The sequence below is a fragment of the Corynebacterium sp. MSK008 genome (assembly GCF_030232585.1).
Classification (GTDB): domain Bacteria; phylum Actinomycetota; class Actinomycetes; order Mycobacteriales; family Mycobacteriaceae; genus Corynebacterium.
The window spans coordinates 115344-157595 of the sequence record NZ_JASPJX010000007.1; the positions used below are offsets into that span (position 1 = coordinate 115344).

Genomic DNA, 42252 nt, shown 5'->3' on the forward strand with positions numbered 1-42252 from the left:
CTGCTGGCCCTGATCTGGATCCTCTGCATCATCGGCCTGAACCTAATTCAGACCTACGCGGTCTAAGCGCCCGCTGAACTAGAACGGTCCTGTTGCGTCCTTCGTGGCGAACAGGACCGTTTCTTTGCGCCCGATGGCGCCGGCGACGGGCCAGTCGTCGGCGGCCTCGGCACCGTCGGAGGCGTGGCTGGCCGCCTCCGCCTTCTCGGCGCCGGAAACCAGCAGCCACACCCGGTCGGCGGACTGCACCGCCGGCAGGGTCAGGGTGGCGCGCTCGGCTGGCGGCTTCGGCGAATCCGTCACCGTCACCACCATGGCGTCGCGCTCGCGCACCGCGTCGGTGTGGGGGAACAGCGAGTTGATGTGGCCCTCGGCGCCCATGCCCAATAGGTGGAGGTCGAAGCCGCCCTCGCCGACGAGGTGGCGGTAGCGCTTTACCGCGGCGTCCATCGGGCCGCCGTCGAGGCCGTAGCCGTAGATGTTTTCCTCTGGGATGTCCACCTTGGACAGCAGCGCCGTGCGCGCCTGGCCCTCGTTGGAGTCGGGGTGGTCCGCGGGCACGTTGCGCTCGTCTCCGAAGAAGACCTCGACGCACGACCAGTCGATGTCTTCGTCGGCCAGGCGCTCCAGCAACGCGATGCCGGCGGTGCCGCCGGTGAGCACCACGCGTGCGGTGCGTCCTTCGCCGCGGATGTCGGACATGAGGGTGGTAAACCGAGACGTTGCGGCGTCGAGAAGCGATGCAAGATCGTTAAAGCTCATTGTGTACTCCTTGAAGTCCGCGCAGCGCGCGCTCGTAGGTGGTGTCGGGGCCGAGGTGGCGCAGGTCCTCGGCGAGGCTCTCCGCTTCGGTGCGCTCGCCCATGGCCACAAAGGAATCGGCGTTGCCGGGCGCGGAGATGCGCACGGTGTGGCTGTCCTGGACCGCGACCTCCACGTCGCCGTCGTCGCAGTGCAGCACCAGGCGGGCGATGGGGAAGTCGCCGGCCGCCTCGCCTTCGCAGCGGGTCACATCAACGCCGAGGCTGGAGGCGAGCCAGCCCGCGGCGAGATCCACGCTCGGGTCCCCGGCGGCGCCCGCGATCTCCGCGCTGTGGATGCGCGTGCCGGGGTGGCGGTCCAGGGCGGAGGCGACGATGCCGCGCCACGGGGTGATCCGCGACCACATCATGTCCGAATCGCCGTGCTCGTAGCCCTCCGTGAGCTGCTGGAGGGTCACCCCGTTTGTGCCGCGGCGCAGGTTGGTGATGCGGCGCTGCGCGATCCGGCCCAGCTGCGTGCCCGCGGGGTGCTTCGGGGCCTTTTGCGGCCAGCATGCCACCACGGGGGTGTCCGGCAGCAGCAGCGGGGTGACCACGGCGCCCATGTGGCCAGTCAGCTCGCCGTAGAGGCGCATGACCACGACCTCGGAGGCGCCGGCGTCGGTGGCCACCAGCACCTGCGCGTCGAGGCGGGTTTCGGCCTCCGGGTCGCCCGAGATGAGCACCAGCACGCGGGCGGGGTGCTCGAAGGAGGCGTCGCGCAGGGTCGCAAGTGTGTCGTCGATGCTGTCGTCACGCGCGTCGTCGATGGCCACAAGCAGGGTGAGCACGCGCCCGGTGGCCAGGGAGTGGCGCTCGCGCGCGTGGGAGAGCTCGGCGGCGATGGCCTTGGTGGTGGTATCCGGCAGTTCGGTGATCATGCTCGAGCCTTTCTTGCTTATGGACGCCGCCAAGCGCGGCCATCCATGGACAGCATGCGCTCGGCGGAGGCCGGCCCCCAGGTGCCGGCAGCGTAGTCGTCGGGGCTGCCCTGCTCGGCCCAGTAATTCAGCACCGGGTCCAGGATCTCCCAACTGCGCTCCACCTCGGAGTTGGTGGGAAACAGGCTGGACTCGTCCAAAAGCGCGTCCAGGATGAGGCGTTCGTAGGCCTCCGGGGACTGCTCCGTGAACGCCTCGGAGTAGGAGAAGTCCATGTTCACGTCGCGCAGCTCCATGCCGGGGCCGGGGACCTTGGAGCCGAAGCGCATGAGCACGCCCTCGTCGGGCTGGACGCGGATGACCACCGCGTTGTTGGTCAGAAGGTCGGTCTGGCCCTGGGAGAACGGCTGGTACGGCGGGCGCTTGAACACCAGGGCGATCTCGGTGACGCGCCTGCCCAGCCGCTTGCCGGTGCGTAGGTAGAACGGCACCCCGGCCCAGCGGCGCGAATCGATCTGCAGGGTGCAGGCCGCGAACGTCTCGGTGGTGGAGTTCGGGTCGAAACCTTCCTCCCCGCGCAGGCCAACGACTTTCTTGGAGCCCTGCCAGCCGGCGGTGTACTGGCCGCGGGCGGTGGTTTTGCCGAAGGGACCCACCGCCGAGGTGGCGCGCAGGACCTTGAGCTTCTCGGCGCGTAGCTGGCCGGGGGAGAACGAGGTCGGCTCCTCCATGGCCACCAGGGCGAGCAGCTGGATCAGGTGGTTCTGGATCACGTCGCGGGCGGCGCCGATGCCGTCGTAGTAGCTGGCGCGCCCGCCCAGGCCGATGTCCTCGGCCATGGTGATCTGCACGTGGTCGATGTAGTGGGAGTTCCACACCGGCTCAAACATCTGGTTGGAAAAGCGCAGCGCCAAAATGTTCTGCACTGTTTCCTTGCCTAGGTAGTGGTCGATGCGGAACACGGACCGCTCGTCGAACACTGCGCCGACGACCTCGTTGAGCTCCTTCGCGGACTCGAGGTCGTGGCCGAACGGTTTTTCAATGATCACCCGGCGCCACTGGTTCTCACCGGCGTGCGCCATGCCGGAGCGGTCCAGCTGGTGGACCACCTCGGCGAAAAACTCCGGCGGCACGGACAGGTAGTAGGCCCAGTTGCCGGCGGTGCCGCGCTCGTCGTCGCTGCGTTTGCAGGTGGCGGCAAGCCGGTCGAAGGCGGCGTCGTCGTCGAAGTTGCCCTGCACAAATTCGAGGCCCTCGGCGAGGCGCTGCCACACGTTCTCGTGGAACTCGGTGCGCGCTCCGTCGTCGACAGCCTTGCGCACGTACGCCTCGAAGTCGGCCTTGGACCAGTCTCGCCGCCCGTAGCCGACCAGCGTGAACCCGCCTGGCAAAAGGCCGCGGTTGGCCAGGTCGTAGACCGCCGGGAGCAGCTTCTTGCGGGCGAGGTCGCCGGTGACCCCGAAGATCACCATGCCGGAGGGGCCGGCGATCTGGGGGAGGCGTTTGTCGGCGTCAGAGCGCAGCGGGTTGGTCCACTGCTGATGCGGTGAAGTCACGTTAGGCGAGCCTAGCAGTCATGGAATCGAGCAGCTCCTGCCACGCGTCCACGAACTTCTCCACGCCTTCGCGCTCCAGTACGGCGACCACGTCGTCGAGGTCGATGCCCACGCCGCGCAGCGCCGCGAAGGTCTCGCGGGAGGCGGCTTCGGTGCCGGTGAGGGTGTCGCCGTGCACGCCGCCGTTGCGAAGCACGGCGTCGAGCGTCTTCTCCGGCATCGTGTTCACGGTTTGCGGGCCGGCGAGCTCGGTGACGTACATCGTCGCCGGGTAGTCCGGGTTCTTCACACCGGTCGACGCCCACAGGGGGCGCTGGGCATTCGCGTTCGCAGGAAGCTTCTCGACGTCAGCTCCGCCAAACTCACGCTCAAACAGCGCATACGCCAGCCGCGCGTTGGCGATGCCAGCCTTGCCGCGCAGCGCCAGCGCCTCCTCGGTGCCGATGGCCTCGAGTCGCTTGTCCACCTCGGTGTCCATGCGGGAGACGAAGAAGGACGCCACGGAGTGGATGCGGCTGACATCGTGGCCTGCGGCGGCGGCCTTGCGGATACCTTCCTTGTAAGCGTCGATGACCTGCTTGTAGCGCTCCACGGAGAAGATCAGGGTGACGTTGACGGAGATGCCCTCGGCCAACGCCGCGGTGACGGCGGGCAGCGACTCGTCAGTCGCCGGGATCTTGATCATGAGGTTGTCGCGGTCCACCAGCTGCCACAGCTCGCGGGCCTGGGCGATGGTCTTTTGCTCGTCAGCGGCGAAGCGCGGGTCCACCTCGATGGAGACGCGCCCGTCCTTGCCGCCGGTGGCATCAAAGGTGTCGCGGAAGAGGTCGCAGGCGTCCTGGACGTCCTTGACGCTCATCGCGTAGACGGCCGCGTCGGCGGTGGTGCCAGCTTGCTTCAGTTCGGCGAGCTGCTCGTCGTAGTGGGTGCCGGAGCCCATCGCTGCCGCAAAGATCGCGGGGTTGGTGGTCACGCCGACGATGGATTTCGCCTGCTTCACTTCGTCCAGGTTGCCGGTGGCGATGCGCTCGCGCGACAGGTCGTCGAGCCAGGTGGAGGTTCCGGCCTGGTAGAGATCGTCGATTGCGGTCATGTTGTATTCCTTCCTGTGCGAACCTAGCGCCCGTCGCCTCGGGTCGGCTCGGACTCGGTGTCGCCGACGCGCACGCTCGTGGCCACGCTGCGCTCTTCGCGCACGCACTCGAGGGTCTCGCGGGCGGTGCGCACGACGTTATCGGTGGTGAAGCCGAAGCGTTCGAACAGTTCGGCGCCGGGGGCGGAGGCGCCGAAGTGCTCCAGGGAGACGGCGCGGCCGTACTCGCCGAGGAAGCGGAACCACGGCATCGAGGTCGCGGCCTCGACGGAGACGCGGGCTTTGACGTCGCGCGGCAGCACGGCATCGATGTAGGCGTCGTCTTGCTCCATGAACCAGTCCATGGACGGCACGGACACCACGCGCGTTGCGGTGCCTTCGGACTCGAGGACCTTGGCGGCCTCGACGGCGTACTGCACCTCGGAGCCGGAGGCCATGAGGATCAGCTCCGGTGTGTCCGCGGATTCCTCGACCAGCACGTAGGCGCCACGGGCCACGCCCTCGAAAGCCTTCTCCTTGGTGCCCTCCAGCACCGGCAGGTTCTGGCGGGACAGCGCCAGCGCCTTCGGCTGCTCCTTCGCCTCGAGCGCGGCGATCCAGGCTGCGGAGGTCTCGTTCGCGTCGGCCGGGCGGATCACGGCGACGTCCGGGATGGCGCGCAGCGCAGCGAGGGTCTCCACCGGCTGGTGGGTCGGGCCGTCCTCGCCGAGCCCGATGGAGTCGTGGGTGAACACGTAATAGCCGTCAATGCCGGACAGGGCGGCCACGCGGATGGCGGGGTAGAGGTACTCGGAGAAGATGAGGAAGGTGCCGCCGTAGACGCGTGTGCCGCCGTGCAGCGCGATGCCGTTCATCACCGCGCCCATGGCGTGCTCGCGGATGCCGAAGTGCAGGTTGCGACCGTAGGGGTCGGCGGAGAACATCTCGGTGGAAATGGAGCGCGGGCCGAAGGACTTCGCACCCTCGATCAGGGTGTTGTTGGACCCGGCCAGGTCGGCGGAGCCGCCCCACAGCTCGGGCAGCGCGGCTGCGGCGGCCTGGATCGCGGATGCGGAGGCCTTGCGGGTGGCCACACCCTTCGCGTCCGGCTCCCAGGTGGGGAAGTCCTTGGCCCAGTCGGCGGGCAGCTCGCGGGAGGTCAGGCGGTCCAGCAGCGCCTTGCGCTCCGGGTTCGCCTCGGCCCAGGCGTTGAACTTCTCGTCCCAGGCAGCGCGCTTCTCTGCCGCGCGATCGCGCAGCTTGCGCGTGTGGGCAATGACCTCGTCCTCTTCGGGGAAGTGCACGGCCGGGTCGAAGTCGAGCGCCTCCTTGACCGCGGCGACCTCGTCCGCGCCGAGTGCCGCGCCGTGGATGGCGCCGGTGTTCATCAGGTTCGGGGCCGGGTAGCCGATCACGGTCTTGACGCGGATGATCGTCGGCTTGGTCGGCTCCGCCTTCGCCTCGGCCACGGCGGCCTCGATGGCGGCGACGTCCTCGCCGGATTCGACGGTGAGGGTCTGCCAGCCGTAGGCGTCGTAACGCTTGAGCACGTCCTCAGTGAATGCGATCTGGGTGTCGTCCTCGATGGAGATGCGGTTGTCGTCCCAGAAGAGGATGAGGTTGCCCAGCTGCTGGGTGCCGGCGAGCGAGGACGCCTCGGAGGTCACGCCCTCCTGCAGGCAGCCGTCGCCGGCCACGACGTAGATAAAGTGGTCGAAGGGGGACTCGCCGGCGGGGGCGTCGGGGTCGAACAGGCCACGCTCACGTCGAGAAGCCATTGCCATGCCCACTGCTGAGGCGAGGCCTTGGCCGAGCGGGCCGGTGGTGATCTCGATGTGGTCGGTGTGGTTGTACTCCGGGTGGCCCGGGGTCTTCGAGCCCCAGGTGCGCAGGTCCTTCAAGTCCTGCAGCTCCAGCCCGAAGCCGCCGAGGTAGAGCTGCACGTACTGCGTGAGCGAGGAGTGGCCGTTGGACAGCACGAAGCGGTCGCGGCCCACCCAGTCCTTGTCGGACGGGTCCACGTCCATCACGCGCTGGAACAGGGTGTAGGCCAGCGGCGCGAGGCTCATGGCGGTGCCGGGGTGGCCGGAGCCGCAATTCTCCACCGCGTCCGCGGCGAGCACCCTGGCCGTGTCAACGGCGCGGGTGTCGGTCTCGGTCCAGTCCTGCGGGTAGTTGCGCTCGGTCATTGCCTGCAGTTTCGGGGGCAGCGTCATGGGTTCCTCGCTTTCTTTAAGGTCGCCCAAAAGCATATCGCTTATCGACGCCTCCGGTCCCACCCGTTCCTCGATTCGTCCCCTCGCTCTGGTTGGGGCTACCATCGTCCGAAGGTATGATTGCCCGCGCATATCGGCGGTACAAAAAGGAGAGAGTTGTTGGAGACCATCAAGGCATATTTCGCGTTGACGAAGCCGAGGGTCATTGAACTTCTCTTGGTTGCCGCGATTCCCGCGATGCTGCAGGCGCACCGCGGCGAGGTGCACCTCTGGCTCGTGCTGGGCACGCTGCTCGGCGGTTGGATGGGGGCGGCGGCCGCGAACACCTTCAACATGGTCGCGGACTATGACATCGACCAGAAGATGGGCCGCACCCGCGCCCGCCCGCTGGTGCGCCACTCGGTGACCAAGCAGAAGGCGGCGGTGTTCGCCTGGGTCATGCTGGTGCTGTCCGTGCTGTGGCTCGGGGTGCTGTGCAACTCCTGGCTGGCGGCGTTTTTCATCCTTTTGACCAACTTCTTCTACATCTTCGTCTACACGAAGTGGCTGAAGCGCCGCACCTGGCAAAACGTCATCTGGGGCGGCGCCGCCGGCTGCATGCCCGTGATGGTGGGCTGGGCCGTGATCCGCGACAACGTCCACGACGGCTCCGCCGACAACTGGTGGCAGGCCATTGTCCTGTTTTTGATCATCTTCTTCTGGACCCCGCCGCACACCTGGGCGCTGGCCATGAAGTACAAGGACGACTACGCCCGCGCCAACGTGCCTATGCTGCCGGTGGTGGCCTCCGCCGAGGAGACCTCGCGCCAGATCGTGATCTACTCCTGGCTCACCGTGGCCGTTTCCCTACTGCTGGTGCCGGCCGCGTCCTGGATCTACCTGGCAGCCGCGATCATCTCGGGCGTGGCGTTTCTGGTCATGGCGACCAAGCTGCACCAGGGCATTGTGCGCGGCGAGAACGTCAAGCCACTGAAGCTGTTCATCCTCTCCAACAACTACCTCGCCGCGCTGTTTCTGGGCCTGTCCTTCGACGCGGTGCTCGGCTGGGAGACCGTCGGCCAGCTGCTGTTCTAAACCTTCAGCACAACCGAGCCGGTGGTTTTGCGCGCCTGCAGGTCCTCGTGGGCCTGGCGGGCGTTTTTCAGCTCATAGGGCGGGTGGATGCGGATCTTTACCGTGCCCTCTTCAACCGCCCGGGCGACGGCCTGGGCGCGCATAAGGAACTCGTCGTCGGTGGCCACGTAGTGCTTCAGCGACGGGCGGGTGAGAAACAGCGCGCCGTGGGCGTTGAGCTCCTGGATTTTGAACGGCTCGACGTCGCCGGAGGCAGAGCCGAACGAGCACACCAGCCCGCGCGGGCGGGTGACGTTTAGGCACATCTCGAAGGTGTCCTGCCCGACGCCGTCGTAGACCACGTCCACGCCGCCGCCGTTTTCCGCCTTGATCTGCTCGGCCAGGTCCTCGCTGTAGCGGAACACCTTGGTCGCGCCCGCCTCGTAGGCGAGCTGTTCTTTCTCGTCGGTGGAGACCACCGAGTACACGGTCGCCTCCTCGGCGGCCGCCATCTGGGTCAGGATCAGCCCCACGCCGCCGGCGCCGGCGGTGACAACCATGGTGTCGCCCGGCTTCGTCTCGCGCACGCCGTGGAGCAGGTAGTGCGAGGTCATGCCCTGCAGCAGCATCGAGGCCGCCACCTCAGGTGCCACGCCCTCCGGCACGGCGACCAGGCGGTTGCGGTCTACCGCCACCTGTTCCGCATAGGAGCCGGGGGCGGCATGCCAGGCCACCAGGGTGCCGGGTGCGATCTCGCCCAGGGGATCTTCCACCACGCGGCCGCAGCCCTCGGTGCCGGGGATATACGGCGGGTTAGAGGGGTAGGTTCCGGAGCGGAAGTAGGTGTCGATGTAGTTGATGCCGGCGTACGTGACGTCGACAAGCAACTGCCCCTCAGACGGCTGTGGCGGCTCGACGTCCTTGTACTCGAGGACTTCCGGGCCGCCGTGGGATGTGACAACGATTGCTTTCATGTCACACGAGCGTAGGCAACCTGCGCTTCCCATGTGCAAAAAGGAACCCGCTAAATGCAACCACGACCGACGACATGGCGATATGCGCCGGGATTGTCCAGCGCGGAACCCCCATGCGGAACTGAATCACGCCGATGGCCCACTGCACCAGGATCATCGCGATGAGCACGTACACCGTGCGTTTGGCGTCCTCCGGCGCGCCCGAGTTGCGCAGCAGCACCGCGGTGATGACGGTGGCGATGAGGTAGAGGTACATGCACACCGAGTGCACGTAAGCGAGCACACGCGTATCCATCTCGAGGCGGCCCTCCATGCCCACGCCGGCGTCGCCGGAGTGGGGGCCCGAGCCGGTGACCATAGTGCCGGTGATGAGCACGAGGCACAGCGCCGCCGCGGCGATGAGCGTCCACGTCTGCGCGGAACCGGGGTAGCGGCGGGTAGGCACCGCTGTGTCGGTTTCGGCGATGCGCATATACAGCACCGCGGCGACGAACACCAGCACCATCGACGGCAGGAAGTGCACCGCCACGGACCACCAGCGCAGGTCCAGCCGCACGGAGATGCCGCCGATGACGGCCTGCACGACCACGCCCAGCAGGGAAATCCAGGCCAGCGTTTTGATGTCTTTGTGGCGACCGGCGCGGATCACAGCGAACAGCACGAGGCCGGCGGCCGCGGCAACCACGAAGGCGAGGAGGCGGTTGCCGAACTCGATGGCTTGGTGGATCCAGGGGGCCGCGCCGGCGACCGGCACGAGCGAGCCCTCGTGGCACAGCGGCCACGTGTCGCAGCCGAGGCCGGAGCCGGTCACGCGAACCAGGGAGCCGGTGACGGTGATGCCGCCCTGGCACAAAAGCAGCACCATCGCGAGGGTGCGCTGTAGCTTCAGCGACGGGTCGCGCCAGGCATCCCTCCAGGAACTCGGGCGGGTATCAGCTGTGGTTGCGGTCACTGTTTCTCCAACTTTCGGACGATGTTGATCGTGGTGAGTGTATCGCGCCTAGCCGTCAAAGCGGAACAGGCGCACGGCGGCGGTCATCGCGGCTACCCCCCAGGCGGCGAGCGAGGCCCACGCCACCCAGTTGACCTGCAACGACAGTGCTTGCACCAGGGCGCCGGCCAGTGCCACGGTGGGCACCGCGTTCCACCACCCGGCGTGCGCGATGTCGCCGGAGTAGCCCACCCAGCCGAGGATGCCCATGAGCACCAGCCAGATCAGGTTCGCAAGCGCCAGCACCAGCTCGGCGCGCAGGGTGCCGCCCATCAGCAGCCCCATCGCGGTGAACGCGGCGACGCCGACGAGGAGGGTGGCCAGCCCGAACGCGGCGCCGGCGGGGGTTACGCGCCACCCCAGCGCCAGCGCGATGGCTCCGAGCACCACGAGCTGCACCACCACGGTGGCCAGCACACCGAGGATCTTGCCCACGATGATGGTCCAGGGCGGCACGCCGGACGCGCCGGTGCGCTTTAAGGCCCCGTAGCGGCGGTCGAAGGCGACGGCGATGGCCTGGCCGGTAAAACCCGCACCGGTGGCGGCCACAGCGAAAACCATGGGCACCAGCACGTCGGGCTCAGTGTTCTCGCCCAGGATCGGCGCGAAGTGCGCGGCAAGCAGGATCGCCGCCGGGATCAGTACGTTGACCAGGAGCTGCTCACCGTGGCGCAGCATCAGCTTCGCCTCGATGCGACCCTGGGCCGCGGCCATCCGGCCGAAGGACGCCCGCTGCGGCGCCGGGGCGAAAATGCCGGGGGTAAGCTTTTCCATTAGCTCCTCAGCTCCCTTCCTGTGATGTCCAAAAACACGTCCTCTAGGTTGCGGTGGGACACGCTCAGCTCGCGTATCAGCACTCCTTGGCGTGCGGCCTCGCGCGCCAGCTTCTCGACGACCTCCGGCGAGCCCGTACCCTTGATCCGGTAACTGCGGGGCCGGACTTCCTCGACGGTGAGGCCGGCGGGCGTGAGCTCGTCGTTAAGCCTGTGCACGTCAAGCGCCTCCGCCGTCTCGACAGCGAGCAGCGGAAACTCCTCGTGGCTGGTCAGCTCCTCCGGGGAGCCCTGGGCGACGACCTTGCCGTGGTCGATGATGACGACGTCGTCTGCGAGGCTTTCGGCCTCGTCCATGAGGTGGGTGGTGAGCAGGACGCTCACCCCGTCGCGCTTGAGTGCGGAGATGATGTCCCACACCGCCATCCGTGACTGGGCGTCCAGGCCCGCGGTGGGCTCGTCCAAGAAGATCAGTTCCGGTCGGCCGATCAGCGCCAGCGCCAGCGATAGTCGCTGCTGCTGGCCGCCCGACAGTCGGCGGTAGGTGGTCTTGGCTGCGCCTTCCAGCCCCACCAGCTCCATGAGCCACTGCGGGTCGTGGGGGTTTTTGTTGTAGCTGGCGGCCAGGTTGAGCATCTCCACCACGGACACGCCGGCGTAGGAGCCGCCGCCCTGGAGCATGATGCCGATGCGGTCGCGCACCTTCTGCGGCTGAGCGACCGGGTCGATGCCGAGCACCCGGATCGACCCGGAGGTGGGCTTGGTAAAGCCTTCGCACATCTCGATGGTGGTGGTTTTGCCGGCGCCGTTGGGGCCCAGAAGCGCCAGCAGCTCGCCGCGCCGCGCTGTGAAAGAGAGCCCGTCAACCGCCGTTTTCTCGCCGAATCGCTTGACAACGCTTTCGACGACCAGCGCGTGATCACTCATGGGTGATGAGTGTAGACCGCCTGCGCCGCAGCACCCGAAGCACCAGTGCCACGCCCGCCGCCAGCAGGATGAAGCTGACGATGGCGGAGCCGTAGATCGTGGCGACGGCACCCGCCTGGAGACGGAGCCCGCGCGGGAGGACGAGGAAGCTCACCAACGCCGAGTACCCGGCCACCGATGCGCGGAAGGCGAAGCGGTTCGCCCACGCAGCGAGCGGAAGCACGGCCCACAGCGGGTACCAGGGGTGCACGACCGGAAACAGCACGACTAGGACGAAAGTGGAAACGCCGAGCCCGCCGACGGGGTGGATGGTGCCGCGGTAGGTGGCCCACAGCATGCGCACCGCGAACGCGGCGGCGACGGTCAGCCCCGCCCAGCGGGTCACGCTGAGCATCGCGTCCGTGTGGTCGCCGAGGCCCAAGTTCATGCCGAGGAACCCCCCAGCGACGCCGATATCGGTGGTCAGGGACAACCAGCTGCGGATCTGAGCGGCGCCGCCCTGGCCGGTGACCCAGCCCAGACCAATGCCGGAGACTAGTGAGACCGCGACAGCGGTGGCCACGAGCATGGTCGCGTGCAGGGCGGCAGAGGTGGCGATGGCGCGGGGCCCGCTGCGCTGGCGTTGCGGCCGGGTGCGCAGGTGCCGGGCGAGCGACATGCCGGTGAAACCGAGGGCCAAAAATCCGATCACCTTCACCATGCCGGCGCAGCTGATCAGGGCCGCCGAGGCGGCGAGCAGCGCCCAACCGGAGCGGCGGTTGAATTCGAGCCGGTCGATGCCGCGCAGTCCCACCTCGAGGCCTACGAGCAGCAGGCCCATCATGATGGACTCATTGTGGATGCCGCCCACCATGTGCAGCACCGTCAGTGGGTTGAGGATGCCCAGCCACAGGGCGGCGGGGCCGGTCACGCCGCAGCGCTTTGCCAGCGCGAGCACTGCCCAGGCCGCGGCGAGAATGCCAGCGACCGCCACGGCGCGGTGGGCGAGCACGCCCCAAAAGATCGAGTCGCCCGTGATGTGCGAGATCACCGCCGCTGTGCCGAGCGCAACCGGTCCGTACGGGCTAGGGGAGTGCGCCCAAATGAACGGCACCGAACGGGCCAGGTGGTGCTCCACGCCGAGAATCTCCACGGGGCCGGAGGAGTACGGGTCGAGCCCCTGGCGCACGATGCTGCCGTTAGCTAAGTAGGAGTAGATGTCTTGGGTGAACAGCGGCGCGGTGGCGATAAGCGGGAGCACCCACGCGATGAAGGTGCGCAGCATCTCCGGGTTGCTCACCCGCGCCCCACGCGCCGCGCCCGGCGACGCCCCGACGAACGGCGCCATGGCCAGCCACGCCGCCACCAGCACGCCGACGCCGATGAGCACGAGCGCGTTGGAGGCGAGCATCATGCGGCCCATCTCCGCGCCGAAGGGGAAGTTCTGCCACGGGTTGTCCACCACCGGCAGCGCGCCGCCGCCGATGCCCGCGAACGCGATCAGGCACGCCCCGGCGGCACCCACCCAGCGCAGCGCCGCGAACCGGGCGCGCTCGCGGGCTCGCACCGTCGCGCTCGTGGGTGCGCTCTCCGGAGGCGCGGCCGGGTCGTGCAGCAGCGTCGAGCGGGACCCGGGCCGGCCGATGCGGGGCAGCTCGCTGGCCACGCTCACGCGCGGGGCGCGGCGTGGGCGTTGGGAGCCCTCCGGGCGGTCGGGTGCAGTCACGGTTGAACAGTCTAAGGCGCGCCCCGACACGCGCCCACCCGGTGCGGCGGGAATATTTACAACACACTAGTGTTGTGAAAAGGCAGCGACCCAGACCACATCGAGCGAAAGGTGGTGCCATCGTGGAAACAGTGGAAACCCACAACCCCGCTCCTGCGGACGCGTCCCGCGTTGGCGGCGACACGCGCTCGCAGGTGATGTCGGTCCTGCTCAAGCGGGGCCCGGTAGCGGCCAACGACATTGCGGAAGAGCTCGACCTCTCGGCGGCCGGCGTGCGCAGGCATGTGGACAAGCTCGTCGAAGAGGAGTTGGCCGAACCCTGCGCGCCGCGCGCCGTCGCGGGCGAGGAGCAGGGGCGCGGCCGGCCGGCGAAGCACTTCCAGCTCACCGCCGCAGGTCGCGAGCGCTTCGGTTCGCATTACGACGGACTCGCGCTCGACGCCGTGGAACTGATCCAGCAGATCGGGGGCGAGGCCGCGGTGCGCGACTTCGCCCGCGCCCGCGTGGAAGAGATCCTCGGCGACGTGGAGCCGGCGGACGACCCAGAGGTGACGGCGCGGCGCGTCGCCGCCGCGCTGGAAAAGCACGGCTACGCCCCGAGCGTCCACCGCACCGACGCCGGCATCCAGATTTGCCAGCACCACTGTCCGGTGTCCGCGGTCGCCGCGGCGCACCCGGAGTTCTGCGAGGCAGAAAGGGAGGCGGTGGCCCGGATCGTCGATACGCATGTGCAGCCGCTCGCCCTCATCTCCGACGGCGACGGAATCTGCACAACTAACATCCCCCTTGCCGCGGCGCGGACCCGAACGCGCCCGGCGGGAACAGCAACGAAAGGAGCGGCTGACCATGACTGAAGTGAAGCCCACACCAGGCCTTGAGAAGCCGATGAACGACGACGAGATCATCGAGTCGATCGGCGCCTACAACTACGGCTGGCACGACTCTGACGCCGCCGGCGCCTCCGCGCGCCGCGGCCTGAACGAAGAGGTCGTGCGCGACATCTCCGGCATCAAGGGTGAGCCGGAATGGATGCTCAACCAGCGTGTGAAGGCGCTGGAGATCTTTGACAAGAAGCCGATGCCCACCTGGGGCGCGGACCTGTCCGACATCGATTTCGACAACATCAAGTACTACGTCCGCTCCACCGAGGAGCAGGCCGCCAGCTGGGACGACCTGCCGGAGGACATCAAGAACACCTACGACAAGCTGGGCATCCCGGAGGCGGAGAAGCAGCGCCTCGTCGCAGGTGTGGCCGCGCAGTACGAGTCCGAGGTGGTCTACCACCAGATCCGCGAGGACCTGGAGGAAAAGGGCGTCATCTTCGTCGACACCGACACCGCCCTGCGCGAGCATGAGGACCTGTTCAAGGAGTACTTCGGCTCCGTCATCCCGGCTGGCGACAACAAGTTCTCGGCGCTGAACACCGCCGTGTGGTCCGGCGGTTCCTTCATCTACGTCCCGCCGGGGGTCCACGTGGACATTCCGCTGCAGGCCTACTTCCGCATCAACACGGAGAACATGGGCCAGTTCGAGCGCACCCTCATCATCGTCGATGAGGACGCCTACGTGCACTACGTCGAGGGCTGCACCGCGCCGATTTACAAGTCGGACTCCCTGCACTCCGCCGTTGTGGAGATCATTGTGAAGAAGGGCGGCCGCTGCCGCTACACCACCATCCAGAACTGGTCCAACAACGTCTACAACCTGGTGACCAAGCGCGCGAAGGCTGAAGAGGGCGCGACCATGGAGTGGGTCGATGGCAACATCGGCTCCAAGGTGACCATGAAGTACCCGGCTGTGTGGATGACCGGTGAGCACGCCCGCGGCGAGGTGCTCTCCGTTGCGTTTGCGGGCGAGGGCCAGTTCCAGGACACCGGCGCGAAGATGACGCACATGGCGCCGCACACCTCCTCGTCCATCGTGTCCAAGTCCGTGGCTCGCGGCGGCGGCCGCGCCGCCTACCGCGGCCTGGTGCAGGTCAACGCCAACGCCCACGATTCCGCCTCGAACGTGGAGTGCGACGCGCTGCTGGTGGACGACATCTCGCGCTCGGACACCTACCCGTACAACGACATCCGCAACGACCGCGTGACCCTGGGCCACGAGGCGAAGGTGTCCAAGGTCTCCGAGGACCAGCTGTTCTACCTCATGTCCCGCGGCATCGCCGAGGAAGAGGCCATGGCCATGATCGTGCGCGGCTTCGTCGAGCCGATCGCCAAGGAGCTGCCCATGGAGTACGCCCTCGAGCTGAACCGCCTCATCGAGCTGCAAATGGAAGGATCGGTGGGCTAAATGGCTGAAACCGTCAAAAACGCGACCACGCACAACAACAAGGGCGACCTGTTTTCCTCCTTCAACGTGGAGGACTTCGAGGTCCCGGGCGGCCGCGACGAGGTCTGGCGTTTCATCTCCCTGCGCCGCCTGCGCGGCCTGCACAACGGCGAGTTCGCCCCGCAGGCCGAGGCGCAGATTGCGGTGGAGGGCCCCAGCGAGGTCGCAGTCGAGCAGGTTTCGCTTGACGACGAGCGCGTGACCGCCGCCGGCGCCCCCGTCGACCGCATCGCCGCCCAGGCGTGGACCTCATCCGAGAACGCCACCCTGATCTCGGTGCCGGCGAACGCGGAGCTGACCGAGCCGATCACCGTGACCATCACCGGTGCGGGCGCGGACAAGACCACCTTCGGCACGGTCGTGTTCGAGTCGGGCGCGAACTCTGCAGCCACCGTTGTGGTGCGCTACGCCGGATCCGGCACCCACGCCGACAACGTCAACTGGGTCATCGGCGAGGGTTCCCGCGTCAACGCAGTGGTGGACGCCGATTGGGACCTGGATGCGGTGCATGTGGGCCAGCAGTCGATCGTCGTGAAGCGCGATGCGACCCTGCGCCACCACGTGGCCACCTTCGGCGGCGAGATCGTCCGCGTCACCCCGCGCCTCGCCTTTGAGGCGCCGGGCGGCGACGCCGAGCTGACCGGCGTGTACTTCGCCGACGCTGGCCAGTACATCGAAAACCGCCTGCTGGTGGACCACGCGGTGCCGAACTGCCGCTCCAACGTGCTGTACAAGGGCGCGCTGCAGGGCGACAAGGCCTCCAAGCTGCCGGAGGCGCGCACCTGCTGGGTGGGCGACGTGCTCATCCGCGCCGAGGCGAAGGGCACCGACACCTACGAGACCAACCGCAACCTGGTGCTCACCGACGGCGCACGCGCCGACGCCATCCCGAACCTGGAGATCGAGACCGGCGAGATTGCCGGCGCGGGCCACGCCGCGACCGTCGGCCGCTTCGACGACGACCAGCTGTTCTACCTGCGCTCCCGCGGCATCCGCGAGGAAGACGCCACCCGCCTGATCATCCGCGGCTTCTTCAACGAGGTCCTCAACCAGATCCCCGTCGAGTCGATCCGCGAAGAACTCATCGCCCGCGTCGCCGGCGAGCTCGAGCGCAACGAAAACTAAAAGGAGCAATACATGTCCACCCTGGAAATTAAGAACCTGCACGCGAACGTCCTGCCGACCGAGGAGGGCCAGGAACCGAAACCGATCCTCAAGGGTGTCAACCTGACCATCAACGGCGGCGAGACCCACGCGATCATGGGCCCGAACGGCTCCGGCAAGTCCACCCTCGCCTACACCATCGCCGGCCACCCGAAGTACGAGGTCACTGGGGGCGAGGTGCTTCTCGACGGTGAGAACGTCCTCGACATGGAGATCGACGAGCGCGCCCGCGCCGGCCTTTTCCTGGCCATGCAGTACCCGGTGGAGGTGCCGGGTGTGTCCTCGTCGAACTTCATGCGCTCCGCCGTGACCGCCGTGCGCGGCGAGGCGCCGAAGCTGCGCGAGTGGGTCGGCGAGCTCAACGCTGCCCGCGAGGCGCTGCAGATGGACGCCTCCTTCTCCGAGCGCTCCGTCAACGAGGGCTTCTCCGGCGGCGAGAAGAAGCGCCACGAGGTCATGCAGCTCGCCCTGATGAAGCCGAAGTTCGCCGTCATGGACGAGACGGACTCCGGTCTGGACGTCGACGCGCTGCGCATCGTCTCCGAGGGCATCAACCGCTACCAGGACGAGACCGGCGGCGGCGTACTCATGATTACGCACTACAAGCGCATCCTGAACTACGTCAAGCCCGACTTCATCCACGTCTTCGCCGACGGCAAGATCGTGCAGACCGGCGACGCATCCCTCGCCGACCAGCTCGAGGCCGAGGGCTACGAGAAGTTCATCTAATGGCGCTCGACGTAACAGCCATCCGCAAGGAGTTCCCGATCCTGTCTCGCACCGTGCGCGGCGGCAAGCCGCTGGTGTACCTGGATTCGGGGGCGACGTCGCAGCGCCCGCAGCGGGTGTGGGACGCTGAGCGCGACTTCGTGCTCGGCTGCAACGCGCCCGTGCACCGCGGCTCCTACGAGCTGGCGGAGGAGGCCACCGACGCGTACGAGTCCGCCCGCGCCGCCATCGCGGCGTTCGTCGGCGCCGACAACGACGAGATCGCGTTCACCAAAAACGCCACCGAGGCGCTGAACCTGGTCGCGTACGTTCTCGGCGACTCTCGCTCCGGTTCGTTCGCGGTCGGGGAGGGCGACACGATCGTAATCACTGAGCTGGAGCACCACGCCAACCTCGTGCCGTGGCAGGAGCTGGCGCGCCGCACTGGTGCTGAGCTGAAATGGTATGCGATGACCGAGGACGGTCGCATCGACCTCGATTCGCTCGAGCTCGACGACACGGTCAAGGTGGTGGCGTTTACCCACCAGTCCAACGTCACCGGCGCGCACGCTGATGTGGCCGAGATGGTGCGCCGCGCCAAGGCCGTCGGCGCGCTCACGGTGCTCGACGCCTGCCAGTCGGTGCCGCACATGCCGGTGGATTTCCACGCGCTCGACGTGGACTTCGCGGCGTTCTCCGGCCACAAGATGTGTGGGCCAAACGGAGTGGGCGCGTTGTATTCGAAGCACCTGGACGAGCTGCCGCCGTTCCTCACGGGCGGCTCGATGATCGAGGTCGTGCGCATGGAGGGCTCCACCTACGCCCCGGCGCCGCAGCGCTTCGAGGCGGGCACCCAGATGACCTCTCAGGTCGTGGGCTTGGGCGAAGCAGTGCGCTTCCTTACCGAAATCGGTATGGAGGACATCCAGGCTCACGAGCGCGAGCTCACCGCCTACGCCCTGGAGCAGATGCAGCGTATCGACGGCCTCCGGATCGCCGGCCCGCTCACCGCCGACAACCGCGGCGGCGCGATCGCCTTCACGGTTGAGGGCGTGCACCCGCACGACCTGGGCCAGGTGCTCGATTCCGAGGGCGTAGCCATCCGCACCGGCCACCACTGCGCGTGGCCGCTACACCGTGGCCTGGACATGCAGTCCACGTCCAGGGCGAGCTTCTACCTTTACAACACGCTGGATGAGGTTGATACCTTGGTGTCGTCGATTAGCAAAGCGAAGGAGTTTTTCGCGCGATGAACCTCGAATCCATGTACCAGGAAGTCATCCTGGACCACTACAAGAATCCGCAGCACGCCGGGCTGCGTGAGCCGTACGAGGCGGAGGTGCACCACGTCAACCCGTCGTGCGGCGACGAGCTGACGCTGCGTGTGCACCTGTCCGAGGACGGCTCCACGGTCGAGGACGTCTCCTATGACGCCGAGGGCTGCTCGATCTCGCAGGCCTCCACGTCGGTGATGGCTGAAGAAATCATCGGCCTGCCGGTCGACGAGGCGATGAAGAAGCTCGCGTCGTTCGAGGAGATGGTGACCTCGCGCGGCACGGTCGAGGGGGACGCGGAAGTGATCGGCGACGGTATTGCGTTTGCAGGAGTAGCCAAGTTTCCGGCGCGTGTGAAGTGCGCACTTATGGGGTGGAAGGCGTTCCAGGCGGCGACGTCGGACGCGTTAGAAGAAAAGGAGTAGCTATGACTGAACCGGACAAGCAGGCGGAGCGCCCCCAGCAGACCGAGGAGCAGCTCAAGCTCATCGGCGAGGTGGAGGAGTACCTCCACGACGTGATCGACCCGGAGCTGGGCATCAACGTGGTCGACCTGGGCCTTGTCTACGATCTGTGGATTGAGGAGCGCGAGGGTAAGACCGTCGCGGTGCTCAACATGACGCTGACCTCGCCGGCGTGCCCGCTCACTGACGTGATCGAGGAGCAGGCCACCCAGGCCGTCGTGACCAATACGGCGGTCGACGAGCTGGACCTGAACTGGGTCTGGATGCCGCCGTGGGGCCCGCAGTTCATCACCGAGGAGGGCCGCGAGCAGCTCCGCGCCCTCGGTTTCGCGGTCTAAAACACCCCTTGACATCCCCCCCAGGTTGTTAACCTGTGGGGGATTTTCCGCGTTGTGAGGGAGGATTGTTGTGAACGTTGGGCTTGCTGAAATTCTGATCATGCTCGGTACCTTCGGCCTGGTTGCGCTGAAAGTCGCGCTGATTGTCGCGCTGATCGTTTGGATCGTGCGCTCCATCCCGAAGAAGTAGGTCTCGATTTGGGGGCTGTTGATACAGTTTCCCCGTGATTGTCACCAATGATCTCGAGGTCCGCGTCGGCGCGCGCACGCTTCTCGACGCCCCCGGCCAGCACCTCCGCGTCCAACCCGGCGACCGCATCGGTCTGGTGGGCCGCAACGGCGCGGGCAAGACCACCACGATGCGCATCCTGGCGGGGGAGACCGAACCCTACGGCGGCTCGGTGACCCGCTCGGGCGAGATCGGCTACCTCCCGCAGGACTCCAAGGAGGGCGACATTGAGCAGACCGCCCGCGACCGTGTGCTCTCGGCCCGCGGCCTGGACCAGATCCAGCGCTCGATGGCGAAGCAGCAGAAGCTGATGGAGGAAACGGACGGGGAGGAGCGTGACAAGGCCATCGCGAAGTTTTCCCGCCTTGAGGAGCGCTACCAGGCGCTCGGCGGCTACGAGGCCAACGCGGAGGCGGCCCAGATCTGCGACAACCTGGGGCTGCCGGAGCGCATCCTGGACCAGCAGCTGAAGACCCTGTCGGGCGGCCAGCGCCGCCGCGTGGAGCTCGCCCAGATCCTGTTCGCCTCGCGCCAGGGCTCGGGCAAGTCGCAGACGACGTTGCTTCTCGACGAGCCGACCAACCACCTCGACGCCGACTCCATCACGTGGCTGCGCAACTTCCTGTCCAAGCACGAGGGTGGGCTGATCATGATCTCCCACGACGTCGAGCTCTTGGACGCGGTGTGCAACAAGATCTGGTTCTTGGACGCGGTGCGCGCCGAGGCCGACGTGTACAACATGGGCTTTTCTAAGTACAAGGATGCCCGCGCCCTCGACGAGGCTCGGCGCCGCCGCGAACGCGCTAACGCCGAGAAGAAGGCCTCAGCCCTGCAAAAGCAGGCCGCGAAGTTGGGCGCGAAGGCCACGAAAGCCTCGGCCGCGAAGCAGATGATGGCGCGCGCCGAGCGCATGATGGGGGAGCTCGACGAGGTCCGGGTGGCCGACAAGGTCGCCTCCATCTCCTTCCCGGAGCCGGCGCCGTGCGGCAAGACCCCACTGTTCGGCAAGGGCTTGACCAAGATGTACGGCTCCCTTGAGGTCTTCGCGGGCGTGGACTTGGCGGTGGACAAGGGCTCGCGCGTGGTCGTGCTGGGCACCAACGGCGCCGGCAAGACCACCCTGCTCAAGCTGCTCGCCGGGGTAGAGCGCACCGACGGCGAGGGCGGCGTGGTCTCGGGCCACGGGCTGAAGATCGGCTACTTCGCCCAGGAGCACGACACCATCGACGGCGACAAGAGCGTCTGGGAGAACACCATCGAGGCCTGCCCCGACGCCGGCCAGCAGGACCTGCGCGGCCTGCTTGGCGCCTTCATGTTCTCGGGCGACAAGCTGGAGCAGCCCGCCGGCACGCTCTCGGGCGGCGAGAAGACCCGCCTCGCGCTGGCGACCCTCGTCTCCTCGCGAGCCAACGTGCTGCTCCTTGACGAGCCCACCAACAACCTCGACCCCCAATCCCGCGAGCAGGTCCTCGACGCGCTCAAGACCTACACCGGCGCCGTCGTCCTGGTCACCCACGACCCGGGCGCGGTGCGCGCGCTCGAGCCGGAGCGGGTCATCATCATGCCCGAAGGCGACGAGGACATGTGGAGCGATGAGTACATGGAGATCGTCGAGCTCGCCTAAACTTCCCGACCTGCTCGGGGCGCATCTAGAACGGCGGGTACGGGTCTTGCCCCTTCGCCCATGGCGGGGGCTCCACCGGCTCCCGTGGGGGAGGTGGATCCGGTGGTTCTGGTGGTACTCGAGTTTCCGGTGGGGCCGTAGCACCACCCGGATCGGGCACGGTTGCCCGATTCCGCTGTCGGTGTCTCTTTCGTAACCTGTTCACCGCCGAATGCTCGGCCGCGTCCGCATGGTTGAACTGCAACGTTGCACACCCAGGTTCCTTCACCCCGGCCCGACCCGTCGCCGGGTCCACATCCATGTGGCTGGTGTTGTTTCTGTGGTCTTTGAAGTCGTTGTTGCAGCGGTGGTGGGTCCGACACAGCGCTGTGAGGTTGTCGATGTTGGTGTCACCGCCTTGCAGCCACGATGTGATGTGGTGGATCTCCGTCTCTGTGAGCGGGGCAGTGCAGCCGGTCCAGGCGCACACACCCTGCACCGCTAGCAAGGTGATCCGCTGTGCCAGGGATGCGAAACGCCGCGTACGGTGCAGATTCAGCGGCATCGATGTTGCGCCGTCGACAGTAAGCACGAAGTCCGATGTTCCGTCCATGCCCAAACGCACGAGGTCGAAGGCGTCGAGCTCGATGCCGGTGTTGGTGGCGAACTTCGTGGTAGGGCTGGCCTCCGCCAGCTCTTCGAGCGTCACCGACACAACCACGGACGCGCAACCGCCGCCGGTCGGTTTCTCGCAGGCGTCGTAATGCTTGAGTATCTCCGAGAACTGGTCGTACAAGCGTTGCGAGGGCGTGCGGTAATCCTCCACGTCCTCGGGCAGGTTCGAGTTGGGCGCCAACCCCTTGTCGGTCAGCGCCTTAAACAGGGCCGAATCGGAGGCCACAGCATCGATGGTTATCCGGCACGTCCCGTCCGCGCGCTGACTCCCGATGTGCAGGCCGCGGTTTTCCATGCCGGCGTTCGGGTTCGTGGGCTCGACGTGCTTGCGGTTCTCCCGCTCCACCCAGCGTCGCACGGTGGCGCGCAGATCCTTCACTGTCCGTTTAGGCGCCTCCGCGAGCGCATCTGCTTGTAGACGGGCACGCGCCCCCTTCGCAGCCGGAACAAGCTTGTCCAGCTCCTGGCGGATCACGCGTTGCTTTTCGGCGTTCACGCGCTCAGCGGCACGGCGGGCCTCCTCTTGTTTGCGCCGCGCCTCCGCACGGGCAGCCTCGCGGGCAGCCGCCCGCGCCGCTTCCTCCCGCGCGGCCTCAGCCGCTGGATCCGCGGGACTGTCATCAAAGCCAGCATCGAAGAGATCGGATACGGGTTCATCCTCGATCTCGGGCTCGCCGTAGTAGTCGCGTCCCCGGGCGAGGCGGTCGTATGCGTCTTTAGGTTCAAGCCCCAGCTTCTTCTGCAAGTACTGATTGGCGTGCTTCGAGCCGACGACGCGGCCAGCGTCGTCACGCTCGCACACGTAGGCGAACAGAGCATCGAGCGTCGCCTTGACGTTAAACGCAGCCTCGAAGCGCTCGAAATCCTCCCGAACCTCCTCGAACTTGACCACATCGGGGTCAGCACACAGGTCCTTCATGGCCAGGAGGGCATGGGTGATCGTGTCGACGTGCTTCCGCAGGTCAGTCGCCATTTCGCCCTCCTTTACAACCCTTTAATCGAATACGTTTACGATCAACATACAAACCGCGTCGACATAAACTCCCTCTATGTCCAGTGCTGCAAACATAGGGAAAGAAAGTGTAATCAGTATCACATGCCTAGAACGGTGAATCGCCGGCCCAAAGCTCATAGTCGGGATGTGTACCTGCAAGCACACGAGGCCGTGCCCAGGGATCCACCAACCGTTCGAACTTTGCCAGCACCCGCTCGATAGCTTCGTCCGTGAAGTCCGTAACCATGACCAGCTCACCGTCAGTGGAGCTCAACCGCAGCGACTCGTTGGGGACATCAACGGTCAACATCGGGCAATCCACCTCGCGTGGCGGTGGAGTCGTCGCGGCATACTCGTCGCCAATTACCTGGTCCTGAAATGGCTGCACCAGGGCGTCTAGCTCGCCAACAAGCCAGAGGTCGGAGAGAAGAGAATCGACTGTCTGGCCCAAAAGAATCCCGGGCAGAAACCTCCTGATCCGTTCCTCGCCGCCAATGGGGTAGAAGACGTCGATGCCGGAGCCGACCTCTCCGCTTCGCTCGCAAACCAGCCGCACCAGCGACCGCTTCGGAAACTTCGGAGTCTCGCCGTACGGGTCGGGTTCAGTGTGGTCCCAGACGGTCTTGAATAAGGGGTAAACGGCCTCTGGCGTCAGCGCGCAGCGCATCTTCGGCGTCCCATCAAGTCGCAACGTCACCTCGCCCCGGGCGTAATCGAGCGTCAGATACTCATCGCTTTCGACCTCAAGGAGCTCGCCGCTGACGTCCGCATTGGGCGGTGTCGAGTTCCAGCGGAACACCCAAGTCAGCACCTGTCCCAAGCCCCGGAAAGGATCGTTTGTGTCGATCATGTGCGTAAAAATCTCACCGAGGATCCACTCGAACTGCATGGTGTTTGATTCGAATGTGATTCCCCGCGGTTCGCAATTGACGCGTTCGGTGATGACGTGCAGAAGCTTGTAGCGACCCATTATCTAACCCCTTCGGTTTGGAAATTTCGTTGCACCAAACGTACAAACCGAAACACAAACCGCACAAGAGTTTGTTCATTATAGTGAGCATCTTGCTTCTCGACGGACGAAACGTTGACCACCAAAGCAGCCCGCTACACTCGCACTATGGCAAGAAACAACGAGATCATCGACACCATCCGCGACGCGTGGAACGGACTGTCATCTGACCAGAAGACCCTCGCCGGCGTGCTCGCCACCCTCGACACCGCCGGCAAGGCCTTCGCGTTGCGCGACCTCGCACGCACCAACTCGAAGCGCGTCCGGGGCCCGAAGTGGCTGTGGGCCCCGGTGATCGGCGCAGTCAACACCCTGGGCTGGGTCGCCTGGTTCGCTGTGGGCAAGAAGCGCTAGCTACAGACCACGCTGCCCCGCGTAGAAGCGAACGCGAGTTACCGGCGCGGTTTTCGCCTTCTGCCAGGGGTAGCGGTCACCCGCAGCCAGCACTGGTTCGTTGAGCTCGAGGACCGTGTCGGTCCCGCCGGAGCCACCGACGGTCAGGGTATTGCCCTCAATTTCGATGTCAGAGGCAAAGGTCCTCTCCGTACGTCGCTGCGCCACAAGCAACGCAGGCACCTCGGCGAACACCGTTCTCCCGCGGCGCAGAACCAGGGCGTCAGGCCCCTCGTAGCTTGGCCGGATACGTTCTCCGGCGATGAGCGACCACACCCACACAACAGCCCAGAGCGAAAGCAGTAGCGCTACCAGCCGCACCAATCCTGCGGGCAAAAGCAGGTGCACAACAACCATCTCAATGGCCAAAACTGCGGTGACGAAGCCAAGCATTTGTAACCGCCCAGGTGGATGGGGGAGCGGCGACGCGCCATCGGGCACGAGACAGCGTCCACGGATCCACCGTCCCAAGTCGCGGTACAGCCCCAGTTCGAACTTCGCTACCCGGTATGCAGGGTGCTTCTTCAACAACGTTATCGCTCTAGATGCCACGGGTGAGCTCCTCCAACACCACCCGCTGGGCGCCCCGGGTGGGAAGATCCTTCACCTGGAGCGGGACGGAACCCTGCCGCAGGGTAGGGAGGACGTCTCGCATAATTCCGCGTGCAAAGAGTGCCGAGAGCGTAGCCGAAATCTGCGGAACATCGACATCCCGTGAATGCATTGCCCCAAGCTCACCCCACACATTGACGGACTTACGCGCCGCCTCCACACAGGAAGCATCCTTGAGGTTTGCCCTGAGCTGCGCCCACGTCGCCTCGGTCGCGACGCCAGTGAGCGCCATGAGGTCCCAGGAATCGAGCTCTATCTGCAGCAGCGCAGCATCGTCGATCACATCCGCAAGTTTGTCGCTAATATCGCGCGGGCACCCGGCGGGCGCCTCCGCGATAGCCAGCAGCCGCGACCGCTGTCTCTCCAGATGGGCGATGCGGCCGTCCAACATGGCAATTGAACGTTGTATTGCGTCTTCACGTTGGATGTCGGCGACTGGAACACCGGCGTCGATAAGCGCACGCGCCCGAATCACCGCCACTAGATCGCTGACGGAGTAGTCGCGGTAGTTGCCGCTGGTGCGCGCAGGTTCTGGCACAACTCCGCGTTCGTGCAGGTGGCGCACCGAGCGGACGGAGCAGCCGGCTGCCGCAGCCACGTCTGAAATCTTCACGCACCAAAACTTAAACCCTCACATCGCGTGAGGGTCAAGCGCTAATTCCTGAACCCGTGCACCGGCGCGGGGATGAACCCGCCGCGGTGGATGAATTCGTCGTTGCCCGCGGTGTTGACCGGGATGACGGGCGCGTAGCCGAGCAGGCCGCCGAAGTTCACTTCGTCGCCGGGCTTGGTGCCGGGCACTGGGATCAGGCGCGAAGCGGTGGTCTTGTGGTTCATCACGCCGATCGCGGCTTCGTCGGCAATCATGCCCGCGATGAGCTCCGCAGAGGTGTCGCCGGGGATGGCGATCATGTCGAAGCCCACGGAGCAGATTGAGGTCATCGCCTCGAGCTTGTCCATGGAAATGGCGCCGCTGTGAACCGCGTCGATCATGCCCTTGTCCTCGGAGACCGGGATGAAGGAGCCGGACAGGCCGCCAACACGGGAGCAGGCCATCATGCCGCCCTTCTTCACCGCGTCGTTCAGCAGCGCCAACGCTGCGGTCGTGCCGTGCGTGCCCACCTGGTCCAGCCCCATGCGTTCCAGTACGTGCGCCACTGAGTCGCCCATCTCCGCCGTCGGCGCGAGCGACAGGTCCACGATGCCGAAGGGCACGCCGAGGCGCTCCGCAGCCATCGTTCCCACGAGCTGGCCTGCGCGGGTGATCTTGAACGCGGCCTTCTTAATCTCCTCGGCGACCTCGTTCAGGCTCGCACCCTTCAGCGGGGCGATCGCGTTGTCCACCACACCCGGACCAGACACGCCCACCGAGATCACCGTGTCCGGCTCCTCAATGCCGTGGAACGCGCCGGCCATGAACGGGTTGTCGCCCACGGCGTTGGCGAAGACGACCAGCTTGGCGCAGGCGATGGAGGAGCGGTCCGCGGTCGCCTCCGCGGCCTCCTTCACAATTTCGCCCATCTTGGCCACGGCGTTCATGTTGATGCCGGCGCGTGACGACGCCACGTTGACCGACCCGCACACGTTATCGGTGACGCTGAGCGCCTCCGGGATGGAGTAGATCAGCTTCTTATCCGCGGTCGTGCCGCCCTTTTCCACCAGTGCGGAGTAGCCGCCGACGAAGTTAACGCCGAGCTCGCTGGCCGCGCGGTCCAGCGCGCGGGCGATCTCCACCGGGTTGCCGTCCGCGCCCGCCGCCACCAGCGCGACGGGGGTGACGGAGATGCGCTTGTTCACGATCGGGATGCCCAGCTCGCGCTCGATGCCCTCACACACCGGCACCAGGTTGCGTGCGCGCTCCACAACGCGGTCGTACACCGCCTGCGCGGTGGCCTCCATCGTGGGGCGGGTGCAGCCGATGAGCGAGATTCCCATGGTCACGGTGCGGATGTCCAGGCGGTAGTCCTCGATCATGCGGATGACGTCGAGGAACCGCGCGTCTGAAAACTCGAAATTCACTTGCGCCCCTTAGATGTCGTTGATGGCGCTGAACAGGGCCTCGGACTGGATGCGCACGACCATGCCGAGCGGCTTGCCGGCGGCGTCGAAGGCTTCCTGCAGCGCCCCCATGTCCACCTCGCCCTCGGGCAGTGCGACGCGCATGATCATGGTGAAGAAGTCGTCCATGATGGTCTGGGACACGTCGAGGATGTTCAGCCCCTCGTCTGCGGCGGTTTTAGCAACTGCGGCGATGACGCCGGGGCGGTCTTTACCAGTGGTCGTAATAATTGCGTGCATGCGCAAAGTATAGACACTAAATCGTAGCTACGGTTGGTCCCATGGAAACACAGCACGTTCTCGTTCTTGGCGCGGGCGGCAACGTCTCGCGCCACTCCGTCCCCAAGCTCGTAAACGCCGGCCACAGCGTCAGCGCGCTCGTGCGCAACCCGGATGATGTGCAGCAGCTCGTCGACGACGGCGCGACCGCGATTGTCCGCGACCTGACCACCCTCAACCAGGAAGACTGGGCCCGCCTGCTCACGCCGTTCGACGTGGTGGTGTGGTCCGCAGGCGCCGGCGGAGGGTCCGCCGAGCTCACCTACGCTGTGGACCGCGACGCGGCCATGGCCATGATCGACGCGCTCGAGGAGCTCGGCGAGTTCGCCCCGTTTACCGTCATGGTCTCCTACGCCGGCGCCGCCGAGGCCACCACGGAGGACGACGGCGGCTCGTGGTACGCCTACGTCGAGGCGAAGAAGGCCGTCGATAAGCGTCTGCTCGCCTCCGACCTGCCGTACCAGATCCTCGGCCCCACCCGACTCACCGATGATCCGTCAAAGGGCATCGCGCTTCTCGACGACCAAAGGGACCCCGCGTCCGAAACCCCGCGCGAGCTCGTGGCGGATGTGATCGTGGAATCGGTCGGCCGCGGCAAGCAGTTCGAGCGCAACCCGCTCGATTTCGAGGGCGGCGACGCGAAGGTCGCCGACATTTAGTCGAACTGGCCCTCAATGCAGAGCCGGGCGAAGGTGCGCAGCAGCCCATTCGCCCGGCTCACGTCGTGGTTGGGCAGGTCGGCGACGATGCGGGCGTACTCCTCGGCGGGGAAGTATCCGTAGTCGTGGAAGAAATCCATGCGGGTGCGCATGGCGTCGGCGTCCATCTCGGCGTGGAACTGGGTGGCCCACACCCGGTCGGTGTAGCGGACCATCTGCACCAGCCCGTCGGGCCCGGTGGCCACGACGGTGAGGGAATCGGGCACGCGCACCGGGTTCTCTGTGTGCCCGGTCAGGGCGGTGAATGTGCCGCTGGGGCCGGCGAGCGCGTCCTCGGCCACCACGTCCACGGTGGTCGGGCCGGACGGCTCGGGATGGGTGCGACCGACCTCGCCGCCGAGGTGGTCCACCAGCCAGGAAATGCCGAAGCAGACAAAGAAGACGGGCTTGCCCGATTCAACGGTGGCGGACAGGATGTCGTCGATACGCCTGTGCCACGCATCGCGCTCCGGGTTGGTCACATTCAGCGAGCAGCCGCCGACGATGATGCCGCTGACGGGGTCGAGGGGGCCGAGCTCGGAGTCGGGGGAGTCGATGACACGCAGTTCCATGTCCACTTCGCTCAAGCCCGTGGCGCGCAGGGCGTCGTGGTACTCGGCGTGGGCGACGTCCGGCCCGATTTCGCCGTTGCGAAGGGAGAGGAAGAGCAGCTTTGACATAGCGGCAATTCTATACCGCTTAGTCTATTTTTCGGAATTACCCGCGGACTGACTGCTCTACCACGTCGAGCATCTCCTGAAGCCGTTCGGCAGGCTCGCCGGACGCGAGTTTGGTGATGAAGCCCTCGAGCACGGTTTCCAGGTAGGTCTGCACGACGGCGACGGGGACGTCGTCACGCATCTGCTTGTTCGACTCCAGGCGCTTACGGACCGCACTGTCCAGCACCTCCTGGTGCTCGCGCCACCGAGCCTCGAACTCCGGGTCGGTGCGCAGCTTGCGCAGGATTTCGGCGCGGGTGGTGAACCAGTCGTTGGAGCTGCGGTCCACGAGCATGCCGCGCATGACCTCCACCAAACCGCGCTCGCTGACCACCTTGGCCTGCCGCTCGGCGTCCGCCTCCGCGATGGCGAGAAACAGTGTTTCCTTGTCGCCGAAGTGGTGGAAAATCGCACCCCGGGTCTTCCCGGTGGCCTCCTCCAGGCGGGCCACGGTCGCCCCCTCGTAGCCGTAGTGTGCGAAGCAGACACGGGCGGCGTCGATGATCTCGCCGCGGCGGCGCTGCAACTCTTTGTCGCTGACAATCGGCATGAGAGGGTTCCTTCGGGCTCCAATTAGGTGGGAAAGAATGGGGAAGGGGCCCCGCGGTGTGCGGGGCCCCTGAAGCGACGGCCGAAAGCGTGTTAGTTCTTGACCATCTGACGCAGCACGTACTGCAGGATGCCGCCGTGGCGGAAGTACTCCGCCTCACCCGGCGTATCCACGCGCACCACTGCGTCGAACTCGACAGCGTCGGCGCCGTCCTTCTCAGCCTTGACCTGGACCGTGGACGGAATCTCACCGTCGTTGAAGTCCGTGATGCCGGTGATGGAGAAGGTCTCGGTGCCGTCCAGGCCGAGGGACTCGTGGGACTCACCCTCCGGGAACTGCAGCGGCAGCACGCCCATGCCAATCAGGTTCGAGCGGTGGATGCGCTCGAAGGACTCGGCGATGACGGCCTTCACGCCCAGCAGGTTGGTGCCCTTCGCAGCCCAGTCGCGGGAGGAACCGGTGCCGTACTCCTTGCCGGCGATGACCACCAGCGGGATGTCCTTCTCGGCGTAGTTCATCGCGGCGTCGTAGATGTACGCCTGCGGTGCACCCTCCTGGGTGAAGTCGCGGGTGTAGCCGCCCTGCTCGTCCACCAGCTGGTTGCGCAGGCGGATGTTGGCGAAGGTGCCGCGGACCATGACCTCGTGGTTGCCGCGGCGGGAACCGAAGGAGTTGTAGTCCTTGCGCTCCACACCGTTTTCGTCGAGGTAGTTCGCGGCCGGGGTGCCCGGCTTGATGGAGGAAGCCGGGGAGATGTGGTCGGTGGTCACCGAGTCGCCCAGCTTGGCCAGCACGCGTGCGCCCTCGATGTCCTCGACTGCCTCCGGCTCCTCCGGCATGCCGTCGAAGTACGGTGCCTTGCGGATGTAGGTGGAGTCCTCGTTCCAGTCGAAGGTCTTGCCGGTCGGGATGTCCAGACCCTGCCACTGCTCGTCGCCCTTGAACACGTCGGCGTAGTCAGCCTCGTACATTTCGCGGGAGATCGTGCCAGCGATGGTCTCTTCGATTTCCTCGGTGGACGGCCAAACGTCCTTGAGGAAGACGTCGTTGCCGTCGGCGTCCTGGCCCAGCGGCTGGGTCTCGAAGTCGAAGTCCATCGTGCCGGCGATGGCGTAGGCGATGACCAGCAGCGGGGACGCGAGGTAGTTCATCTTCACGTCCGGGGAGATGCGGCCCTCGAAGTTGCGGTTGCCGGAAAGGACTGCGGTTGCGGTGAGGTCGAACTCGTTGACGGCGTCGGACACCTCGGCCGGCAGCGGGCCGGAGTTGCCGATGCAGGATGCGCAGCCGAAGCCGGAAAGGTAGAAGCCGACGGCCTCCAGGTCCTTCCACAGGTCAGCGCGCTCGTAGTAGCCGTCCACGACCTGGGAGCCCGGAGCCATGATGGTCTTGACCCACGGCTTGGCCTTCAGGCCCTTCTCGGCGGCCTTGCGTGCCAGCAGGGCGGCGCCGACCATGACGGACGGGTTGGAGGTGTTGGTGCAGGAGGTCACTGCGGCGATGGCCACGAAGCCGTGGTCCAGGGTGTACTCGCCGCCCTTCGGGGACTCGACGATGACCGGCTTGGACGCGCGGCCCTCTGCACCCTCAGCGGCGGACTCGCCGTTGGCGGCCCAGGACTCGTTGTAGGAGACAGCGTCAACCTTCTCGGCGCGAACCGGCTCGGAGGTGCCCTCACCTGCGGTGTTGTAGTCCGGCAGCTGCTTGCGGAAGGTGTCCTTGGACTCGGACAGCAGGATGCGATCCTGCGGGCGCTTCGGGCCAGCGATGGACGGCTTGACGGTGGACAGGTCCAGCTCGAGGTACTCGGAGTACTCGGCCTCCTCTGCGTCCTGCTCCAGCCACATGCCCTGAGCCTTGGCGTATGCCTCGACGCGGTCGATGTCCTCCTGAGAACGGCCGGTCAGGTGCAGGTAGTTGATGGTCTCCTCGTCGATCGGGAAGATCGCGCAGGTGGAACCGAACTCCGGGGACATGTTGCCGATGGTGGCGCGGTTTGCCAGCGGGATTTCCTTGACGCCGTTGCCGTAGAACTCGACGAACTTCTGCACCACGCCGTGCTCGCGGAGCATCTCGGTGATGGTGAGCACGACGTCGGTTGCGGTCACGCCGGTCGGGATCTCGCCGGTGAGCTTGAAGCCCACGACGCGCGGAATGAGCATGGAGACCGGCTGGCCGAGCATTGCGGCCTCGGCCTCAATGCCACCGACGCCCCAGCCCAGGATGCCCAGGCCGTTTTCCATGGTGGTGTGGGAGTCGGTGCCGATGCAGGTGTCCGGGTAGGCCAGGCCCTCGTTGTCGAAGACGACGCGGGAGAGGTACTCGATGTTGACCTGGTGGACAATGCCGGTTCCCGGCGGGACAACGCGGAAGTTGGAGAAGTTCTCTGCGCCCCAGCGCAGGAACTGGTAGCGCTCCTCGTTGCGCTGGTATTCGATCTCGACGTTCTTGTCGATGGCGTTCTCGGAGCCGAATGCCTCGATGATCACGGAGTGGTCGATGACCATCTCGGCCGGGTTCAGCGGGTTGACCTGGTCCGGGTTGCCGCCGAGGGTGCTGACGGCCTCACGCATGGTTGCAAGGTCGACCACGCACGGCACGCCGGTGAAGTCCTGCATGAGGACGCGGGCGGGGGTGAACTGGATTTCCACGCTCGGCTCTGCCGAGGGGTCCCAGTTTGCGATGGCCTTGATGTGGTCCTCGGTGACGTTCTTGCCGTCCTCGGTGCGCAGGAGGTTCTCTCCCAGCACCTTGAGGGAGTAGGGGAGTTTCTCCATGCCTTCGACGGCGTCGAGCGCGAAGTAGTCGTAAGACTTACCGCCGACCTCGAGCGTCTTCTTGGCACCGAACGAGTTCTTGCTTTCTGCCACGGTGAGCTCCAATTCTCGTCGTATCAAATCAGGGGTTAGCGACCCTATGGTCAAGCCACCAGTCTATGCGACCTTCCATAGTTCCGCGCCCATACTAACAGTACGCCCGTTATGTTTTTGCATTGCGCTTATCGACGCACCTTCGGCCACCACCGTTACACTGCAGAATCGACCACCTGGAATGCTGGACAAAACTCGGGAGAGACGTCAATGCAGAACGAAGCCACTCTTGAAGAGCTCGTCTCTCAGCTCGCGTCCTCCCCGGTGGCGTTCGGCACCGACAACCCGGTCAACGCGGAGCTGGGCCCGGCGTTGCACAACGCTCTCGCCGCCGCCGGCGCAGACTCCTTCGACCCGGCGGGCATGATCGTGCTGGAGCAGACCCCGCCGGTCGTCGCGGACCTACGCGACCTGGCGCAGGACGCGGCTGCCGAAACCGGGCTGGACACGGTGCTGGTGCGCACCCCACAGGTGGCTGTCGGCGTGAGCGATTCCTTGACCCGCGCGCAGGTGGAGCGCGGGGAGCGGGCGATGGTCGCCGAGCCGGACTATGTTGCCGGCGTCCACGCCTTCGCCGACGCGGCCAATTCGTTCTCGTTGAACTGGCCGTTGACCGTGGCGGTCGTCGTGGTGGTGCTGGCCGCGGTCGCTGCAGTGACGGCGTTTTCCGCCCGCCGCGGCAGTTAGGCGACGACAAGCCTTGCGCCTTGACCCGTTGGCTCGCAAACGGTGGTGTGACGAACGTCACATAACGTTCGCGCACCCTAGTATCTGCTGGTGAGACGGGTGTGAATCATGTGAACAGGCTTGACTCGGGAGATTGTTTGTAACAAAAGGGATACAAGTTTGTTGCCTTGACGTATGGTTCCCGTATCGGCTCGCGGGTCGATGGTTGTCACACGCAACGCAATGGCACCGTTAGGGCGCTCTAGTCAAGCGTCCGTGAAGGTTCGGGCATGTGGGGAAGCACGCCGAGTACCAGGTTCCAGGGCATAGCTGTGCCAATCGCGATTCGCGCTGCCGCGTCAGTAGTCAACATCTAGACCGCTCGTGGAACCGCTAGTCACGGCTTTCGCCTGCGCTTTGAAGCCTCGGGTTTTCTTGATCGCCCGAGCGCTGCTGAAGTGTGCGCGACGGGCGGTGTGAGGAGCACCTTCGTGGCTAATCCACAAAGGGGCACCCGGTTTGGTCGTGCGCGAAATGTGCTCGGCGCTACCGCGTGTGCCGCAACTATTTCTTTGGCGGCGGGTCTTGTCAGCCCGGCCGCCAACGGTCAGAGTTCCACCTCCGCGATGGGTGAGCTCGTGACCGCTGTGTCCCGCGCTCAAGCCAACGTCGATGCGCTCAACCTGGACCTCGGCGGCCTGCAGGAGTCCGTCAATCAGTCTTTGGTGGACCTCCACGATGCGCAAGTCAAGGCCGAGCAGGCCCGCCGCGGCAAGGACGAGGCGAAGCGACGTCTCAACGAGGCGCAGGAGCGGGTCGACGTCCTACGCGCCGAGCTCGATGAACTGAGCCGTTCGCAATACCGCGGCGCAAGCCCGAGTGACGCGCTCGTCGCCGTCAGCGGGAAGGACACCCAGCGCGACGTGCTGGACCGTTCGCTTTTCCTGCGACAGCGTTCTGAGGAAAAGCGGGCGAAGCTCGCCGAAGCTGAGCAGGCACGTGCTGAGGCCGCCAACGAGGAAGCCACGCTACGAAAGGCCAGCGAACTCGCCGACGCTTCCGAGACGGAGGCGAAGCAAGCGGAGGCAAGCGCGCGCGAGCTTCTCGACGCAAACCGCGCCGCCCTCGAAGCATCGGTCGCTGAGCGCGATGCCGCCCAGGCCCAGCTGGACACCGCTCAGAAGGAACTGGATCAGCAACGCCCGGCGCAGACCGACGGCGCCCAGGCTGAAGCGCCCCAGGCGCAGCCTGAAACCCCGGACACCGCGACCGCCCCAGCTGAGCCCGACAACGCCATCGCCGCCGACCCGTACGCGGCCACCTTGACTGTGTCCAAGGGCGATACCACCTACGAGGTGCCGGAAGAGGTCGTGGATCTGGTGCGCCAGCGTGTCTCTCACGACGCCCCGGAGGCCCCCGAGCCCAGCCGCGAGGTTGTGGTGGACGCGGTGCGCACCGTTGCGCAGACTTCCTCGGCCAGCGACCTTGCGGCTCTGTCCTCGCAGGGCGGTCTGCCGGCGCTCGACAGCGACACGATCGCCAAGGTCAGTGCTGTCGCGGCCGGAATCGCGATGGTCGGCGGCGTGGCCGCCAATCACGGCTCCTTCGACAGCTTCAACACGGACACCGCCCAGCTTGTCACCGCTTTCGCGGACGGCCTGACCGGCGTGCTGGGCACAGTCGAGCGCAACTCCGACACCGAAGACTCCCTGTCCACCGTGCTGCCCGAGGTGGAGACCGCTGCAGACGTTTCCACCAAGGCGCAGGAGTCTGTCGCTGCTGTGTCGGATTCCTCCCAGGTGGAGGCTGTGATTGCGCGTGCGCAGTCCGCCATCGGCACCCCGTACGTGTGGGGCGGCGGCGACGCCAACGGCCCGACCACCGGCGTGAACGGCGGCTCGGTGTCCGGCTTCGACTGCTCCGGCCTGGTGCTCTACGCGTTTGCGGCCGCCGGCGTGGCGCTGCCGCACTACACCGGCTACCAGTACCAGCGCGGCACGCAGATCCCGGCGAGCGAGGCCCAGCGCGGCGACCTGCTGTTCTGGGGGCCGGGTGGCAACCAGCACGTGGCCATCTACCTCGGCGACGGCACCATGATCGAGGCTCCGCAGTCCGGACAGAACGTCACCATTGCTCCGGTGCGTTGGTCCGGCATGGCTCCGAACGCGGTGCGCCTGCTCTAGCGGGATAAGCTCGAGGGCATGGCTCTCAACGACTACGACGCACTCCTCGTCCTTTCCTTCGGCGGCCCCGAGGGGGAGGGCGAGGTTATTCCTTTTCTTGAGAACGTCACGCGCGGGCGCGGCATCCCGCGCGAGCGGCTGGCACAGGTCGGCGAGCACTACTTCCACTTCGGCGGCGTCAGCCCCATCAACGGGCAAAACCGCGAGCTCATAGCCAACATCGAGGCCGAGCTGTCGGCACGCGGCATCGACCTGCCCGTCTACTTCGGCAACCGCAACTGGCACCCGTTCGCCGAGGACACTGCGAAGCAGTTGCTTGACGACGGCCACAGGAACGTCCTCGTCTTCGCCACCAGTGCCTGGGGCGGGTATTCAGCATGCCGGCAGTACGACGAGGACATCCAGAAAATCCGGGAGGTCACGCCGGAGATCACCTACACCAAGCTCTGGCAGTTCTACGGGCACCCGACATTCGTCGAGCTCGTGGCAGAGGGTTTGCGCGCGGCCGTGGAGAAGGCAATCGGCGACACCCGCGTGCTCTTCACGGCGCACAGCGTGCCCAACGCGGCGGACGAGAACTCCGGCGGGCCGCAAGACCAGCACCTGTACTCGAGGCAGGTTGCGGAGGCGGCGAAGCTCGTCGCAAAGCACGCAGGCGTAGACAGCTTTGAAGTGGTGTGGCAGTCGCGCTCCGGAAACCCCGCGACGCCGTGGCTCGAACCGGACGTGGTGGACCGCGCCCAGGAACTTCAGCGCGACGGCATGGAGCACCTCATCTGCGTGCCTATCGGGTTTATCACCGACCACATGGAGGTTGTCTGGGACCTCGACACAGAGCTGAAGCAGGCGTGCGAGGAGATGCGAGTGACCCTAGAGCGCACCCCGACCGTTGGGCTCGAACCCGCGTTCGCTGGCATGGTGGTCGATATCGTCGAGGCCGTCGGCGCGGAGGTCAAGCCTAAAACCTTGTCTTCAGTCACGGTACAGGGCTGCACCGTGAATGGCGCGCCGTGCAAGGAAGGGTGCTGCGCCCCGGTGAAGCGGCCGGGCCGCTAGCGCGCCCACTCGCGCTGGTAGTCCACCACCGCATCGGCGACACCCGCCATGCGGGCGGAGCGGACGTGGCGCCAGAGCGCGAACAGCTGCGGGTCGAAGGAGTGGTCGTCCAGGCGGTCGGTAACCGTCTCAATCGTCGCCGCCACGCGGTCCGCGCGCGCAAAGAGTTTCGCCGCGCGCGGGGTCACACCGGCGGGAAGCCCCGGGGTGTCGTAGAAGTCCGCGAGTGTGCCCACCGCCAGCCGCGGGTTGGGCAGATCCTTTCGGGTGCCGCCGGCTGCCTCGATCAGCACGGCCGCCTGGTCGGTGGCGCGGGAGAGCAGCTGATCCGCCTCGCCAGGAGACAGCCACTCCGGCTCCGGCAGCGGCTCCGGGTCTTCGAACCAGCGCCAGTTCACGCCGCTACCCGCATACTCCGGCACCAGGATGTGGTGCATGCTGGCCCCGCGCACGACCAGCGCGCCGGCCTGGGTCAGCGCCTCCATCGCGGGGGAACCCGCCCGCAGCCGTGGCGCCTGGCCCGGGCCCCAGAGGATGAGTCTGATTGCTGGGCCGGGGGTGGTGAGGTCGGCGGCGGAGCGGACGTCGTGAAGCAAATGCGCCATGGGCAGGCTGCCGTACGAATGCACGCCTCCGAGGTCCGTGAGCGCGTCGACGGTGTCGTCGGCGGATTCGACGTTGTAGAGCCAGGCCGCCAGCCAAACGGCGGTGTTCTGGAGGGGCGAATAGACTTCGGCGCGCGTGTGCATCCGGGCCAGTGTAACGGGACCGATACAATGCGGACGCATTATGGGAGATAGCCGGTACAGCGGAGACATTTTCAGCGGACACGCGCGAACGAAGCGCCCGACCTACCCGGAGATGCCGGCGGAACCCGGCATCATCGTGGAGATCGTGGGAAACGACTTCGTCGGCGCTGTCGTCGGGTTCGAGCGCACCTACGACGGCGACTTTGTGCGCCTGGAGGACCGCTACGGCACGCAGCGCCTGTTCAAGATGCTCCCTGGCGCGTTCATGGTGGAAGGCCAGCGCGTGACGCTGACCCGCTACGTCGCACCGCGCAACGACGGGCCGAAGCGCTCCAACTCGGGTTCGCGCAAGGTGGAAAACGTCAAGGCCAAAGTCGCCATGCCGTCGCGGATTTGGGTGGAGGGCATCCACGACGCCGCGATTGTGGAGCAGGTGTGGGGCCACGACCTGCGCGTCGAGGGCGTGGTGGTGGAGTACCTGGAAGGCCTGGACAACCTGCAGGAGCGCCTAGACGAGTTCCAGCCCGGACCCGGCCGGCGCATCGGCGTGCTGGCGGACCACCTGATCGAAGGCACGAAGGAATCCCGGCTGGTGGAACACGTCGGCCCGCACGTGCTGGTCACCGGCCACCCTTACGTTGACATCTGGGCTGCAGTGAAGCCGTCTAGCGTGGGTATTCCCGCGTGGCCGGAGGTGCCCTACGGTGAGGACTGGAAGACCGGGGTGTGCCGCCGTCTGGGGTGGTCGGACCCGAAGGAAGGGTGGCGGCGCGTGTCGTCCTCAGTGAGCACCTTCCGCGACCTGGATTCCACGCTCATCGGCGCAGTTGAGCGGTTGGTGGACTTCGTCACCAACCCGGAATTATCCAAAAACGATCTCTAGAACACATGTAAGGTACGTCACGTGGGACCTTTGCTTTGGTTTTTAGCCGCGGCGCTGTTGGCGCTTCTGGAATTGACTGTGGGCGAGCTGACGCTGCTCATGCTCGGCGCGGGCGCGCTGATCACCGCGCTTGTGGCGCTCGGCGGCGTGCCCGCGTGGGCGGAAGTCACCGTGTTCGCCGTCTCGTCCGCACTGTTCTGGTTCTTCCTGCGCCCGACGCTGCGCCGGCGCATGGAGAAGCCGCTGGTGCTGGACGATTCGCCGCGGGCGCTCGTGGGCAGCACAGCCGAGGTGGTCGAGGACATCGTGGGCGGCAAGGGGCAGGTGCGTTTCGACGGCTCCCTGTGGTCCGCCCGCGGCCTCGACCCGGCGGAGACCATCCCGGCGGGATCCCGCGTGACCGTATACGATATTGACGGCCCCGTCGCTGTCGTGTGGAAGGAGCCCTAAATGGGAGGGTTTATCACATTCTTCGTCATCATCGCGCTGGTGGTGGCAATTCTCACCGCGTCAATCAAGCTGATCCCGCAAGGCGAAGCGGCGGTTATTGAGCGCCTCGGCCGCTACACCCGCACCGCATCCGGCGGACTGACGTTCCTCGTGCCCTATATCGACCGCGTGCGTCAGCGCGTGGACACTCGTGAACGCGTGGTGTCCTTCCCGCCGCAGGCCGTGATCACGCAGGACAACCTGACCGTGGCGATCGACACCGTGGTCACGTTCCAGATCAACGACCCGGCCAAGGCGATCTACGGCGTGGACAACTACCTCGTGGGCGTGGAGCAGATTTCTGTGGCCACGCTCCGCGACGTCGTCGGCGGCATGACGCTCGAAGAGACGCTGACCTCGCGCGAAACCATCAACCGCCGCCTGCGCGGCGAGCTAGACGCGGCCACCGCCAAGTGGGGCCTGCGCATCAGCCGAGTGGAGCTGAAGGCGATTGATCCGCCGCCGTCCATCCAGCAGTCCATGGAGATGCAGATGAAGGCGGACCGCGAAAAGCGCGCCATGATTCTCACTGCTGAAGGTAAGCGCGAGTCCGACATCAAGACCGCAGAGGGTGAGAAGCAGGCGCGCATCCTCTCCGCCGAAGGCGAGAAGCACGCGGCTATCCTCGCGGCTGAGGCGGAGCGTCAGGCGATGATGCTGCGCGCCGAAGGTGAGCGCGCCGCTAAGTACCTGGCCGCGCAGGGTGAGGCCCGCGCGATCCAGAAGGTCAACGCCGCAATCAAGTCCTCCGGCGTCACCCCGGAGCTGCTGGCGTACCAGTACCTTGAGCAGCTACCGAAGATCGCCAACAACGACGCGGCGACGATGTGGATGATCCCGTCCCAGTTCGGCGACTCCCTGCAGCAGTTCGCCCGCGCATTCGCCAACAAGGACGACGACGGTGTGTTCCGCTACGAGGCGGAGACTCCGACCGATCAGGACCGCGAACTCGCAGAGTCCGGCAACACCGACCGCTGGTTCGACACCTCCACCGACCCGGAGCTGGCGAAGGCACTCGCCGAGGCGCGTGCGGTGGCCAACAAGCATGTGGATGACCCGGACCCGACCCAGGATTCGGCCGGCGAGAGCACTGCCTCGACCCGCCGCGAGATCACCGCGGTCGAACCGCAGCAGACCGGCTTCGAGCAGGATTTCGGCCGCGACACTGACGTGTCCGAGCCGGTCTCGCGACCCGTTACTCGCCCTGACCAGCAGCCCGAGTAATCAAATTCAGCGCTAGCTGCCACCCGGCCTGTTCCGCGGGCCACCCGGCCGCCTGCAACCGCTGGCTCATCGCCTGCTTGGAGATGCCCAGGGTTGCGGCGGCCTCATTTTGGTTCATGCCGCGTCGCACCAGCGACGTCGCCTCGCGACCCTCGTAGGTGCGCTTGTGCAGCACGTGCGCCATCAGCGCGAAGGTCGCAGCGATGTCCGCGGCTTCAGTCGTCGCATGTTGCCTATCGACGATCACCCGCACCTGGCCCGCCCTTGTCCCGACAGCCTTCGTCGCGGTGGTAGAAGCGTCGCGCGTGGAGCTCTCGCCGTCGCTGATGCCGAGCCCGATGGCCCAGTTGCCGTCCGAAAGCAGCGCCATGATGAGGTTCAGCGCAGCCTCGGCATCGTCGACCTTCGAGCGGATGTCTTCCACCCCGAGCACCTCGAAGCCTGCAACACCGGGCAGACCACTGAGCGCCTCGGCGGAGCGCTCCACCACGGTGGCGCGGGCCTTCTCGCGGCCCCGGTATCTCGCATGCACGGCAATCATGGGCCGTAGCGTACTCCGGTCTACTCTTGGGGCTTGACTCCGACACGTAACCAGTGGGGCCGAGCCCTACAGCCGGATCGTCTAGCGGTTTGCTTCAGTCTGCTAGACGATTCGGAATTGAGCTCGACATTTTCCCAGGTGATATTGAATGCGAGTGTCGATAGCGGGCTGTTCGTCTAGCGGGGATCAGTGGTTGCTAGACGATCAGGTGAGCGGGTGGGCAGACGCGCGTCCAGCAACAGCCCCGCGACGCCGATGACAGCGAGCACCGCCATGATCGCCACGAACACCGGGTCCGCATCGCCGGTGAGCGTGTCGCCGAACAGGGTGACCAGGATCGTGCCGGGCGCAGAACCCACCAGGGTCGCCAGTGCGAACGGGGCGACGGGCACACGGGTGAGCGCCGCGGCGTAGTTCATGATGGAAAACGGCACGGCCGCGATCATGCGCAGGCTCAAGATGGCCAACCAACCACGTTCTTCAAGCCGCCGGTTGATGTTTTCCACGGCCGGGTGCGTCAGGCGCGGCTCCACCCAGTCCCGCAGCAGCGTCCGGACGATGAGGAGAGAAATGATTGCGCTGACCGTCGTGGCTGTCAGTGCGATAAGGATCCCGCGGCCGGTGCCGAACAGGATGCCGGCGGAAACCGTCATCAGGGTCCGCGGGATGGGGAACTGGGTGATCAGCACGTACAGCAGCCAGAACAGGACGGGGAACCAGGCACCGGTCTGATCAGACCAGGTGCGCAAGGTCGAAAGCGGGGGAACGTCGAGAAGCATCCATGCTGCGACGAACAACGCACCGGCCGCAACGATGAGTGCGATCCGGTTCCGGGGTGCCTTCCGCAAACGATTCACCACGCTATCTTCCATCGGGCTGTAGCCTGGAACCAACTTGAGGAGGGGGGCTCATGAGCTCAAATCAACGCTATGCATCGTCCGTCGGCCTGTTTCTACTTTCACTGATATTGACATTCCTTGGAATCGGGGTGACCTATGGGCCGATAGTTCTGTCGCTGGTGTTTTACGGCAGCGCACTCGTCACTGGGTGCATAGCGGCTGCGGGGGTATCAACGGGCGGCGCCGCGCGAACAACGGTGTCCTGCGGGTTCGTCGTTGTGGCAGTCGCGACACCGTGGATCCTCCCGATACTGAAAGCGGAGCCCGCCGGCTATGCAATCGTCATCGGGATATACGGACCCGCCGTCTCCTTCTTGGCCATGTCCTGGGCGTATCTCACTGCGCGTTCCAGCAAGCCGTGGCCGTACATTGCGGCGGTGGTGCTCGCCGTCGTGTTGGTCGCTGCGCCACACAAACTCATGGTTCATGTGGCCCACCTGCTTTGGGGAACCCCGCTGTTCGGGTACATCTGGGTAGCAGTGGTAATCGCCTTCGCCGTTGCGTTTTTCCTGCTCATTGTAGTGCTCAACCGTGGAACCGAGAACCGTCGCCCAGCTGCACAGACAAAGGTGATGATGCCGGATGTGCAAAACTGAGCACGACAACATCCCAGTTGTGCTGTTTCTCCTTTCGTTGCTTCTCGCAATCGTGGTGCTGTGGGTCGATGACGAATCCGTCCAGCTGGCTATTGCTGCAAGGGCAGTGGCCGTGATTGTCGGGTGCATGGCGGCCGTGCGCGCTGGGGGAAAGCAGACAGCGCGCACTGTGGCTGCCTGCGCACTCGTGGTGGTTGCAGTCGCGGTACCCGGGATAGTGTCCGCACCCCAATCGGAGACACCTGGGATGAGCGAGTTCGCCAATATGCTGCTGGGCATCTTCGGGCCCGGATTCACCCTGCTTGGCTTCGCGTGGGCCTATTTGGCTGCGCGGACGGAGAAGGCGTGGATCTTTGGCGCGGCGTTGGTTCCGGCGGGCGGTTTGTCTCCCGCGAGCCAACTGGCCACTGTGTTCATCGTGGGACCGTTAGTGCAAGGGTCCATTTCGGAGTACCACCTGCTTGCGGTGCTTCTTGTGCTCGCCGCGCTCGGGTTTGTGTTCGTTGTGGCGCTGGACCGGCACTTCGAGTTTGAGCATCCGGGCACGGATGGTCTCGGTGGGGGATCGATCGGCTCGATGAACGGGCCCGGCTGGACGTAGCTGTGGGCCGGAAAAATTAAAATCACCCCGCCGCAAGATCTGCGACGGGGTTTTCCGGTGGTGCCCGGAGGGGTGTCTGGTTCGGTGACATCGTTCCGCATGTCTCATGAGATCGTTCCGGTGCCAGCTGCGGGGATGTCTCACCACATCGTTCCGGTGGGCGCACCCTGTGCGGGAAGTGCCCCGCGAGCGTGAAAAGCCATCTCTCGAGACATCGTTCCGCCATGCTTAATCAATGACGAAGGCAGACAAACCAGCACCGAAAATCATCATCGAAACCATGGAAGTCACGGGCATGACTCAAGTCGAAGCCGCCGAGCATTTCGGTGTGACTACCCGCTGGATTCGGACCTTGCAACAGCGCCACCGAGAGTGTCCGATTCTTTGTGTGCGGGGGCTTGGTTTACAAGTAGTCCGCGAATCGGTCGGGGTAAGCCACGGCTAGTTGG

At 65.9% G+C, this 42252-nt stretch carries 42 protein-coding genes and 1 pseudogene (1 of these 43 cut by a window edge); 21 read left to right on the forward strand and 22 right to left on the reverse strand.

The window, feature by feature from the left end; genetic code table 11:
* Positions 1-66, forward strand: the final stretch of a protein-coding gene (gene secG, locus QP996_RS07460; RefSeq protein WP_070473991.1) for a preprotein translocase subunit SecG. 171 nt of this gene lie to the left of the window's left edge; only the last 66 of its 237 coding nucleotides appear in the window; its start codon lies off the left edge, out of view; it ends in the stop codon at positions 64-66.
* Positions 67-78: 12 nt separating this feature from the next.
* Here the strand turns inward: secG and pgl are convergent, their stop codons facing one another.
* From pgl to tkt, 5 genes are read right to left on the reverse strand one after another with little or no spacing between them, the layout of a single operon-like run.
* On the reverse strand, positions 79-762 hold the full coding sequence (pgl, locus tag QP996_RS07465) for a 6-phosphogluconolactonase (RefSeq protein WP_284871993.1): 684 nt from the start codon (positions 760-762) through the stop codon (positions 79-81).
* Positions 752-1681, reverse strand: coding sequence for a glucose-6-phosphate dehydrogenase assembly protein OpcA (locus QP996_RS07470; RefSeq protein ID WP_284871994.1), 930 nt, complete (start codon positions 1679-1681; stop codon positions 752-754). The genes pgl and QP996_RS07470 overlap by 11 nt, the downstream gene beginning before the upstream one ends.
* A 17-nt stretch (positions 1682-1698) precedes the next feature.
* Positions 1699-3237: a glucose-6-phosphate dehydrogenase gene (gene zwf / locus QP996_RS07475; RefSeq protein ID WP_284871995.1), complete on the reverse strand. Its 1539-nt coding sequence runs from the start codon at positions 3235-3237 to the stop codon at positions 1699-1701.
* A gap of 1 nt (position 3238) precedes the next feature.
* Positions 3239-4330 carry a transaldolase gene (tal, locus tag QP996_RS07480; RefSeq protein ID WP_284871996.1) on the reverse strand — a complete coding sequence of 364 codons (1092 nt, stop codon included), beginning with the start codon at positions 4328-4330 and terminating at the stop codon, positions 3239-3241.
* Positions 4331-4353: 23 nt separating this feature from the next.
* A complete protein-coding gene (gene tkt / locus QP996_RS07485) occupies positions 4354-6525 on the reverse strand; it encodes a transketolase (RefSeq protein ID WP_284871997.1) in 2172 nt (723 codons plus the stop codon).
* 156 nt (positions 6526-6681) lie between these two features.
* Here tkt and QP996_RS07490 point away from each other — a divergent pair, with 156 nt between their 5' ends.
* On the forward strand, positions 6682-7599 hold the full coding sequence (locus tag QP996_RS07490; RefSeq protein WP_284871998.1) for a heme o synthase: 918 nt from the start codon (positions 6682-6684) through the stop codon (positions 7597-7599).
* On the opposite strand, the gene QP996_RS07495 is transcribed toward QP996_RS07490, so the two are convergent.
* From QP996_RS07495 to mptB, 5 genes are all read right to left on the reverse strand, one after another.
* Positions 7596-8552 (reverse strand): quinone oxidoreductase family protein, encoded by a 957-nt coding sequence (locus QP996_RS07495; RefSeq protein ID WP_284871999.1) that lies wholly within the window; start codon positions 8550-8552, stop codon positions 7596-7598. The genes QP996_RS07490 and QP996_RS07495 overlap by 4 nt on opposite strands.
* Position 8553: 1 nt before the next feature.
* A complete protein-coding gene (locus QP996_RS07500; protein ID WP_284872043.1) occupies positions 8554-9417 on the reverse strand; it encodes a COX15/CtaA family protein in 864 nt (287 codons plus the stop codon).
* A gap of 135 nt (positions 9418-9552) precedes the next feature.
* The gene (locus tag QP996_RS07505) at positions 9553-10317 is read right to left on the reverse strand and encodes an ABC transporter permease (protein WP_284872000.1); all 765 of its coding nucleotides are present in this window, start codon (positions 10315-10317) and stop codon (positions 9553-9555) included.
* Positions 10317-11243, reverse strand: a complete 927-nt coding sequence (locus QP996_RS07510; RefSeq protein ID WP_284872001.1) for an ABC transporter ATP-binding protein — start codon at positions 11241-11243, stop codon at positions 10317-10319. Before QP996_RS07510 ends, QP996_RS07505 begins: the two co-directional genes overlap by 1 nt.
* On the reverse strand, positions 11236-12948 hold the full coding sequence (gene mptB, locus QP996_RS07515; protein ID WP_284872002.1) for a polyprenol phosphomannose-dependent alpha 1,6 mannosyltransferase MptB: 1713 nt from the start codon (positions 12946-12948) through the stop codon (positions 11236-11238). Before mptB ends, QP996_RS07510 begins: the two co-directional genes overlap by 8 nt.
* Positions 12949-13070: 122 nt before the next feature.
* On the opposite strand from mptB, the gene QP996_RS07520 reads away from it, so the two are divergent.
* From QP996_RS07520 to QP996_RS07555, 8 genes are all read left to right on the forward strand, one after another.
* Positions 13071-13802: a helix-turn-helix transcriptional regulator gene (locus QP996_RS07520; RefSeq protein ID WP_284872003.1), complete on the forward strand. Its 732-nt coding sequence runs from the start codon at positions 13071-13073 to the stop codon at positions 13800-13802.
* On the forward strand, positions 13795-15240 hold the full coding sequence (gene sufB, locus QP996_RS07525) for a Fe-S cluster assembly protein SufB (protein WP_284872004.1): 1446 nt from the start codon (positions 13795-13797) through the stop codon (positions 15238-15240). Before QP996_RS07520 ends, sufB begins: the two co-directional genes overlap by 8 nt.
* Complete coding sequence (sufD, locus tag QP996_RS07530) at positions 15241-16404, forward strand: Fe-S cluster assembly protein SufD (protein WP_284872005.1); 1164 nt, start codon at positions 15241-15243, stop codon at positions 16402-16404.
* Between the two features lie 12 nt (positions 16405-16416).
* Positions 16417-17172, forward strand: a complete 756-nt coding sequence (gene sufC / locus QP996_RS07535) for a Fe-S cluster assembly ATPase SufC (protein ID WP_284872006.1) — start codon at positions 16417-16419, stop codon at positions 17170-17172.
* On the forward strand, positions 17172-18404 hold the full coding sequence (locus QP996_RS07540; protein ID WP_284872007.1) for a cysteine desulfurase: 1233 nt from the start codon (positions 17172-17174) through the stop codon (positions 18402-18404). The genes sufC and QP996_RS07540 overlap by 1 nt, the downstream gene beginning before the upstream one ends.
* Complete coding sequence (gene sufU, locus QP996_RS07545; protein ID WP_284872008.1) at positions 18401-18850, forward strand: Fe-S cluster assembly sulfur transfer protein SufU; 450 nt, start codon at positions 18401-18403, stop codon at positions 18848-18850. Before QP996_RS07540 ends, sufU begins: the two co-directional genes overlap by 4 nt.
* A gap of 2 nt (positions 18851-18852) precedes the next feature.
* On the forward strand, positions 18853-19227 hold the full coding sequence (locus tag QP996_RS07550; protein ID WP_284872009.1) for a metal-sulfur cluster assembly factor: 375 nt from the start codon (positions 18853-18855) through the stop codon (positions 19225-19227).
* 224 nt (positions 19228-19451) lie between these two features.
* Positions 19452-21080 carry an ABC-F family ATP-binding cassette domain-containing protein gene (locus QP996_RS07555; RefSeq protein ID WP_284872010.1) on the forward strand — a complete coding sequence of 543 codons (1629 nt, stop codon included), beginning with the start codon at positions 19452-19454 and terminating at the stop codon, positions 21078-21080.
* Between the two features lie 25 nt (positions 21081-21105).
* Here QP996_RS07555 and QP996_RS07560 read toward each other — a convergent pair whose 3' ends face one another.
* Positions 21106-22707, reverse strand: coding sequence for an HNH endonuclease signature motif containing protein (locus QP996_RS07560; RefSeq protein ID WP_284872011.1), 1602 nt, complete (start codon positions 22705-22707; stop codon positions 21106-21108).
* A 127-nt stretch (positions 22708-22834) separates the two neighbouring features.
* A complete protein-coding gene (locus QP996_RS07565; protein WP_284872013.1) occupies positions 22835-23698 on the reverse strand; it encodes a hypothetical protein in 864 nt (287 codons plus the stop codon).
* Positions 23699-23845: 147 nt separating this feature from the next.
* Here QP996_RS07565 and QP996_RS07570 point away from each other — a divergent pair, with 147 nt between their 5' ends.
* Positions 23846-24091 carry a PLDc N-terminal domain-containing protein gene (locus QP996_RS07570; protein ID WP_284872014.1) on the forward strand — a complete coding sequence of 82 codons (246 nt, stop codon included), beginning with the start codon at positions 23846-23848 and terminating at the stop codon, positions 24089-24091.
* Here the strand turns inward: QP996_RS07570 and QP996_RS07575 are convergent, their stop codons facing one another.
* The 4 genes from QP996_RS07575 to QP996_RS07590 form a co-directional block, all read right to left on the reverse strand.
* Positions 24092-24523 carry a hypothetical protein gene (locus QP996_RS07575; RefSeq protein ID WP_284872015.1) on the reverse strand — a complete coding sequence of 144 codons (432 nt, stop codon included), beginning with the start codon at positions 24521-24523 and terminating at the stop codon, positions 24092-24094.
* A gap of 148 nt (positions 24524-24671) precedes the next feature.
* A complete protein-coding gene (locus QP996_RS07580; protein ID WP_284872016.1) occupies positions 24672-25355 on the reverse strand; it encodes a MerR family transcriptional regulator in 684 nt (227 codons plus the stop codon).
* 41 nt (positions 25356-25396) lie between these two features.
* A complete protein-coding gene (locus QP996_RS07585) occupies positions 25397-26761 on the reverse strand; it encodes a PFL family protein (protein ID WP_284872017.1) in 1365 nt (454 codons plus the stop codon).
* A gap of 9 nt (positions 26762-26770) precedes the next feature.
* On the reverse strand, positions 26771-27040 hold the full coding sequence (locus tag QP996_RS07590) for an ACT domain-containing protein (RefSeq protein ID WP_070473941.1): 270 nt from the start codon (positions 27038-27040) through the stop codon (positions 26771-26773).
* A 41-nt stretch (positions 27041-27081) separates the two neighbouring features.
* Between QP996_RS07590 and QP996_RS07595 the strand changes: the two genes are divergently transcribed.
* On the forward strand, positions 27082-27738 hold the full coding sequence (locus tag QP996_RS07595; RefSeq protein ID WP_284872018.1) for an NAD(P)H-binding protein: 657 nt from the start codon (positions 27082-27084) through the stop codon (positions 27736-27738).
* Here the strand turns inward: QP996_RS07595 and QP996_RS07600 are convergent.
* The 3 genes from QP996_RS07600 to acnA all read right to left on the reverse strand — a co-directional run bounded on the left by QP996_RS07600 (position 27735) and on the right by acnA (position 31916).
* A complete protein-coding gene (locus tag QP996_RS07600) occupies positions 27735-28457 on the reverse strand; it encodes a glutamine amidotransferase-related protein (RefSeq protein ID WP_284872020.1) in 723 nt (240 codons plus the stop codon). The genes QP996_RS07595 and QP996_RS07600 overlap by 4 nt on opposite strands.
* A gap of 37 nt (positions 28458-28494) precedes the next feature.
* The gene (locus QP996_RS07605) at positions 28495-29046 is read right to left on the reverse strand and encodes a TetR/AcrR family transcriptional regulator (protein ID WP_284872021.1); all 552 of its coding nucleotides are present in this window, start codon (positions 29044-29046) and stop codon (positions 28495-28497) included.
* Between the two features lie 92 nt (positions 29047-29138).
* The gene (gene acnA, locus QP996_RS07610) at positions 29139-31916 is read right to left on the reverse strand and encodes an aconitate hydratase AcnA (RefSeq protein WP_284872022.1); all 2778 of its coding nucleotides are present in this window, start codon (positions 31914-31916) and stop codon (positions 29139-29141) included.
* Between the two features lie 210 nt (positions 31917-32126).
* Between acnA and QP996_RS07615 the strand changes: the two genes are divergently transcribed.
* From QP996_RS07615 to QP996_RS07625, 3 genes are all read left to right on the forward strand, one after another.
* Positions 32127-32603, forward strand: a complete 477-nt coding sequence (locus QP996_RS07615) for an Rv1476 family membrane protein (protein ID WP_284872023.1) — start codon at positions 32127-32129, stop codon at positions 32601-32603.
* 470 nt (positions 32604-33073) lie between these two features.
* The gene (locus tag QP996_RS07620; protein WP_284872024.1) at positions 33074-34765 is read left to right on the forward strand and encodes a DIP1281 family NlpC/P60 protein; all 1692 of its coding nucleotides are present in this window, start codon (positions 33074-33076) and stop codon (positions 34763-34765) included.
* 18 nt (positions 34766-34783) lie between these two features.
* Positions 34784-35821, forward strand: a complete 1038-nt coding sequence (locus QP996_RS07625) for a ferrochelatase (RefSeq protein WP_284872025.1) — start codon at positions 34784-34786, stop codon at positions 35819-35821.
* Here the strand turns inward: QP996_RS07625 and QP996_RS07630 are convergent.
* Positions 35818-36570: an Rv1486c family protein gene (locus tag QP996_RS07630; RefSeq protein ID WP_284872026.1), complete on the reverse strand. Its 753-nt coding sequence runs from the start codon at positions 36568-36570 to the stop codon at positions 35818-35820. The genes QP996_RS07625 and QP996_RS07630 overlap by 4 nt on opposite strands.
* Positions 36571-36610: 40 nt before the next feature.
* On the opposite strand from QP996_RS07630, the gene QP996_RS07635 reads away from it, so the two are divergent.
* Genes QP996_RS07635 through QP996_RS07645 form a run of 3 tightly spaced genes read left to right on the forward strand, consistent with a single transcriptional unit; the run spans position 36611 to position 39166 of the window.
* Positions 36611-37453: a DUF3097 domain-containing protein gene (locus QP996_RS07635; RefSeq protein WP_284872027.1), complete on the forward strand. Its 843-nt coding sequence runs from the start codon at positions 36611-36613 to the stop codon at positions 37451-37453.
* Positions 37454-37474: 21 nt separating this feature from the next.
* A complete protein-coding gene (locus tag QP996_RS07640; protein WP_284872028.1) occupies positions 37475-37903 on the forward strand; it encodes an NfeD family protein in 429 nt (142 codons plus the stop codon).
* Complete coding sequence (locus tag QP996_RS07645; protein WP_284872029.1) at positions 37904-39166, forward strand: SPFH domain-containing protein; 1263 nt, start codon at positions 37904-37906, stop codon at positions 39164-39166.
* Here the strand turns inward: QP996_RS07645 and QP996_RS07650 are convergent.
* Both QP996_RS07650 and QP996_RS07655 read right to left on the reverse strand, forming a co-directional pair.
* Positions 39138-39707, reverse strand: coding sequence for a MarR family transcriptional regulator (locus QP996_RS07650; RefSeq protein ID WP_284872030.1), 570 nt, complete (start codon positions 39705-39707; stop codon positions 39138-39140). The two genes, QP996_RS07645 and QP996_RS07650, sit on opposite strands and share 29 nt — an antisense overlap.
* Positions 39708-39883: 176 nt before the next feature.
* Positions 39884-40579 carry a TVP38/TMEM64 family protein gene (locus QP996_RS07655; protein WP_284872031.1) on the reverse strand — a complete coding sequence of 232 codons (696 nt, stop codon included), beginning with the start codon at positions 40577-40579 and terminating at the stop codon, positions 39884-39886.
* Positions 40580-40617: 38 nt separating this feature from the next.
* Between QP996_RS07655 and QP996_RS07660 the strand changes: the two genes are divergently transcribed.
* The 3 genes and pseudogenes from QP996_RS07660 to QP996_RS07670 form a co-directional block, all read left to right on the forward strand.
* Entirely contained in the window at positions 40618-41202 is a 585-nt protein-coding gene (locus tag QP996_RS07660; RefSeq protein ID WP_284872032.1) for a hypothetical protein, read from the forward strand.
* A gap of 247 nt (positions 41203-41449) precedes the next feature.
* Positions 41450-41803 carry a hypothetical protein gene (locus QP996_RS07665; protein WP_284872034.1) on the forward strand — a complete coding sequence of 118 codons (354 nt, stop codon included), beginning with the start codon at positions 41450-41452 and terminating at the stop codon, positions 41801-41803.
* Between the two features lie 235 nt (positions 41804-42038).
* Positions 42039-42176: pseudogene (locus QP996_RS07670) on the forward strand (IS481 family transposase); the annotation flags it as partial.
* Positions 42177-42252 lie beyond the last annotated feature (76 nt).

Bases quoted from the DNA above. Each gene is read 5' to 3' on its own strand.
- pgl (WP_284871993.1), bottom strand. From the start codon at position 762: ATGAGCTTTAACGATCTTGCATCGCTTCTCGACGCCGCAACGTCTCGG.
- QP996_RS07470 (WP_284871994.1), bottom strand. From the start codon at position 1,681: ATGATCACCGAACTGCCGGATACCACCACCAAGGCCATCGCCGCCGAG.
- tal (WP_284871996.1), bottom strand. From the start codon at position 4,330: ATGACCGCAATCGACGATCTCTACCAGGCCGGAACCTCCACCTGGCTC.
- tkt (WP_284871997.1), bottom strand. From the start codon at position 6,525: ATGACGCTGCCCCCGAAACTGCAGGCAATGACCGAGCGCAACTACCCG.
- QP996_RS07495 (WP_284871999.1), bottom strand. From the start codon at position 8,552: ATGAAAGCAATCGTTGTCACATCCCACGGCGGCCCGGAAGTCCTCGAG.
- QP996_RS07500 (WP_284872043.1), bottom strand. From the start codon at position 9,417: ATGGTGCTGCTTTTGTGCCAGGGCGGCATCACCGTCACCGGCTCCCTG.
- QP996_RS07505 (WP_284872000.1), bottom strand. From the start codon at position 10,317: ATGGAAAAGCTTACCCCCGGCATTTTCGCCCCGGCGCCGCAGCGGGCG.
- QP996_RS07510 (WP_284872001.1), bottom strand. From the start codon at position 11,243: ATGAGTGATCACGCGCTGGTCGTCGAAAGCGTTGTCAAGCGATTCGGC.
- sufB (WP_284872004.1), top strand. From the start codon at position 13,795: ATGACTGAAGTGAAGCCCACACCAGGCCTTGAGAAGCCGATGAACGAC.
- sufD (WP_284872005.1), top strand. From the start codon at position 15,241: ATGGCTGAAACCGTCAAAAACGCGACCACGCACAACAACAAGGGCGAC.
- sufC (WP_284872006.1), top strand. From the start codon at position 16,417: ATGTCCACCCTGGAAATTAAGAACCTGCACGCGAACGTCCTGCCGACC.
- QP996_RS07540 (WP_284872007.1), top strand. From the start codon at position 17,172: ATGGCGCTCGACGTAACAGCCATCCGCAAGGAGTTCCCGATCCTGTCT.
- sufU (WP_284872008.1), top strand. From the start codon at position 18,401: ATGAACCTCGAATCCATGTACCAGGAAGTCATCCTGGACCACTACAAG.
- QP996_RS07550 (WP_284872009.1), top strand. From the start codon at position 18,853: ATGACTGAACCGGACAAGCAGGCGGAGCGCCCCCAGCAGACCGAGGAG.
- QP996_RS07560 (WP_284872011.1), bottom strand. From the start codon at position 22,707: ATGGCGACTGACCTGCGGAAGCACGTCGACACGATCACCCATGCCCTC.
- QP996_RS07565 (WP_284872013.1), bottom strand. From the start codon at position 23,698: ATGGGTCGCTACAAGCTTCTGCACGTCATCACCGAACGCGTCAATTGC.
- QP996_RS07570 (WP_284872014.1), top strand. From the start codon at position 23,846: ATGGCAAGAAACAACGAGATCATCGACACCATCCGCGACGCGTGGAAC.
- QP996_RS07575 (WP_284872015.1), bottom strand. From the start codon at position 24,523: ATGCTTGGCTTCGTCACCGCAGTTTTGGCCATTGAGATGGTTGTTGTG.
- QP996_RS07590 (WP_070473941.1), bottom strand. From the start codon at position 27,040: ATGCACGCAATTATTACGACCACTGGTAAAGACCGCCCCGGCGTCATC.
- QP996_RS07595 (WP_284872018.1), top strand. From the start codon at position 27,082: ATGGAAACACAGCACGTTCTCGTTCTTGGCGCGGGCGGCAACGTCTCG.
- QP996_RS07600 (WP_284872020.1), bottom strand. From the start codon at position 28,457: ATGTCAAAGCTGCTCTTCCTCTCCCTTCGCAACGGCGAAATCGGGCCG.
- QP996_RS07605 (WP_284872021.1), bottom strand. From the start codon at position 29,046: ATGCCGATTGTCAGCGACAAAGAGTTGCAGCGCCGCCGCGGCGAGATC.
- QP996_RS07615 (WP_284872023.1), top strand. From the start codon at position 32,127: ATGCAGAACGAAGCCACTCTTGAAGAGCTCGTCTCTCAGCTCGCGTCC.
- QP996_RS07625 (WP_284872025.1), top strand. From the start codon at position 34,784: ATGGCTCTCAACGACTACGACGCACTCCTCGTCCTTTCCTTCGGCGGC.
- QP996_RS07630 (WP_284872026.1), bottom strand. From the start codon at position 36,570: ATGCACACGCGCGCCGAAGTCTATTCGCCCCTCCAGAACACCGCCGTT.
- QP996_RS07635 (WP_284872027.1), top strand. From the start codon at position 36,611: ATGGGAGATAGCCGGTACAGCGGAGACATTTTCAGCGGACACGCGCGA.
- QP996_RS07645 (WP_284872029.1), top strand. From the start codon at position 37,904: ATGGGAGGGTTTATCACATTCTTCGTCATCATCGCGCTGGTGGTGGCA.
- QP996_RS07650 (WP_284872030.1), bottom strand. From the start codon at position 39,707: ATGATTGCCGTGCATGCGAGATACCGGGGCCGCGAGAAGGCCCGCGCC.
- QP996_RS07655 (WP_284872031.1), bottom strand. From the start codon at position 40,579: ATGGAAGATAGCGTGGTGAATCGTTTGCGGAAGGCACCCCGGAACCGG.
- QP996_RS07660 (WP_284872032.1), top strand. From the start codon at position 40,618: ATGAGCTCAAATCAACGCTATGCATCGTCCGTCGGCCTGTTTCTACTT.
- QP996_RS07665 (WP_284872034.1), top strand. From the start codon at position 41,450: ATGAGCGAGTTCGCCAATATGCTGCTGGGCATCTTCGGGCCCGGATTC.